The 57,671-nt window shown below is 51.2% G+C and carries 53 protein-coding genes, 1 tRNA gene, 1 other RNA gene, 2 pseudogenes and 1 riboswitch (2 of these 58 cut by a window edge); of the genes and pseudogenes, 27 read left to right on the forward strand and 30 right to left on the reverse strand.

The window, feature by feature from the left end:
• Together OGY19_RS01395 and ompW are read right to left on the reverse strand one after the other, a co-directional pair.
• Window positions 1-27: the 5' end (the start) of a hypothetical protein gene (locus tag OGY19_RS01395; RefSeq protein ID WP_048211488.1), read on the reverse strand. Its footprint begins 249 nt before the window's first position; 27 of the gene's 276 nt are visible here — the first part of the coding sequence; the start codon lies at window positions 25-27; its stop codon lies beyond the left edge, outside the window.
• A gap of 130 nt (window positions 28-157) precedes the next feature.
• Entirely contained in the window at window positions 158-796 is a 639-nt protein-coding gene (gene ompW / locus OGY19_RS01400) for an outer membrane protein OmpW (protein WP_040233206.1), read from the reverse strand.
• A gap of 281 nt (window positions 797-1,077) precedes the next feature.
• Here ompW and OGY19_RS01405 point away from each other — a divergent pair.
• From OGY19_RS01405 to yciA, 4 genes and pseudogenes are all read left to right on the forward strand, one after another.
• A pseudogene (locus OGY19_RS01405) lies at window positions 1,078-1,164 on the forward strand (YkgJ family cysteine cluster protein); the annotation flags it as partial.
• Between the two features lie 28 nt (window positions 1,165-1,192).
• Complete coding sequence (locus OGY19_RS01410; RefSeq protein ID WP_040233207.1) at window positions 1,193-1,936, forward strand: YciC family protein; 744 nt, start codon at window positions 1,193-1,195, stop codon at window positions 1,934-1,936.
• 56 nt (window positions 1,937-1,992) lie between these two features.
• Window positions 1,993-2,532: a septation protein A gene (locus OGY19_RS01415; RefSeq protein WP_005126421.1), complete on the forward strand. Its 540-nt coding sequence runs from the start codon at window positions 1,993-1,995 to the stop codon at window positions 2,530-2,532.
• 165 nt (window positions 2,533-2,697) lie between these two features.
• Window positions 2,698-3,099, forward strand: a complete 402-nt coding sequence (gene yciA, locus OGY19_RS01420) for an acyl-CoA thioester hydrolase YciA (protein ID WP_048211486.1) — start codon at window positions 2,698-2,700, stop codon at window positions 3,097-3,099.
• Window positions 3,100-3,167: 68 nt separating this feature from the next.
• Here the strand turns inward: yciA and tonB are convergent, their stop codons facing one another.
• A complete protein-coding gene (tonB, locus tag OGY19_RS01425) occupies window positions 3,168-3,896 on the reverse strand; it encodes a TonB system transport protein TonB (protein ID WP_197724098.1) in 729 nt (242 codons plus the stop codon).
• A gap of 214 nt (window positions 3,897-4,110) precedes the next feature.
• Here tonB and OGY19_RS01430 point away from each other — a divergent pair, with 214 nt between their 5' ends.
• The gene (locus OGY19_RS01430; protein ID WP_048211485.1) at window positions 4,111-4,407 is read left to right on the forward strand and encodes a YciI family protein; all 297 of its coding nucleotides are present in this window, start codon (window positions 4,111-4,113) and stop codon (window positions 4,405-4,407) included.
• A 52-nt stretch (window positions 4,408-4,459) separates the two neighbouring features.
• On the opposite strand, the gene OGY19_RS01435 is transcribed toward OGY19_RS01430, so the two are convergent.
• Window positions 4,460-4,633 carry a YciY family protein gene (locus OGY19_RS01435; RefSeq protein ID WP_005126414.1) on the reverse strand — a complete coding sequence of 58 codons (174 nt, stop codon included), beginning with the start codon at window positions 4,631-4,633 and terminating at the stop codon, window positions 4,460-4,462.
• 142 nt (window positions 4,634-4,775) lie between these two features.
• Between OGY19_RS01435 and cls the strand changes: the two genes are divergently transcribed.
• Complete coding sequence (gene cls / locus OGY19_RS01440; protein ID WP_048211484.1) at window positions 4,776-6,236, forward strand: cardiolipin synthase; 1,461 nt, start codon at window positions 4,776-4,778, stop codon at window positions 6,234-6,236.
• Window positions 6,237-6,270: 34 nt separating this feature from the next.
• Window positions 6,271-6,600, forward strand: a complete 330-nt coding sequence (locus OGY19_RS01445) for an HI1450 family dsDNA-mimic protein (RefSeq protein WP_040233211.1) — start codon at window positions 6,271-6,273, stop codon at window positions 6,598-6,600.
• Between the two features lie 37 nt (window positions 6,601-6,637).
• Here the strand turns inward: OGY19_RS01445 and OGY19_RS01450 are convergent, their stop codons facing one another.
• From OGY19_RS01450 to ychE, 7 genes are all read right to left on the reverse strand, one after another.
• Window positions 6,638-7,474 (reverse strand): ion transporter, encoded by an 837-nt coding sequence (locus tag OGY19_RS01450; protein ID WP_048211483.1) that lies wholly within the window; start codon window positions 7,472-7,474, stop codon window positions 6,638-6,640.
• A gap of 47 nt (window positions 7,475-7,521) precedes the next feature.
• On the reverse strand, window positions 7,522-8,526 hold the full coding sequence (gene oppF, locus OGY19_RS01455; RefSeq protein ID WP_115601917.1) for a murein tripeptide/oligopeptide ABC transporter ATP-binding protein OppF: 1,005 nt from the start codon (window positions 8,524-8,526) through the stop codon (window positions 7,522-7,524).
• Window positions 8,523-9,536, reverse strand: a complete 1,014-nt coding sequence (gene oppD, locus OGY19_RS01460; RefSeq protein ID WP_005126407.1) for a murein tripeptide/oligopeptide ABC transporter ATP-binding protein OppD — start codon at window positions 9,534-9,536, stop codon at window positions 8,523-8,525. The genes oppF and oppD overlap by 4 nt, the downstream gene beginning before the upstream one ends.
• Before the next feature lie 11 nt (window positions 9,537-9,547).
• Window positions 9,548-10,456: an oligopeptide ABC transporter permease OppC gene (gene oppC / locus OGY19_RS01465; protein WP_115601916.1), complete on the reverse strand. Its 909-nt coding sequence runs from the start codon at window positions 10,454-10,456 to the stop codon at window positions 9,548-9,550.
• Between the two features lie 14 nt (window positions 10,457-10,470).
• Window positions 10,471-11,391: an oligopeptide ABC transporter permease OppB gene (gene oppB, locus OGY19_RS01470; protein ID WP_005126405.1), complete on the reverse strand. Its 921-nt coding sequence runs from the start codon at window positions 11,389-11,391 to the stop codon at window positions 10,471-10,473.
• Window positions 11,392-11,624: 233 nt separating this feature from the next.
• On the reverse strand, window positions 11,625-13,256 hold the full coding sequence (oppA, locus tag OGY19_RS01475) for an oligopeptide ABC transporter substrate-binding protein OppA (protein ID WP_048211480.1): 1,632 nt from the start codon (window positions 13,254-13,256) through the stop codon (window positions 11,625-11,627).
• 772 nt (window positions 13,257-14,028) lie between these two features.
• Window positions 14,029-14,676, reverse strand: a complete 648-nt coding sequence (gene ychE / locus OGY19_RS01480) for an NAAT family transporter YchE (protein WP_048211478.1) — start codon at window positions 14,674-14,676, stop codon at window positions 14,029-14,031.
• A 486-nt stretch (window positions 14,677-15,162) separates the two neighbouring features.
• Here ychE and adhE point away from each other — a divergent pair, with 486 nt between their 5' ends.
• Complete coding sequence (gene adhE, locus OGY19_RS01485; protein WP_115601914.1) at window positions 15,163-17,841, forward strand: bifunctional acetaldehyde-CoA/alcohol dehydrogenase; 2,679 nt, start codon at window positions 15,163-15,165, stop codon at window positions 17,839-17,841.
• Window positions 17,842-18,065: 224 nt separating this feature from the next.
• Here adhE and tdk read toward each other — a convergent pair whose 3' ends face one another.
• Window positions 18,066-18,683, reverse strand: coding sequence for a thymidine kinase (tdk, locus tag OGY19_RS01490; RefSeq protein ID WP_005126397.1), 618 nt, complete (start codon window positions 18,681-18,683; stop codon window positions 18,066-18,068).
• Between the two features lie 645 nt (window positions 18,684-19,328).
• Here tdk and hns point away from each other — a divergent pair.
• The gene (hns, locus tag OGY19_RS01495; protein ID WP_003020723.1) at window positions 19,329-19,742 is read left to right on the forward strand and encodes a histone-like nucleoid-structuring protein H-NS; all 414 of its coding nucleotides are present in this window, start codon (window positions 19,329-19,331) and stop codon (window positions 19,740-19,742) included.
• A gap of 138 nt (window positions 19,743-19,880) precedes the next feature.
• Here hns and galU read toward each other — a convergent pair whose 3' ends face one another.
• From galU to rssA, 3 genes are all read right to left on the reverse strand, one after another.
• The gene (gene galU, locus OGY19_RS01500; RefSeq protein WP_045443617.1) at window positions 19,881-20,789 is read right to left on the reverse strand and encodes a UTP--glucose-1-phosphate uridylyltransferase GalU; all 909 of its coding nucleotides are present in this window, start codon (window positions 20,787-20,789) and stop codon (window positions 19,881-19,883) included.
• Window positions 20,790-20,993: 204 nt separating this feature from the next.
• Window positions 20,994-22,007, reverse strand: a complete 1,014-nt coding sequence (gene rssB, locus OGY19_RS01505) for a two-component system response regulator RssB (protein ID WP_061068012.1) — start codon at window positions 22,005-22,007, stop codon at window positions 20,994-20,996.
• Window positions 22,008-22,097: 90 nt separating this feature from the next.
• On the reverse strand, window positions 22,098-23,006 hold the full coding sequence (gene rssA / locus OGY19_RS01510) for a patatin-like phospholipase RssA (protein ID WP_048211475.1): 909 nt from the start codon (window positions 23,004-23,006) through the stop codon (window positions 22,098-22,100).
• 111 nt (window positions 23,007-23,117) lie between these two features.
• On the opposite strand from rssA, the gene OGY19_RS01515 reads away from it, so the two are divergent.
• From OGY19_RS01515 to OGY19_RS01530, 4 genes are all read left to right on the forward strand, one after another.
• Complete coding sequence (locus OGY19_RS01515) at window positions 23,118-23,573, forward strand: YchJ family protein (RefSeq protein WP_061068013.1); 456 nt, start codon at window positions 23,118-23,120, stop codon at window positions 23,571-23,573.
• 55 nt (window positions 23,574-23,628) lie between these two features.
• On the forward strand, window positions 23,629-24,471 hold the full coding sequence (gene purU, locus OGY19_RS01520; protein ID WP_048211473.1) for a formyltetrahydrofolate deformylase: 843 nt from the start codon (window positions 23,629-23,631) through the stop codon (window positions 24,469-24,471).
• A 157-nt stretch (window positions 24,472-24,628) separates the two neighbouring features.
• A tRNA-Tyr gene (locus OGY19_RS01525) sits at window positions 24,629-24,713 on the forward strand.
• Window positions 24,714-24,756: 43 nt separating this feature from the next.
• A non-coding RNA gene (locus tag OGY19_RS01530) (RtT sRNA) lies at window positions 24,757-24,887 on the forward strand.
• 154 nt (window positions 24,888-25,041) lie between these two features.
• On the opposite strand, the gene narI is transcribed toward OGY19_RS01530, so the two are convergent.
• The 5 genes from narI to OGY19_RS01555 form a co-directional block, all read right to left on the reverse strand.
• The gene (narI, locus tag OGY19_RS01535; RefSeq protein WP_048211472.1) at window positions 25,042-25,719 is read right to left on the reverse strand and encodes a respiratory nitrate reductase subunit gamma; all 678 of its coding nucleotides are present in this window, start codon (window positions 25,717-25,719) and stop codon (window positions 25,042-25,044) included.
• Window positions 25,719-26,429: a nitrate reductase molybdenum cofactor assembly chaperone gene (gene narJ, locus OGY19_RS01540; RefSeq protein ID WP_048211471.1), complete on the reverse strand. Its 711-nt coding sequence runs from the start codon at window positions 26,427-26,429 to the stop codon at window positions 25,719-25,721. The genes narI and narJ overlap by 1 nt, the downstream gene beginning before the upstream one ends.
• Window positions 26,426-27,964: a nitrate reductase subunit beta gene (narH, locus tag OGY19_RS01545; RefSeq protein ID WP_286596189.1), complete on the reverse strand. Its 1,539-nt coding sequence runs from the start codon at window positions 27,962-27,964 to the stop codon at window positions 26,426-26,428. Before narH ends, narJ begins: the two co-directional genes overlap by 4 nt.
• Entirely contained in the window at window positions 27,961-31,704 is a 3,744-nt protein-coding gene (locus OGY19_RS01550; protein ID WP_115601913.1) for a nitrate reductase subunit alpha, read from the reverse strand. The genes narH and OGY19_RS01550 overlap by 4 nt, the downstream gene beginning before the upstream one ends.
• A 515-nt stretch (window positions 31,705-32,219) precedes the next feature.
• Window positions 32,220-33,611 carry a NarK family nitrate/nitrite MFS transporter gene (locus tag OGY19_RS01555; RefSeq protein ID WP_061068016.1) on the reverse strand — a complete coding sequence of 464 codons (1,392 nt, stop codon included), beginning with the start codon at window positions 33,609-33,611 and terminating at the stop codon, window positions 32,220-32,222.
• Window positions 33,612-33,950: 339 nt separating this feature from the next.
• On the opposite strand from OGY19_RS01555, the gene narX reads away from it, so the two are divergent.
• Together narX and narL are read left to right on the forward strand one after the other, a co-directional pair.
• On the forward strand, window positions 33,951-35,747 hold the full coding sequence (gene narX / locus OGY19_RS01560; RefSeq protein WP_115601912.1) for a nitrate/nitrite two-component system sensor histidine kinase NarX: 1,797 nt from the start codon (window positions 33,951-33,953) through the stop codon (window positions 35,745-35,747).
• Window positions 35,740-36,390, forward strand: coding sequence for a two-component system response regulator NarL (narL, locus tag OGY19_RS01565; RefSeq protein WP_061068018.1), 651 nt, complete (start codon window positions 35,740-35,742; stop codon window positions 36,388-36,390). Before narX ends, narL begins: the two co-directional genes overlap by 8 nt.
• 11 nt (window positions 36,391-36,401) lie before the next feature.
• Here the strand turns inward: narL and OGY19_RS01570 are convergent, their stop codons facing one another.
• Window positions 36,402-37,787, reverse strand: a complete 1,386-nt coding sequence (locus tag OGY19_RS01570; protein ID WP_115601911.1) for a YchO/YchP family invasin — start codon at window positions 37,785-37,787, stop codon at window positions 36,402-36,404.
• Window positions 37,788-37,962: 175 nt separating this feature from the next.
• On the opposite strand from OGY19_RS01570, the gene OGY19_RS01575 reads away from it, so the two are divergent.
• Entirely contained in the window at window positions 37,963-38,316 is a 354-nt protein-coding gene (locus OGY19_RS01575; RefSeq protein WP_005126372.1) for a DsrE/DsrF/TusD sulfur relay family protein, read from the forward strand.
• 263 nt (window positions 38,317-38,579) lie between these two features.
• Window positions 38,580-38,825 (forward strand): DUF1883 domain-containing protein, encoded by a 246-nt coding sequence (locus OGY19_RS01580; RefSeq protein WP_042318612.1) that lies wholly within the window; start codon window positions 38,580-38,582, stop codon window positions 38,823-38,825.
• Between the two features lie 60 nt (window positions 38,826-38,885).
• On the opposite strand, the gene OGY19_RS01585 is transcribed toward OGY19_RS01580, so the two are convergent.
• Entirely contained in the window at window positions 38,886-39,581 is a 696-nt protein-coding gene (locus OGY19_RS01585) for a gamma-glutamylcyclotransferase (protein ID WP_101743259.1), read from the reverse strand.
• Between the two features lie 403 nt (window positions 39,582-39,984).
• Between OGY19_RS01585 and chaA the strand changes: the two genes are divergently transcribed.
• Entirely contained in the window at window positions 39,985-41,085 is a 1,101-nt protein-coding gene (chaA, locus tag OGY19_RS01590) for a sodium-potassium/proton antiporter ChaA (protein WP_061068020.1), read from the forward strand.
• A 55-nt stretch (window positions 41,086-41,140) separates the two neighbouring features.
• On the opposite strand, the pseudogene OGY19_RS24530 reads toward chaA, so the two are convergent.
• Both OGY19_RS24530 and OGY19_RS01605 read right to left on the reverse strand, forming a co-directional pair.
• Window positions 41,141-42,152 (reverse strand): annotated as a pseudogene (locus OGY19_RS24530) (amidohydrolase family protein).
• Between the two features lie 70 nt (window positions 42,153-42,222).
• Window positions 42,223-42,816: a TetR/AcrR family transcriptional regulator gene (locus OGY19_RS01605; protein WP_061068023.1), complete on the reverse strand. Its 594-nt coding sequence runs from the start codon at window positions 42,814-42,816 to the stop codon at window positions 42,223-42,225.
• A 72-nt stretch (window positions 42,817-42,888) separates the two neighbouring features.
• Between OGY19_RS01605 and bdcA the strand changes: the two genes are divergently transcribed.
• Window positions 42,889-43,602 (forward strand): SDR family oxidoreductase, encoded by a 714-nt coding sequence (gene bdcA / locus OGY19_RS01610; RefSeq protein ID WP_286596190.1) that lies wholly within the window; start codon window positions 42,889-42,891, stop codon window positions 43,600-43,602.
• A gap of 46 nt (window positions 43,603-43,648) precedes the next feature.
• Here bdcA and kdsA read toward each other — a convergent pair whose 3' ends face one another.
• From kdsA to hemA, 6 genes are read right to left on the reverse strand one after another with little or no spacing between them, the layout of a single operon-like run.
• Window positions 43,649-44,503, reverse strand: a complete 855-nt coding sequence (gene kdsA, locus OGY19_RS01615) for a 3-deoxy-8-phosphooctulonate synthase (RefSeq protein ID WP_048211463.1) — start codon at window positions 44,501-44,503, stop codon at window positions 43,649-43,651.
• A gap of 35 nt (window positions 44,504-44,538) precedes the next feature.
• A complete protein-coding gene (gene sirB1 / locus OGY19_RS01620) occupies window positions 44,539-45,348 on the reverse strand; it encodes an invasion regulator SirB1 (protein ID WP_115601910.1) in 810 nt (269 codons plus the stop codon).
• 3 nt (window positions 45,349-45,351) lie between these two features.
• Window positions 45,352-45,744 carry an invasion regulator SirB2 gene (gene sirB2, locus OGY19_RS01625; protein WP_061068025.1) on the reverse strand — a complete coding sequence of 131 codons (393 nt, stop codon included), beginning with the start codon at window positions 45,742-45,744 and terminating at the stop codon, window positions 45,352-45,354.
• Window positions 45,741-46,574 carry a peptide chain release factor N(5)-glutamine methyltransferase gene (prmC, locus tag OGY19_RS01630; RefSeq protein ID WP_115601909.1) on the reverse strand — a complete coding sequence of 278 codons (834 nt, stop codon included), beginning with the start codon at window positions 46,572-46,574 and terminating at the stop codon, window positions 45,741-45,743. The genes sirB2 and prmC overlap by 4 nt, the downstream gene beginning before the upstream one ends.
• Window positions 46,574-47,656, reverse strand: a complete 1,083-nt coding sequence (gene prfA, locus OGY19_RS01635) for a peptide chain release factor 1 (RefSeq protein WP_048211460.1) — start codon at window positions 47,654-47,656, stop codon at window positions 46,574-46,576. The genes prmC and prfA overlap by 1 nt, the downstream gene beginning before the upstream one ends.
• Window positions 47,657-47,697: 41 nt before the next feature.
• On the reverse strand, window positions 47,698-48,954 hold the full coding sequence (hemA, locus tag OGY19_RS01640; protein WP_040233235.1) for a glutamyl-tRNA reductase: 1,257 nt from the start codon (window positions 48,952-48,954) through the stop codon (window positions 47,698-47,700).
• 304 nt (window positions 48,955-49,258) lie between these two features.
• Between hemA and lolB the strand changes: the two genes are divergently transcribed.
• The 8 genes from lolB to OGY19_RS01680 all read left to right on the forward strand — a co-directional run.
• Window positions 49,259-49,882, forward strand: coding sequence for a lipoprotein insertase outer membrane protein LolB (lolB, locus tag OGY19_RS01645; RefSeq protein ID WP_115601908.1), 624 nt, complete (start codon window positions 49,259-49,261; stop codon window positions 49,880-49,882).
• A complete protein-coding gene (ispE, locus tag OGY19_RS01650) occupies window positions 49,879-50,730 on the forward strand; it encodes a 4-(cytidine 5'-diphospho)-2-C-methyl-D-erythritol kinase (protein WP_048211458.1) in 852 nt (283 codons plus the stop codon). Before lolB ends, ispE begins: the two co-directional genes overlap by 4 nt.
• Window positions 50,731-50,994: 264 nt before the next feature.
• Complete coding sequence (prs, locus tag OGY19_RS01655; RefSeq protein ID WP_001518537.1) at window positions 50,995-51,942, forward strand: ribose-phosphate diphosphokinase; 948 nt, start codon at window positions 50,995-50,997, stop codon at window positions 51,940-51,942.
• Between the two features lie 124 nt (window positions 51,943-52,066).
• Window positions 52,067-53,746, forward strand: a complete 1,680-nt coding sequence (gene dauA, locus OGY19_RS01660) for a C4-dicarboxylic acid transporter DauA (RefSeq protein WP_075551372.1) — start codon at window positions 52,067-52,069, stop codon at window positions 53,744-53,746.
• Window positions 53,747-53,854: 108 nt separating this feature from the next.
• Complete coding sequence (locus OGY19_RS01665; protein ID WP_115602406.1) at window positions 53,855-54,370, forward strand: GNAT family N-acetyltransferase; 516 nt, start codon at window positions 53,855-53,857, stop codon at window positions 54,368-54,370.
• A gap of 242 nt (window positions 54,371-54,612) precedes the next feature.
• Window positions 54,613-54,842, forward strand: a riboswitch (cobalamin riboswitch).
• A gap of 211 nt (window positions 54,843-55,053) precedes the next feature.
• Window positions 55,054-56,106, forward strand: a complete 1,053-nt coding sequence (locus OGY19_RS01670; RefSeq protein ID WP_048212574.1) for an ABC transporter substrate-binding protein — start codon at window positions 55,054-55,056, stop codon at window positions 56,104-56,106.
• Between the two features lie 65 nt (window positions 56,107-56,171).
• Entirely contained in the window at window positions 56,172-57,236 is a 1,065-nt protein-coding gene (locus tag OGY19_RS01675; protein ID WP_115601907.1) for a FecCD family ABC transporter permease, read from the forward strand.
• A protein-coding gene (locus OGY19_RS01680) for an ABC transporter ATP-binding protein (RefSeq protein WP_115601906.1) crosses the window boundary here: on the forward strand, window positions 57,233-57,671 show its 5' portion. The gene runs 341 nt beyond the window's last position; the window shows 439 of its 780 coding nt (coding positions 1-439); its start codon is at window positions 57,233-57,235; the stop codon falls past the right edge of the window. Before OGY19_RS01675 ends, OGY19_RS01680 begins: the two co-directional genes overlap by 4 nt.

Here is a 57,671-nt window from a genome sequence, read left to right on the forward strand (position 1 = left end):
TTGTAACAGCTGACGGGTCAATATCATCGTCAATACCCTCAAAGCCAGTTTGCTTAAAGAGTAGCATTACATCGAAGGGGAGAAAGTCGGGAAGGGAAAAAGAGAGGAGAAAAGGCTGGCCGCGAAACGACCAGCCTATCAGACTGGAATCATTGACTTAAAAACGATAACCCGCAGAGAACATAAACACCCACGGATCGAGGCGTACGCTGTCACGCTGCTGGACGCCACCCATTTTATAGCTCGCGGTGGTGTCGATATCCATGTACCAGACTGACATGTTAATCAGCCAGTCGCGGTTGATCAGATAGTCCATACCGACCTGTCCTGCTGCACCCCAGGAGTCTTTCAGGCTCAGATCGGATAAACCTGCTTCTTTCCCGTTGTTGTTAAAACCTTCATCGAAGAAAGTCGTGTAGTTCACACCCACGCCAACGTAAGGACGTAGTTTGCTGCTGGAGTCGCCAAAGTACCACTGCGCCATTAACGTCGGCGGTAAATGATGAACGGTGGCAATATCACCGGTTGCCCCGGTGCCTATCTTATGGCGAAACGGCGTGGCTGCCAGTAATTCAACGCCAATATTGTCGGTTGCCATATAGGTGAATGTCAGGCCCAACTGCGTATTGTTGCTGACATCAAAGCCACCCAGGCTTCCCAGCGTACCACCCGCGCCTTCCGTCGGTCTGACGGTAGCCGAGCCTGCTCGAATAAAGAACTCTCCGGCCTCATGCGCAAATGCGTTACCAGAGAGAAGAGTTGTTAAAGCCAATGCTGCAACTGTTAATTTTTTCATGTCCGCTCCATCGTTATGGTTATAAAAGCGGAACGAATATACCCACAATGGAGTAATAAGTGATCTAACCTGGATCACATTGAGTTTGATAATTTAACATTTATTGATCCAGATTAAGTTAGAACTTGCATTCAAAATCCTGGTTAAATTAATTCAGATCAATTTTGATATATTTTCACTATGCAAGTACCTTTAGCGCCAACACGAAGCGTTGGTTATTTGAACGTGATGCACAGAGAACAAACAACGATGTTGCAAGATGCTGAAGTCCTGGCCAAAAATTACCGGAGCTTTACAAAGATATGCCTTTCCATACATCGTACGATGCTGCCACTGTAGAGTTATCCAGGGTACAATTGCGCGCAAATGAACACCTGCAAAACTCAAGGAGAGTGCATGTCTATCACGGCGAAATCCGTTTACCGTGACACGGGAAACTTTTTCCGTAATCAATTCATTACCATCTTGCTGGTATCGTTATTGTGCGCGTTTATCACAGTGGTGCTAGGGCATGCCTTTTCTCCCAGCGACGCGCAAATCGCGCAACTGAGCGAAGGGGATCAGCTAACCAGCAGTGTGGGCCTGTTCGATCTGGTACAAAATATGACGCCGGAGCAGCAGCAAATTTTGCTACGCGCTTCTGCAGCATCGACGTTTTCAGGGCTGATTGGTAATGCCATCCTTGCAGGAGGCATCATCCTGATGATTCAATTGATTTCGGCGGGTCATCGGGTTAGCGCATTACGCGCCATTGGCGCCAGCGCGCCGGTATTACCTAAATTGTTTATTCTGATTTTTCTGACTACCCTGCTGGTACAGGTCGGTATTATGCTGGTTGTCGTACCTGGTATTCTGTTGGCTATCTTGCTGGCCCTCGCGCCGGTGATGGTCGTGCAGGATAAAATGGGCGTCTTTGCCGCTATGCGCAACAGTATGCGTCTGGCGTGGTCTAATATGCGACTGGTAGCGCCGGCAGTAATCGGTTGGTTACTGGCAAAAACGCTGCTGTTGCTTTTTGCGCCAAGTTTTGCAGTACTAACGCCAAACGTAGGCGCGGTATTGGCGAATACGCTGAGCAATATGATCTCTGCTGTGCTGCTGATCTATTTGTTCCGCCTGTATATGCTGATTCGTCAATAAACCCTGAACGCATGCCGGGTGTGTTACCCAATGCTTTTTGATTACGGACTCGAAGAATGAAGCAGTTTCTTGATTTTTTACCGCTGGTTGTCTTTTTTGCTTTTTATAAGCTTTATGACATCTACGCGGCAACCTCGGCGCTTATTGTCGCAACAGCTGTGGTGTTGATTTACAGTTGGGTTCGCTATCGCAAAGTCGAGAAGATGGCGTTAATCACCTTTGTTCTGGTTGCTGTCTTCGGTGGCCTGACTATTTTCTTCCACAACGATGAATTCATTAAGTGGAAGGTTACGGTGATTTACGGACTGTTTGCCGGTGCACTGCTGGTTAGCCAGTGGGTGATGAAAAAACCGTTGATTCAGCGCATGTTAGGAAAAGAGCTGACGCTGCCGCAGCCGGTATGGTCGAAGCTAAATCTGGCCTGGGCCGTTTTCTTCATCCTGTGTGGACTGGCCAATATCTACATTGCGTTTTGGCTGCCGCAGAACATTTGGGTCAACTTCAAAGTGTTCGGTTTAACCGCCCTGACCTTATTCTTCACGTTGCTGAGCGGAATCTATATCTACCGCCATCTGCCGCAGGAAGATAAATCGTAATAAGTGTTCGCCAGATCTGCGGATCTGGCGAATTTTTACCCACCCACGCTCTTCGTGGCAGACAAGCTGGCTCACATCCCCTCCGCGCGCTGCATCCCCTCTGTTCTCCGCTCGTAAATTCTAGTAGCATCCCGCCTGTAATCTTTCTCTACAGTCGGTTCTACAATGACAACAACGAATAACACCCCCCAGGGTGAACTGGTTTTACGCACTCTGGCCATGCCTGCCGATACCAATGCTAACGGTGATATTTTTGGCGGCTGGCTGATGTCACAGATGGATATTGGTGGCGCTATTCAGGCCAAAGAGATCGCACATGGCCGCGTGGTGACGGTGCGAGTGGAAGGAATGAGCTTTTTGCGCCCGGTTGCCGTGGGTGATGTGGTCTGTTGCTACGCACGCTGCGTAAAACGCGGGACGACGTCAATCAGCATTAATATTGAAGTCTGGGTGAAGAAAGTCGCTTCGGAACCTATTGGCCAGCGTTACAAAGCCACTGAAGCCCTGTTTATCTACGTCGCTGTAGATAAAGACGGTAAACCTCGTCCGATACCAACACAGGTCTGATAACCGCGTTGACACCGTTATCAGACCTGCTTGCCGGAGAAAGCCTGACGCCGACTCCGGCACGCCAGTTACTCAATCTGCGCCGTACCGTTCAGACGGAATACGATATTCACCACCAGGCCAGATCCCGGTTTGCCCGCTTCGTAACGCCATCTGCGCATCGCATTTTTCACTTCACGCTCAAACATGTTGGCAGGCTGTGCGGAAAGCACTTCAACATTCTCCACACGGCCATCTGATGTCACATCAAACTTGACCTTCACCCGACCTTCAATGCGCAAAGCCTGCGCGCGCGCCGGATACTGTGGCTGATTACGACTTAAGGCGCGTGGCCCAGACGGTGCGCTAACCGCAGGTTTACTGGTTGCCGGCGCGGTGCTGGTCGTTGTCGAACGAGCAGGCGCCGTGTTCTCAAACGGCGATACTGGACGCGACTCAACCGGTTTCACGTCACGTTTGGGCTGCTCTTCAACCTTTTTCACCGGTTTTGGCTTCGGTTTTGGTTTAGGTTTCGGTTTCTCAATCACCACCGGCGCCTCTTTTGGCGGTTCCGGTATCGGTTCAGGTTCCGGTTCAGGCTCAACGACAGGCTGCGGCGGTGGTTGAACTGCCTGAGGTGGCTCAAGATCGGCAGGTGCGACCATCGTGATGGAGATCGGCTGCGCGGGTGCAGGCAGTTCAATAACCTGATGTACCGAGGTATACAGCAGACCCGCCACTACAGCGCCGTGAATGCCGACGGAAAGTAACGTCGGCCAGGGAAAGCGACGAGGTAAATCAAGGGTCATTGCAGTCATAATCGTTTCAGTTATAAAACCAGGCCTCGATTTTAAATGCAAATAGCAATCATATTCAATAAGCCCATGACAGTAAGCCGCATTTAAAACGCAATTTCATGTAAAAAAACCATTATCTTAATATGGCCTTAACAAAGCTATTATCTTTACGTTGCAGTTACCAGGGCTTTCCAATAACGTAAACGCGACTTTTACCGATCAAGGAGCTCTACCCGTGCTGTATGTTATTTATGCTCAAGATATCGCAGATTCTCTCGAGAAACGTCTTTCCGTGCGCCCTGCTCACCTGGCCCGTCTGCAACTCCTCCATGATGAAGGTCGTCTACTGACGGCGGGCCCCATGCCAGCTGTCGACAGTAACGATCCGGGTGCGGCGGGATTTACCGGATCGACGGTGATTGCGGAATTTGAATCTTTAGAGGCAGCGCAGGCGTGGGCAGATGCCGACCCGTATGTGGCTGCAGGCGTTTATGCGCAAGTTTCGGTCAAACCGTACAAAAAAGTATTTTAAGAAACAGAACGGACAGGAATACATTGGGCACCGCAACGGTGCCCTTTTTGGATCAAATGCTGTAGATCGCAAACAGCAACGAATTTCGTTGATGATTGAGAATGCATTTTCTGATGGAGTGGATACGCATGTTACGGCGCGATTGCCCTTCAAGCCAACGTGCTTTACGGCGGCTAGCCTGACGCAGCATCCGCCAGCGTCCCACTTCCGTTCTACTACGCTTCATGTTAACTACTCTTCCAGTCACAGAGCGGGCATTATACCCCCAGACCGCATGCAGACCAGTGGTTTTCCCGTGTTTTTATTTGCCAGATGACTCCTGATGCGTAAACTCTTAACAATACGCTTTCAAAAGGATTTTTAATTTTATGACAACCTTCTACACCGTGGTGAGTTGGCTGGTCATTCTGGGTTACTGGGTACTCATTGCTGGCGTAACGTTACGCATTCTGATGAAGCGACGCGCAGTACCCTCCGCAATGGCCTGGCTTTTGATCATCTATATACTGCCATTGGTAGGGATCATTGCTTATCTGTCCTTTGGTGAACTCCACCTGGGCAAACGCCGCGCCGAGCGAGCCAGAGCGATGTGGCCATCAACAGCCAAATGGCTGAACGATCTCAAAGCCTGCAAACATATATTCGCGCAAGAAAACAGCAGCGTTGCCTCCTCATTATTTAAGTTATGCGAGCGTCGCCAGGGCATTGCCGGCGTTAAGGGAAATCAGCTGCAGCTGCTCACCAGTTCAGATGACGTGATGCAGGCGTTAATCCGTGATATTCAGCTGGCGCGTCACAACATCGAAATGGTGTTCTACATCTGGCAACCTGGCGGTATGGCCGATCAGGTAGCGGAATCATTAATGGCCGCCGCCAGACGGGGGATTCACTGTCGTTTGATGCTGGACTCCGCCGGCAGCGTGGCGTTCTTCCGCAGCCCTTGGGCGGCGATGATGCGTAACGCAGGTATCGAGGTTGTAGAAGCGCTGAAGGTGAACCTGATGCGTGTATTTTTACGCCGTATGGACCTGCGTCAGCATCGTAAAATGATCATGATCGACAACTACATTGCGTATACCGGCAGCATGAACATGGTCGATCCGCGTTTCTTTAAACAGGATGCAGGCGTTGGGCAATGGGTTGATTTAATGGCAAGAATGGAAGGCCCGGTAGCCACCGCTATGGGCATCGTCTACTCATGCGACTGGGAAATTGAAACCGGTAAACGTATTTTACCGCCGCCTCCCGATGTCAACATCATGCCGTTTGAGCAGGCCAGCGGGCACACCATTCACACTATTGCCTCCGGTCCTGGCTTCCCTGAAGACTTGATCCATCAGGCCTTATTGACCGCCGCATATTCTGCTCGTGAATATTTAATCATGACCACCCCCTACTTCGTCCCCAGTGACGATCTGCTGCACGCCATCTGTACGGCAGCGCAGCGTGGTGTAGATGTCAGCATCATTCTTCCACGCAAGAATGACTCGATGCTGGTTGGCTGGGCAAGCCGGGCTTTTTTCACCGAGTTGCTGGCGGCAGGCGTGAAAATCTACCAGTTCGAAGGTGGGTTGTTACATACCAAGAGCGTGCTGGTCGATGGCGAATTGAGTCTGGTCGGTACTGTTAACCTGGATATGCGCAGCCTGTGGCTGAATTTTGAGATAACACTAGTGATTGACGATGCCGGATTCGGCGGTGACCTCGCTGCGGTACAGGATGATTATATTTCGCGTTCCCGCCTGCTAGATGCACGTTTGTGGGTAAAACGACCACTCTGGCAGCGTATCGCTGAGCGACTGTTTTACTTCTTTAGCCCGTTGCTGTAAAACGTGCCCATCAGACAGTAAACAGGTAGTCATTATGGATATGGATTTGAACAACCGCCTGACCGAAGACGAAACGCTCGAGCAGGCTTATGACATTTTTCTCGAACTGGCGGCGGACAATCTCGATCCGGCCGACATCCTTCTGTTCAATTTGCAGTTTGAAGAGCGTGGCGGTGCAGAGTTATTCGACCCTGCACAAGACTGGCAGGAGCACGTTGATTTTGACCTGAATCCTGACTTCTTCGCCGAAGTGGTGATTGGTCTGGCAGACTCAGAAGACGGCGAGATTAACGATATTTTTGCGCGTGTTCTGTTATGTCGCGAAAAAGATCACAAACTCTGCCACATCCTCTGGCGTGAATAATGAAAACAAAAAGCTGCTCTCGCAGCTTTTTTTATTTCTAGTCAGGCAATTTACTTCCGCAACGATTACAAAATTGCGCGCTGTGCTCATGCTGGCTTTGTTGGCACTGTGGACATTTGCGCTGATTTTGCCGGTGCTGAAACGCACTACTCATATGTGTTGTTATCAATCCTGTCGGGATTGCGATAACCGAATAACCAATCAGGATCAGCACTGACGCAACCATGCGGCCAAGCGGTGTATGCGGGGTAATATCACCATAGCCAACAGTTGTAACCGTAACGATTGCCCAATATACCGACGCATTCAGCGTAGTAAAACCATATTTCGGGCCTTCAATCAGGTACATCAGGGCGCCAAAGACAATCATCAGAATGGCAATAAACGAATAAAACAGCATCAACTGATGACGGGCACTTTTAATTGCGCTCCAGAACACACGCAGCGACGGCATAAATCGCAGCAGTTTGAGTATTCGCAGTACACGCAGCACGCGCATCGCTCGCCAGGCGAAAACATAACTCAGACTAATTTCCGGCCATAGCCACATCACATACAGTGGCAGAATTGTCGCGAGATCGATAATTCCCCAGAAGCTAAACACATATTTTGCAGGATTGGCCCAGCAGCACAATCTGAGCAGATATTCGATGGTAAAGACCAGCGTAATAAAGACTTCCAGCCAGACAAAAATATGCCATTCATCATAGGTTAAATGGTATTGCGTCCCGACCCCAGACTCAATGAAGATAACAATCACGCTCAGCAATGCGAACAGTGCGCACATGCCTTCAAAACGGCGCCCCGAGCGCGTGTCTAAATCAAATAATGTACGATAGAGAGTACGGCGAACAGAAGAGACTAAGCCTGACACATTTACCTCACCAAAAAGAAGGGCTGACAGTGTGTCAGCCCTCTCGATTATAGCGGGTCTACTTTTAAGCAGGAAACCGCGTGTCGGAAACTCCCTTCAAGTACAGGACGCGTTTTCGCGCATTCTGGGCCGGCGATCGGACAACGTGTGCGGAACACACACCCCGAAGGCGGATTAATCGGGGAGGGTAACTCACCTTCCAGCAGTTGGATAACCTTGTTCCTCTCCATATCAGGATCGGGAATTGGCACCGCTGACATTAGTGCTTTGGTATAGGGATGCAGCGGATTATGGTACACCTCGTTATAGGTCCCCAACTCCACCGCATGTCCGAGATACATCACCAGCACACGATCGGAAATATGCTTAACCACTGCCAGGTCATGGGCAATGAAGATTAATGATAAGCCCATTTCACGCTGTAATTGCTGCAACAGGTTAACAACCTGCGCCTGAATCGACACATCCAGCGCGGATACAGGCTCATCACAAATTATCAGCTTCGGCTCAAGGATCAACGCGCGAGCAATACCAATACGCTGGCACTGCCCACCGGAAAACTCGTGCGGGTAGCGGTTAATCAGGTTAGGCAGTAACCCCACTTTCATCATCATCGCCTTTACGCGGTCACGGACTTCCTGCCCAGGCAGATTCGGGTGATAAGTCCGCAGCGGTTCGGCGATAATTTCACCGATGGTCATACGTGGGTTTAACGATGCCAGCGGATCCTGGAAAATCATCTGGATGTCACTGCGCACTGCCCGCCACTCATCGGGTTTCATGCCAAGCAAATCTTTGCCGAGCCAGGCGACTTTACCATCAGTCGCTTTTACCAGACCGATAATCGCACGCGCAAACGTCGATTTCCCGCAACCCGATTCCCCCACTACGCCTAATGTTTCTCCCTCATACAGACGTAGGGTCACGCCATCAACGGCTTTCAGCGTTTTCGACGGTTGCCAGAACCACTGTTTACCATCTTTGATGTCGAAATGGACTTTCAGATCGGCAATTTCGAGGAGTACTTTTCGTTGTTCGGTTACCGCATTCATACCAGTTCCTCCACTGGTTTAAAGCAGGCGCGCAGACGGCCCGGACTAAACTCTTCCAGTGGCGGAGCACTGTTACAGATTTCCATGGCATGCGGGCAACGGGGCTGGAACGGGCAGCCTTTCGGTAAACGCAACAGATTCGGCGGATTACCCGGGATAGTCAGCATTTCTTCCCCTTCGGCATCCAGACGCGGGACGGCATTAAGCAGGCCAATCGAATACGGATGAACCGGCTTATAAAAGACATCGCGCGCACTGCCATACTCCATCGTGCGTCCGGCATACATCACCAACACCTTGTCGCAAATACCAGCAACAACACCGAGGTCGTGAGTAATCATAATAATTGCGGTATTGAATTCACTTTTCAGCTCATTTAGCAGCGTCATGATTTGCGCCTGAACCGTGACATCCAGCGCAGTAGTGGGTTCATCGGCAATCAGTAACTTTGGCCTGCACAGAAGCGCCATGGCGATCATGACGCGCTGACGCATCCCGCCGGAGAATTCATGCGGATACATTTTCATACGCTTACGCGCTTCCGGCATTTTCACCGCATCCAGCATCCTGACTGATTCTTCAAAGGCTTCCGCTTTGCTCATGCCTTTGTGTAGCATCAGAACTTCCATTAACTGTTCGCCGACCCGCATATACGGATTCAGAGAAGTCATGGGATCCTGGAAGATCATCGAGATTTGCTCGGCGCGTAGCTTGTTCAGCTCACGCTCCGGTAAGTTCAGGATCTCACGACCGTTGAATGTAGCGGAGCCGCCAATCCGGCCATTTGCGGCCAGCAGGCCCATCAAGGCAAATGCAGTCTGCGACTTACCTGAACCAGACTCACCAACAATACCCAGCGTTTCCCCGGCGCGTAGTGAAAAGTTTAAATCGTTTACTGCAGTAACATCACCATCTGGGGTGGCAAACGTCACACGCAGATCGGTAACGTTTAGCAGTGCGTTAGCCTGTTGTTGCGCGAGCGGCGCGGTTGAGGTCTCAATTACGCTCATGGCGGCACTCCTTAACGGTCTTTCGGGTCGAGGGCATCACGCAGGCCATCGCCAATAAAGTTAAAACAAAATAGCGTCACCACCAGGAACCCTGCCGGAAACAGCAGTAACCATGGTGATACTTCCATCGAGTTGGCACCATCGCTGAGCAGTGCGCCCCAGCTACTTAGCGGCTCTTGTGTGCCAAGTCCCAGGAAGCTCAGGAACGATTCAAACAGGATCATGCTGGGCACCAGCAATGAAGCGTATACCACCACCACGCCCAGTACGTTCGGCACAATATGGCGGATAACGATGCGCACGGTAGATACCCCACCGACCTGGGCTGCTTCAATAAACTCTTTGCGCTTCAGGCTCAGCGTCTGGCCACGAACGATACGCGCCATATCCAGCCAGGAGACCATCCCAATCGCCACAAAGATTAACAGGATGTTTTGCCCAAAGAAGGTAACCAACAGAATAACGAAGAACATGAACGGGAAGGAGTTAAGGATTTCCAGCAGACGCATCATCACAGAGTCGATTTTGCCGCCCAGGTAACCCGACAGTGAACCGTACAGCGTGCCCACAATCACCGCCACCAGCGCCGCAGCAATCCCCACCATCAACGAGATCCGTCCACCAATAGCCACCCTCACCAGCAGATCACGGCCAGATGAGTCAGTGCCAAAATAGTGCCCAGACTCCGTATCAGGCGCGCTGGACATCATGCCCCAGTCAGTATCGAAGTAGGTAAACTGCGATAACATGGGTGCCAACGTCACAAACAGCGCAATAATAACCAGTACCACGAGGCTGGCTACTGCCGCTCGGTTATGCATAAAGCGTCGACGAGCGTCCTGCCACAGGCTGCGGCCTTCGACCTCCAGCTTCTCACTGAAATTCTCCAGCGCTTCGCTGTTTTTCTTACTTAACATCATAGCGAGCTCCAGTATCAGTAACGGATTTTCGGGTCGATTACGGCATACAGCACATCGACAATCGCGTTAAACACGATGGTCAGCGCGCCAACCAGAATGGTCAGGCTCAGTACCAGCGAGTAATCGCGGTTTAATGCGCCATTCACGAACAACTGCCCAATCCCCGGTAAACCATAGATAGTTTCAATAACCATCGAACCGGTAATGATGCCGACAAACGCGGGCCCCATATAGGACAACACCGGCAACAGCGCAGGTTTTAACGCATGGCGGAAAATAATCCGTCGCATCGGCAACCCTTTAGCACGCGCGGTCCGAATAAAGTTAGAGTGCAGCACTTCAATCATCGAGCCGCGGGTAATACGCGCAATACTGGCAATATAGGCCAGGGATAGCGCCACCATGGGCAGGATCATAAATTTCAGCGCCCCACCGTTCCAACCGCCACCGGGTAGCCATTTCAGTGTGATCGCAAATATCATGACTAATAAGGGGGCAACGACAAAACTGGGGATCACCACCCCGGTCATCGCCACCCCCATAACCGTATAATCCCAACGCGTGTTTTGCTTCAACGCGGCGATTACGCCCGCACTAACACCGATCACCACCGCCAGAATAAAGGCCGCAGCCCCCAGCTTCGCGGAAACCGGAAAGCTTGACGCGACCAGGTCATTAACGGTGTAGTCTTTATATTTAAAGGATGGTCCAAAATCACCGTGCGCCAGCTGTTTCAGATAGCTAAAGTACTGCGTTGAGATCGGATCATTAAGATGGTATTTCGCTTCAATATTCGCCAGAACTTCTGGCGGTAAGGCGCGCTCTCCGGTGAAAGGACTTCCCGGCGCAAGACGCATCATAAAGAATGAAATCGTAATAAGAATAAATAGTGTCGGAATCGCTTCCAGACAGCGGCGTAATATAAATTTCAACATTGCCCGTACCTTCTGGCGTGTGCCTTTATACCCGTCATACTTCAAGCTGCAGGTGCCTTGGCTTTGCTCGCTCACGCCAGTCACTTACTTAAGTAAGCTCCTGGCGATTCGCTGCGTTGCCGCCTTCCTGCAACGTGAATTATTTAGGGTATACCTCTCTTTGTCTAAAGAGGTATTTATAGTTCGAAGAAAAAGACACTGTAGGGCAACCTTAATCGCCCCACGTCTTGCCATTAATGCTTGATAATATACAAGTCTTTAACGTGGATATTATCCATCGGGTCTTTACCGGAGTATCCGCCTACCCAAGGTTTCACCAGACGGGCGTTGACGTAGTAGAACACCGGTACAATTGCAGAGTCTTTATCCAGCAGCTGTTCTGCTTGCGAATACAGTTCACTGCGCTGAGCATCATCAGTCGCTTTCAGGGTATCAGCAATCAACTTGTCAAATGCAGGGCTCTTATAGTGGACGGTGTTGTTGGAGCTATCGGACAGTACCATATTCAGGAAAGACGTCGGTTCGTTATAATCCGCACACCAGCCTGCGCGTGAAACATCATAGTTGCCCTGATGACGCGTATCGAGGAACGTCTTCCACTCCTGATTTTCCAGCTTCACATTCGCACCCAGATTTTTCTTCCAGATGGATGCCGCAGCGATAGCCAGCTTCTTGTGCAGATCGGAGGTGTTATACAGCAGATCAAAGGTCAACGGTTTTTCAGCGGTGAAGCCAGCTTCGGCCAGCAGTTTTTTCGCCTCTTCGTTACGTTTTTCCTGTGACCACTTGAACCACTCTGGCTCAACCAGTTTAGCGCCATCAGTATACGGCGGGGTAAAGCTATAGGCGGGCAGATCGCCCTGGTTTTTCACTTTGTTGACGATGATGTCACGATCCAGCGCCAGCTTCAGGGCGGTACGTACACGAACATCGTTGAACGGTGCTTTTTGGTTGTTAATTTCGTAATAGTAGGTGCACAGATAAGGATCAACGTGAACTTCGTTCGGGATCTCTTTTTTCAGTTTCTGGAATAACTCAATCGGCATGTTGTTATAGGTCATGTCGATTTCACCGCTGCGATAGCGGTTCACGTCAGTCACTTCAGAAGAAATTGGCAGGTATGTGACCTGGTTAATAATGGTTTTCGCGTTGTCCCAGTAGTGAGTATTACGCTCAAGTACAATACGCTCGTTGACAACCCAGTCTTTCAGTTTATAAGAGCCGTTAGAAACGATGTTAGCGGGCTGGGTCCATTTTTCACCGAATTTTTCCACCACGGCTTTAGGCACAGGGGAAAGAGAAGAGTGCACAAGGAGTTTGTAGAAATAAGGAACAGGTTCACTCAGAGTCACTTCAAAGGTATGGTCATCAATCGCTTTTACACCGAGATCGGTAACTGGCTTCTTACCAGCGATGATGTCATCAATATTGACAATATGTCCGTACTGTAAATAGCTGGCGTACGGTGAAGCAGTATTGGGGTTCGCCAGACGTTGCCAGCTATAGACGAAATCTTGTGCGGTAACAGGCGTTCCATCAGACCATTTAGCGTCTTTACGCAGATGGAATGTCCAGACTTTAAAATCTTTATTTTCCCATTTATCAGCCACACCCGGCGATGGTTTGCCATCAACGTCACTGATTAATAAACCTTCAAATAAATCACGGCTAATGTTGGATTCCGGCACACCTTCGATTTTATGCGGATCGAGTGACTGAACTTCCGAACCATTATTACGCACCAGAGTCTGCTTCTCAGCCAACTGAACGCCTGCTGGTACCACTGCTGCTGTAGCAACATTTCCAGCGATTAGCGCAGTTAGGATCCCCGCAGCTACTAAACTTTTTTTAGTGATGTTAGTCATTGTGTTTGTACTCCCTCATTATTATGGCTGGTTTTATAACCAGACTGTTAATCCTGTCAGGATCCCTGTACGACACCGGAGATTTTCTGCCGTCAGGTGTTTTTTTGTTTACTGCTCGCTATCACCGACTTTATTTATTCTGGCGATTCGTTTGATCGCCTTGCGTCGATTATCTACGTGCCTCCCCTGCCGGAAGCACGCTATTACCCTGTTGAGAGAGATCAAATGAAAATTATTCTCATCAACGTGAAATCTTCTGCTAAATACCTGGCCGGAAAGTATCAAATGCGTTTCTTCACCGCCAATACATTTTACAGATTTGTTAACCAATTCTCTTTTATCGAAAAAAAAACGCACAACAAAAGCATTGATACGGCAATTTTTTAACGATAAAATCAATTAATTCAATGCGTTACGTGAGACACTCGACTCATCGCCCTGTCCGGCATCGAAGAGACGTCAAAATGCACATAAATTTAACAATTGGTTATTAATTAGCACATTCATCTAAATTAGGTGCTGAAATAACTAATAACATTTCGATAATCCTTCAGCAAGCCCAAGAGTATGATGTTAATAAAATAACAATGCTGCCCTGGTTCATCTGTTCTGCTGAAAAGATAATTGTGTTGAAAATCAATACATAAAAATGCAGTGGTTATCAGCATCTTTTATTACTGCTATGGCGCGTTTCAACTTTAGTGAGAAGTTTTACTGATAATGGTGGGAAACGGAGCCCGGGAGCAGCTCCGTTTATATTGATTCGGTGGATTCAGGCAAGTAAACCCGGGAAAATGGATTTGATCCCGGTCACAATGAACTCAATGCCCAACGCCATGAGTAACAACCCCATAATACGCGTAATGACGTTGATGCCCGTTTGGCCCAGCAGGCGAACTAACCACGGCGCCATACGAAACAATCCCCAACAGCACAGCGCAAACAGCGCAATCGCCACGAAAAAGCCGAACAGATTAATAGCACTATGGTAACGCGTGCCCCAGACGATCGTTGAGCTTATTGCCCCCGGCCCCGCCATTAACGGCAGCGCTAACGGGACTACGCCAATGCTCTCGCGTATCGCCGTCTCCGACTTTTCCTGCTTGTTTTGCTTATCTTCCCCAAGTTTTCCGCTGATCATCGACATCGCGATAGTCACGACCAGGATACCACCGGCAATCCTGAACGAATCAATTGAGATACCAAACAATTGCAGAATTCCATCCCCCAGAAACAGAGAGATCCACAGAATGATAGCAACCGACAGGTTTGCCGTAAGGTTGGTTTTATTTCGTGCGGCAGCGGTCTGGTAGCTGGTCATGCTGATAAAGACAGGGATGATCCCTACCGGGTTGACCAATGCAAATAACCCAATGAAAAATTTAAAATAAACAGGAAAATCGAATAGCGTATGGATCACGGTTAGCTCCGAAGCGTTAGCCGGATAAAATGAGTCATAAAATTGATGAAATCCGCGCTGAAGATACGCCTTTTGTCAGCATACTTCACCTGCTATCTGCGTATATCTACGTAAATACGCTACCATTACTCAGTGTTATTAATATGTATTAAATATGCTAATGTTAACCTCATTCATTACATCAATTTTTTAACACTTACCAAGAAACGCTAAAAGGGCCTGCTGAAAGGTGTCAGCTTTGCGGAAACTTGATCCAGATCACGCAATTACTACTCAGAAGTGAGTAATCTTGCTTACGCCACCTGGAGGTAACGCGTTAGAGTTAAATGACGCTAACGCATAAGCTCTTTTAGTAAATCAAAGTAAAGTGGACGTTAATTAACCGTTTGATTTTCAAACCGTTATACAATTTTTCGTCGGTCTGTCTATACTCTCGTATCGAGCAGATGATTTACTAAAAAAGTTTAACATTATCAGGAGAGCATTATGGCTGTTACTAATGTCGCTGAACTTAACGCACTTGTAGAGCGCGTAAAAAAAGCCCAGCGTGAATATGCCAGTTTCACTCAAGAACAGGTTGACAAAATCTTCCGCGCCGCCGCTCTGGCAGCCGCAGACGCTCGAATCCCTCTCGCGAAAATGGCCGTTGCCGAATCCGGCATGGGCATCGTCGAAGACAAAGTGATCAAAAACCACTTTGCTTCCGAATACATTTACAACGCTTATAAAGATGAAAAGACCTGTGGTGTTCTGTCTGAAGACGACACTTTCGGTACTATCACCATCGCTGAACCGATTGGTATCATCTGCGGTATCGTTCCGACCACTAACCCGACATCTACTGCTATCTTCAAATCGCTGATCAGCCTGAAGACGCGTAACGCCATCATCTTCTCTCCACATCCGCGTGCTAAAGATGCCACTAACAAAGCGGCTGACATCGTTCTGCAGGCTGCTATCGCTGCTGGCGCACCGAAAGATCTGATCGGCTGGATCGATCAACCTTCCGTTGAACTGTCTAATGCTCTGATGCATCACCCGGACATCAACCTAATCCTTGCGACCGGCGGTCCAGGCATGGTTAAAGCAGCATACAGCTCCGGTAAACCAGCAATCGGTGTAGGTGCAGGTAACACCCCGGTTGTTATTGACGAAACTGCGGATATTAAGCGCGCAGTTGCTTCTGTTCTGATGTCTAAAACCTTCGATAACGGCGTAATCTGTGCTTCTGAACAGTCCGTTGTTGTTGTTGACTCTGTATACGATGCAGTTCGTGAACGTTTCGCTAGCCACGGCGGCTACATGCTGCAGGGTAAAGAGCTGAAAGCTGTTCAGGACGTTATCCTGAAAAATGGCGCACTGAACGCCGCTATCGTTGGTCAGCCGGCATATAAAATTGCTGAACTGGCAGGCTTCTCGGTTCCGGAAACAACTAAGATCCTGATCGGTGAAGTGAAAGTTGTTGATGAAAGCGAGCCGTTTGCTCACGAAAAACTGTCCCCGACGCTGGCGATGTACCGTGCGAAAGATTTCGAAGATGCGGTAGACAAAGCAGAGAAACTGGTTGCGATGGGTGGTATCGGCCACACTTCTTGCCTGTACACTGACCAGGACAACCAACCAGAACGCGTTGCTTACTTCGGTCAGATGATGAAAACTGCGCGTATCCTGATTAACACCCCGGCTTCACAGGGTGGTATCGGCGACCTGTACAACTTTAAGCTCGCACCTTCCCTGACTCTGGGTTGTGGTTCCTGGGGTGGTAACTCCATCTCTGAAAACGTTGGTCCTAAGCACCTGATCAACAAGAAAACCGTTGCTAAGCGAGCTGAAAACATGTTGTGGCACAAACTTCCGAAATCTATCTACTTCCGTCGTGGCTCACTGCCAATCGCGCTGGATGAAGTGATTACCGATGGTCACAAACGTGCTCTGATCGTGACCGACCGCTTCCTGTTTAACAACGGTTATGCAGACCAGATCACCTCCGTTCTGAAAGCAGCCGGCGTTGAAACCGAAGTGTTCTTTGAAGTTGAAGCTGACCCGACTCTGACCGTTGTTCGTAAAGGTGCTGAGCTGGCTAACTCCTTCAAGCCTGACGTTATCATCGCACTGGGCGGTGGTTCCCCGATGGACGCCGCGAAAATCATGTGGGTGATGTACGAACATCCGGAAACCCATTTCGAAGAGCTGGCGCTGCGCTTTATGGACATCCGTAAACGTATCTATAAGTTCCCGAAAATGGGCGTGAAAGCGAAAATGATCGCCGTCACCACCACTTCCGGTACTGGTTCTGAAGTGACTCCGTTTGCGGTTGTTACCGACGATGCAACGGGTCAGAAATACCCGCTGGCTGACTACGCATTGACCCCAGACATGGCAATTGTCGATGCCAACCTGGTTATGGATATGCCGAAATCACTGTGTGCATTCGGTGGTCTGGATGCGGTGACTCACGCTCTGGAAGCTTACGTTTCCGTACTGGCATCTGAATTCTCTGACGGTCAGGCTCTGCAAGCGCTGAAACTGCTGAAAGAAAACCTGCCTGCGTCCTACCATGAAGGTTCTAAGAACCCGGTAGCGCGTGAGCGTGTTCACAGTGCCGCAACCATCGCCGGTATTGCGTTTGCTAACGCCTTCCTGGGTGTATGTCACTCAATGGCGCACAAGCTGGGTTCTCAGTTCCACATTCCTCACGGTCTGGCGAACGCCCTGCTGATCAGCAACGTCATTCGTTATAACGCGAACGACAACCCGACTAAACAGACTGCTTTCAGCCAGTATGATCGTCCGCAAGCTCGTCGTCGCTACGCCGAAATCGCAGACCATCTGGGTTTAAGCGCACCGGGCGACCGTACTGCGGCTAAAATCCAGAAACTGCTGGCATGGCTGGAAGAAATCAAAGCTGAACTGGGTATTCCTAAATCTATCCGTGAAGCTGGCGTTCAGGAAGCTGACTTCCTGGCACACGTCGACAAACTGTCTGAGGATGCGTTTGACGACCAGTGCACCGGTGCTAACCCGCGTTACCCGCTGATTTCTGAACTCAAACAGATCCTGCTGGATACGTACTACGGTCGTGAGTATAGTGAAGGTGAAACTGCTGCTAAAACTGAGCCAGCAGCAGCGCCTAAAGCTGAGAAAAAAGCGAAAAAATCCGCTTAATGCACTCACATAAGTTTTAGTATCTTCATAAACGGCCCTTTGGGGCCGTTTTTTTTTGCCATACTCAGCGAAAATCAGACTATGCAGACGCCAGCCACCGAGGTGAAAAGGCGTAAGGGAAATAGGTGTGAAAGTGGCACCAGAAGGCAATACGCAGGGTATCGCTTCTGGCTAAAACAGAGGCCTACCCTGCGATTTTAACTCAGCAGGAGAACAGAGGAGGGTTAATCGTGGCTGTGACGTTCCTGAATGGCCGTCAGAGAGCCTTCAGACTGTGCTTCCTTATAATGCTTGCGGCACACCGATACATAGCGTTCATTTCCGCCTATAACGACCTGCTCTCCTTCGTTATAAGGCCTTCCGGCCTGATCAAGGCGTAATACCATGCTGGCCTTACGGCCACAGAAACAAATAGTTTTTAATTCAACCAGCTTATCTGACCATGCAAGCAGGTATTCGCTACCACCGAAGAGTTCACCACGAAAATCAGTGCGTAAGCCATAACACAACACGGGAATATCCAGTTGATCAACAACCTCTGATAATTCATAAACCTGCTGTCGCGTCAGAAACTGAGACTCATCAACCAGCACGCAGTGAATTCGTTGCTGCGCATTCTCCGCACGAATCTCCTCGAACAATGATGAATTTTGGTTAAACAATTTTGCAGGTGACGACAGGCCTATACGTGAACTTACTTTTCCCGCGCCAAAACGGTCATCAATTTCCGCTGTATATACAACGGCACGCATCCCACGTTCCTGATAATTGTATGAAGATTGCAGCAATGCCGTCGACTTGCCTGCATTCATTGCAGAATAGTAAAAATAAAGCTGTGCCATTGTGTATCGGCCCTCACCGGGGAAAATAAATATGGGCAGGATTGTATCATATTTCACAAACATGTCGGTGCAGCGTGACATCCGGGATGTATAAAAGAACGTGCGAACATCGCCCTGTTTCGTCTAAATACCCCGCTGCGCGGAAGTGTCCTTGAGTACTTTCTCAAGTGTACGATAGAGTGAAAGTCCGCTGCCAAAGCACAAACAACCTGAAGTATGATGAGTATATACACACTCTTTCACAAATAGTGCTCCTGAAATTCATCAACGTCACTTATCATCACAGCGCAATAAAGAAACCCTGCCCTTATTGTTATTGCATCTAACGATAGCCACCTTGTAATAGGGGATTCCCGTAAGCAAAACTAATACAAAAGGTTGAAATCACTGCAAAGAGATACTATTTGTACACCATGAAATGTGACCTGAATCTTGAATTTTTACTCGCTGCAGCCATGAAGCCCGCATACCAATAAGCCTTTTTTATGCCCGACATCGTCGTAAAATTAAGACAGAACAATTAATACAGACACTAAATAAAGAGCAATTTTGAATTCCTTACATTCCTGGCTATTGCACAACTGAATTTATCGCTCTATTATTAGCTCAACAAACCACCCCCAATATAAGTTTGAGATTACTACAATGAGCGAAGCACTTAAAATTCTGAACAACATCCGTACTCTTCGTGCGCAGGCGAGAGAATGTACTCTGGAAACGCTTGAAGAAATGCTGGAAAAATTAGAAGTTGTAGTTAGCGAGCGTCGCGAAGAAGAAAGCGCTGCGGCTGCTGAAGTTGAAGAGCGTACTCGTAAACTGCAACAATATCGTGAAATGCTGATTGCTGATGGTATTGATCCGAACGAACTGCTGAATAGCATGGCAGCGGTTAAGTCCGGTACCAAAGCTAAACGCGCAGCGCGTCCGGCTAAATATAGCTACGTTGACGAAAACGGTGAAACTAAAACCTGGACTGGCCAGGGTCGTACACCGGCTGTGATCAAAAAAGCGATGGAAGAACAAGGTAAACAACTGGACGATTTCCTGATCAAGGAATAATTCAGAAATAGTTTGCTTAAAATCCCGCCACTGGCGGGATTTTTTTTACCCGTACTTCGCACATCGCCCTACCCAAATTAGGTATAAAAAAACGGCGCTGGATTAGCAGCGCCGTTCTGTCCTTATAATACCGCGAGGTTACTTCTTAATACCCATCTCATCTTCAAGCCACGCTTTAAATTCAGCGCCAAGCGTATTATGGCGAATACCATATTCAACAAACGCCTGCATATAGCCCAGCTTATTACCACAGTCATGGCTTTTACCCTTCATGTGATAGGCTTCTACCGTTTCTTTTTCGATCAGCATATCGATAGCATCGGTCAGCTGAATTTCATCACCTGCTCCCGGAGGTGTTTTTGCCAGCAGAGGCCAGATATCCGCACTGAGAACATAACGCCCCACAACGGCCAGATTAGATGGCGCAACGTCTGCTTTCGGTTTTTCTACCACGCCAACCATCGGTACGCTTTCACCAGGCGTTAATTCAACGCCCTTGCAATCAACAACGCCATAAGCCGTTACGTCTGCTACAGGCTCCACCATAATCTGGCTGCTGCCTGTTTCATCAAAACGGTGGATCATTTCAGCAAGGTTGTCACGGGATAAATCAGATTCGTATTCGTCAAGAATAACGTCCGGCAGGATGACCGCAACGGGTTCATCGCCAACAACCGGATGGGCACACAATACCGCGTGCCCCAGACCTTTTGCCAGCCCCTGACGCACCTGCATAATAGTGACATGCGGAGGGCAAATAGATTGCACTTCTTCCAGAAGCTGACGTTTTACGCGCTTTTCAAGCATCGCTTCAAGTTCAAAGCTGGTATCAAAGTGGTTTTCAATTGAATTTTTAGACGAGTGAGTCACGAGTACAATTTCAGTGATGCCCGCAGCAATACATTCGTTCACGACGTACTGAATTAATGGCTTATCAACCAACGGTAGCATCTCTTTCGGGATTGCCTTCGTAGCCGGTAACATCCTGGTTCCTAATCCCGCAACCGGGATAACGGCCTTTTTGACTTTTGAATTAAGGGCAGCCATTTAAAACTCTCCTGGACTGTTCATGTATTGAACATGTTCATCAATCTGTTTCGCATCCGAGTATATCAGTACCGCAGTAAGCTTCAGGTCTGAAAAGGACGCGCGTCGGTATAATTAAGATAAATACGTATAAATCTGGCGCTGATAGTAGCACTCGCCGCGTGAGGGAGGTGAGCCAATTTGATTCCCCTACCTGTCAATTGTTCATTCCGCAGACAACATCAGGCGCAAACGACCGCCTGCCCCCCAGATTTGGCATTGCCAGGACTCACTACGCTGGCTCAGTTGATTAAGATACGCATTACCTAAGGTACCCAGCGGAACACCATTACTGATTTGTACATTATGTGAACCTGTATTTAATGTCGCATTCAGCCCTGCTGATACCAAAATCAGGTTTTTTAATCCGCTGTGATAATAGCCCACCAGCAAAGGAAACTGTCCTGGTAAATTAGCCTGACGCAGTAAATGATTCACCTGCTTCAATAACGCACCCAGCTCCGGCAATCGTTGATTTTGATGTGCCAACTGTTCCTGTAGCAAACCGTTAAATAGCGCACGCAGTAGTAATGCCGCCAGGACGCCATTATCACCGGCCCTTGTCACATCCAGACAATAAAACGCGAGATCATGGTCTGAGAGCGGCGCAATATCCAGAACCAGCCCTGGCTGATCGGCGGCGACCAACTGGCGGTAGTTAACCCGACAATGCGAGATGACCTGCGACACTGGGGGCTGCAATTCTTGTAACAGTTTTGCAGCAGCTGCAGGATCGCCCACCATCGCATCCCAGTCGCGAAACAGCCGCTCTTCCTCTTCCACACGAGAATTAAACATATTGGGATAAAGACACGCAAAAACGGTTTCTCGCAGGCGGTTAAGGTCCTTCACGGGCTTTAAAAGAACATCATCCACACCGAGTCGTAATGCTTTGGCAATATCGGCCATATTTTCCGTTGCGGAGATCACCAGAATAGGCGTCTGATCGCCACGATTACGCAGATACTCAACCAGTTTAAGGCCGTTCATTCTCGGCATAGCGAGATCGCAAATCATCAGGTCGGGGGTGAAGCGCCCCAGTAACTCCAGCGCATCAAGCCCGTCTCCCGCTACTGCTGTTGTCGCTCCCAAAGAGGAAAACCATGAATCCAGAAGCGAGCGAAATACCGGCTCATCTTCAACGATAAGAATCTGTTTTCCGACCAATGGCTGCGTCATATTCTCCCCCCTGACTGGCTTTAGTAAATAGTGGCATGCTATTGCAACTCACGCCTGTCAGAATTTGCTTAAGTGTTGATGAAAAATGCGTTAAACGTTGGTTTTTACCAGGGGCAGAAGCTCATCCATTTTCTTCTCGACCGCTAACTGCCCGGCAGCAATTGCAGCACTGGCGCGATGGAAATCCAGCGTAGATATTTGCGGACAAAACGGCTGAATCAGAATATCAGGTGGATCTCCAGCCATACGGTTGCGCTTGAGACGGTTTTCCAGAACCTGAATCGAGGTCGTCATGATCTCCATCGCCGTAGGTGCCGTGACTGCACGCCGGGCCGTAATGTTGCTCAAACGTTCTTTCAGGCGGGCATGCCATGACAGCTCATCATCATCGTTCGATTCGGTTTCACTATTGACGTTGAAGGAGAGCAGATCCTGTTGCATCAGGTGCGCATCATGTTGCAGGTCGACTGCAATAACGATATCGGCCCCCAACGCACGCGTCAGGGAGACAGGTACAGGGTTCACCACCGCGCCATCAACCAGCCAATAACCATTATGCGCCACAGGTGACATCAGGCCAGGAATACTGCAGGAGGCACGGACGGCAAGATGCAAATCACCTTCGGTAAACCAGAGTTCACGGCCCGTACTTAGATTGGTTGCGACAGTAGCAAAACGACGTGAGCATTGTTCGATAGATTCTACCGGCATGACATTCCGATACTGATTGAATACCCGTTCGCCGCGCAATAATCCGCCCCTGCGCCACGAGAGATCCATGAGGCGTAAAACATCCCAGTAACTGAAGGAGCAAACCCACTGTTCAAGCGCGGGGAGTTTGTTACATGCGTAGGCGGCTCCGACCAGTGAGCCAATGGAACACCCTGCCACAATATCAATATCAATGCCCATGTGTTTCAGGGCTTTGATCACACCAATATGCGACCAGCCGCGTGCTGCGCCGGAACCTAGCGCCAGCCCAATTTTTATTTTTCTCATTATACCTACAGACGTCCCCTGGCTTGCAGACGTAGCAACATCGCCACGGCTCAGTTAACATAGTGCCACCCTGGCGTTTTTACGCCGTTTTTTTATTCCAGGGAGTACTTTGTGTCTCAGCTTTGTCCCTGTGGTAGCGCTGTCGAGTATAGCCTATGTTGCTACCGTTATGTGTCCGGTGCACAAGTAGCACCTACGCCGTCACATCTCATGCGTTCTCGTTACTGTGCTTTTGTGATGAAAGACGCAGATTACCTCATCAAAACCTGGCATCCAGATTGTCATGCCGCCGATTTCCGGGATGACATTATTGCAGGATTTACCCATACCGAATGGCTGGGACTGACCGTTTTTGAACAGCAGACGGCAGAAACCGACAATATCGGCTATGTCAGTTTTGTCGCACGGTTTTCTGAACAGGGAAAAACAGGCGCAATTATCGAACGCTCTCGTTTTTTAAAAGAAAACGGTCAGTGGTACTATATCGATGGTACACGCCCGCAAATTGGACGAAACGATACCTGCCCTTGTGGCTCCGGTAAAAAATTTAAAAAGTGCTGCGGCTAATCAACGCCCGACAGTATCAATTATGCAAACATTCTCAACAGGATCTCCGCTGCAAATGCATTCATTACAACGAAAAGTGCTGCGTACAATTTGCCCGGACCAAAAAGGTCTGATCGCGCGCATTACTAACATCTGTTACAAGCACGAACTGAACATCGTGCAGAATAATGAGTTCGTGGACCACCGTACCGGGCGTTTTTTCATGCGCACCGAGCTGGAAGGCATTTTTAACGATGTCACACTGCTGACCGATCTGGACAGCGCGCTACCAGAAGGTTCCATTCGCGAGCTTACGCCTGCGGGACGGCGCCGCATCGTTATTTTAGTCACCAAAGAAGCCCACTGTTTGGGCGATCTGTTAATGAAGGCCAATTACGGCGGACTGGATGTTGAAATTGCCGCGGTTATCGGCAACCACGACACGCTGCGTTCCCTGGTTGAGCGTTTTGATATTCCTTTTGAGCTGGTCAGCCACGAAGGATTAACGCGTGACGAACATGACCAGAAAATGGCCGATGCTATCGACGCACATCAGCCAGACTATGTCGTGCTGGCAAAATATATGCGTGTCCTGACGCCGACATTTGTTTCTCGCTTCCCAAATAAAATTATCAATATCCACCACTCATTCCTGCCAGCGTTTATTGGTGCTCGCCCGTACCATCAGGCCTATGACCGCGGTGTGAAGATCATCGGTGCGACGGCGCATTATGTGAATGATAACCTCGATGAAGGTCCGATCATCATGCAGGACGTGATTCATGTGGATCATACCTATACCGCAGAGGATATGATGCGTGCCGGTCGTGACGTTGAAAAAAACGTATTAAGCCGCGCGCTGTATCAGGTTCTCGCGCAGCGTGTCTTTGTTTACGGTAACCGAACGATTATTCTGTAATCGATTGATAATTTTATTGGTTACCTTTACATCTTTACGCGTAAAAATCAGGCAACCAGTTCTTTTTTATCAACGGAATGCTTTACAGGGGCGCATCATTTGATATGATGCGCCCCGCTTCCAAAGGAAGCAGGCCAGTAACATAGCATTACCCCGTGGTGGGGTTCCCGAGCGGCCAAAGGGAGCAGACTGTAAATCTGCCGTCATCGACTTCGAAGGTTCGAATCCTTCCCCCACCACCATCTTCTCTTGTAAGACTTTACTAAATCATATCTCAATGCCTTATATTCTACCCAGCCGGGAAGGATGAGAAGCTTCGACTAAGGTTCGATTCGAGCGTAGCGAGAAAGCGTTGCCGCAGGCAACGACCCGAAGGGCGAAGCGCGCAGCGCTGAGTCATCCTTCCCCCACCACCATCACTTCATATAGCACCAACACCAAGTCCATCTGCAATCCCCCATATTCTGCCCTCAATACGTGCCAGCAATTTGCCTGATGCGCTACGCTTATCAGGCGTGCAGAATACAAAAAACCCCGCCGTAGCGGGGTTTGGTGCGTTACAACGCGAAATTAATGACGGGCGCGCACAATCTGATATTTACGTGTCAGATACTCGACTGGCACGCTCCAGATATGTACCAGACGCGAGAACGGGAACAACAGGAACAGCGTCATACCTAATACCAGGTGCACACGGAAAATAAATGCCACGCCATCCAGATACTGAGACGCCCCGCCGTGGAAAGTCACCACTGATTGTGCCCAGTTCACCAGCTTCATCATTTCGCTACCGTCCATATGCTGAGCCGAGAACGGAATGGTCAGCAGGCCCAGTGCACACTGGATAACCAGAACAGACAACACCAGAATGTCGGCTCCCGTGGTCGTTGCACGCACGCGTGGACTAAACAGACGACGTTTCAGCAGCAGTACGCCCCCCACCAGGCACATCACACCACTGGCACCACCGGCAAACATCGCCATCTTTTGCTTCACTTCAAGCGGTAACCACGCTTCGTACATCCAGTGTGGCGTCAGCATCCCCAGGAAATGACCCGCGAAGATGCCAAGGATCCCAATGTGAAACAGGTTTGACGCAAGGTTCATCCCTTTGCGATCCAGCATCTGGCTGGAAGCCGCACGCCAGGTATACTGACCGTAGTCGTAACGTAACCAGCTGCCAATCAGAAAGACAGAACCCGCAATATACGGATAGATGTCAAAGAAGAACGTATTCAGGAAGTGCATTAGTTCTGTCCTCCGGTGGTGATGTTCAGGTACTGCGGCGCAACGGCCCCTGCAAAACGACGCTGGTGAGCAGAAATTTCAGACTCACCACATCCCTGGTCGGCAAAGAATTTCACCTGCTCTTCTTCCCAAACAGCATCCAGTGCCTGCGGCGTGTCGTCACGAACTTCATCCGCAATTTTTTCGGCCACTTTGTCACCGTCGATAGCGGTATTCGCCAGTTTTAACAGCAGATCGAACAGCACCGCGTAACGGCTTTCGCGCTGTTGCAGACGCGCACTGAGCAGCGCCAGAATCGGGGCGATATCCTGCAAGCCACCTAACGCTTCGCTTTTTGGCAACTGTGCGAGGTACTCCAGATACAGCGGTAAGTGATCGGGCAATTCGCGGCTATCGAGTTGTAGCCCGTGCTGCTCATACTGCGCCATCAGGTCAACCATCGCCTGTCCACGATCGCGGGATTCACCGTGAACATGTTCAAACAGCAGTAGCGAAGTCGCACGACCACGGTCGAACAGTTCGCTATAGCTTGCCTGTGCATCCAGCATGTCCTGCGCAGTTAAATCGCGTAGGAAAACGCCCAGAGTCTGGGCATCCTCTTTGTCCAGGTTTTCAGATGACGCGAGTGCATCGAAAAGTTCCTGCTGATGCTGCCACAAGGCAGCATCCGGGTACTCGAGCAGACGCGAAACAATGACGAGTTCAATCATTGGTGCGGCTCCGTTTTGCTGGTCACATCGACAGCATCGATGCGGCGACTGTTGAACAGATTGAATTTAGTATCAGAACCGTGGCAACCATCACCAAAGGTGAAACCACAACCGCTCTTCTCCGGGAATGCTTCACGCGCCAGTTCGCGATGGCTGCTCGGGATCACAAAACGATCTTCATAGTTAGCAATCGCCAGGTAACGATACATCTCTTGTGCCTGAGCTTCGGTCAACCCGACTTCTTCCAGCGCGCGGGTATCAACTTTACCGTCTACGGTTTCTGCGCGTTTGTAGTGACGCATCGCCAGCATACGTTTCAATGCCCGCAGTACCGGCTGGGTATCACCCGCAGTCAGCAGGTTCGCCAGGTACTGAACCGGGATACGCAGGCTGTCCACGTCTGGCAGAATACCGTTGCTACCCAGTTCACCCGCGTCAGCAGCGGACTGAATCGGAGATAAAGGTGGCACATACCAGACCATCGGCAACGTGCGGTATTCGGGATGCAGCGGCAGCGCCAGCTTCCAGTCCATCGCCATTTTGTATACCGGAGACTGCTGGGCCGCGTCGATTACACTCAGCGGAATGCCATCTTTCAGTGCCTGTTCAATCACCGCTGGATCGTTTGGATCGAGGAATACGTCCAACTGACTCTGATACAGATCTTTCTCGTTCTCGGTGCTTGCCGCGCTTTCAATCGCATCTGCGTCATACAGCAGCACGCCGAGATAACGAATACGACCTACGCAGGTTTCAGAGCAAACGGTCGGCTGACCGGCTTCGATACGCGGGTAGCAGAAAATGCACTTCTCAGATTTCCCGCTCTTCCAGTTGAAGTAGATCTTCTTATACGGGCAACCGGTGATGCACATACGCCAGCCACGGCACTTGTCCTGGTCAATCAGCACGATGCCATCTTCTTCACGTTTGTAGATGGCGCCACTTGGGCAGGTCGCCACGCACGCCGGGTTCAGGCAGTGCTCGCACAGACGGGGCAGATACATCATGAAGGTGTTTTCGAACTGGCCGTACATCGCCTTCTGTATATTTTCGAAGTTCTGGTCTTTCGCCAGTTTCTCGAACTCGCCGCCCAGGTCATCTTCCCAGTTCAGACCTTTGGTGATTTTGTCCATACGCTGACCGGTAATCAGCGAGCGCGGACGGGCGATCGGCTGCGCCTTGCTATCAGCAGGTGCGTTGTGCAGCGTCTGGTAGTCGAAATCAAACGGCTCGTAGTAATCATCAATGCCCGGCAGATGCGGGTTAGCAAAGATTTTACCCAGCAGCAGCGCTTTGTTACCCATGCGCGGCACCAGCTTGCCGTTGATTTTACGGATCCAACCGCCCTTCCATTTTTCCTGGTTTTCCCAGTCAGTCGGGAACCCCGTACCGGGCTTCGTTTCAACGTTATTGAACCAGGCATATTCGGCACCTTCACGGCTGGTCCAGACGTTTTTGCAGGTTACTGAACAGGTGTGGCAACCGATGCACTTATCGAGATTCAGCACCATGCCGACTTGTGAACGAATTTTCATTTTACGCTCTCCTGTACCTGGTCATTGCCTTCACCATCCAACCAGTCAATGTTCTTCATCTTACGTACCACAACGAACTCATCACGGTTCGACCCTACGGTGCCGTAGTAGTTAAAGCCGTAGGCCAGATGTGCATAGCCGCCGATCATGTGGGTCGGTTTCGGCGTAATACGCGTTACCGAGTTATGGATCCCGCCACGCTGCTGGGTAATTTCTGAACCTGGCAGGTTCACAATACGTTCCTGCGCGTGGTACATCATGGTCATCCCGGCCGGCACACGTTGGCTGACAACGGCACGGGCGGTTAAGGCACCGTTGCTGTTGAAAACTTCGATCCAGTCGTTATCTTCGATACCCAGTTCTTTCGCATCAACTTCACTCATCCACACGATCGGACCACCGCGTCCCAGCGTCAGCATCAGCAAGTTGTCGCTGTAGGTGGAGTGGATACCCCATTTCTGGTGCGGCGTCAGGAAGTTGAGCGCTTTTTCCGGATTACCGTTAGACTTCTCGCCCATCACCTCTTTCACCGAACGGGTGTCGATTGGCGGACGATAAACCAGCAGGCTTTCACCGAAGTCGCGCATCCACTGATGATCCTGATACAACTGCTGGCGACCAGAAAGCGTGCGCCAAGGGATCAGCTCGTGAACGTTGGTATAACCGGCGTTATAAGACACATGTTCATCTTCCAGACCTGACCAGGTCGGGCTGGAGATAATTTTGCGCGGCTGCGCCTGAATATCACGGAAGCGAATCTTCTCATCTTCTTTGTTCAGCGCCAGATGCGTATGGTCACGTCCGGTAAATTCACTCAGCGCTTCCCAGGCTTTCACGGCAACCTGACCATTTGTTTCCGGTGCCAGGGTGAGGATCATCTCAGCGGCATCAATAGCCGTGTTTAGACAAGGCTGGCCTTTCGCCGGGCCTTCCGCCTTGGTGTAATTGAGCTTACGCAGCAAGTCCATTTCACTCTGGGTGTTCCAGGCAATCCCTTTACCACCGTTACCGATTTTTTCCATCAACGGACCGATAGAGGTGAAGCGCTCGTAAGTTGCCGGGTAATCACGCTCAACGGTCATGATGTGCGGCGCGGTCACACCCGGAATCAGGTCGCATTCGCCTTTTTTCCAGTCCTTCACGTCTAACGGCTGCGCCAGTTCGGCGGCAGAGTCGTGCTGGATTGGCAGCGTCACCACGTCGGTTTCTTTCCCGAGGTGTCCTACGCAGACTTCAGAGAATTTCTTCGCGATGCCTTTGTAGATTTCCCAGTCGCTTTTCGATTCCCAGGCCGGGTCAACAGCAGCAGACAGCGGATGAATAAACGGATGCATATCCGAAGTATTCATATCGTCTTTCTCGTACCAGGTTGCGGTAGGCAGCACGATGTCGGAGTACAGACAGGTGCTCGACAGACGGAAGTCCAGCGTCACCACCAGATCCAGTTTGCCGTCCAGCCCGTTGTCCTGCCATTCCACTTCTTCTGGCTTCACGCCGCCCTGTTTACCCAGGTCCAGTCCCTGAATACCGTGCTCGGTACCCAGCAGGTACTTCAGCATGTATTCATGACCTTTACCGGAAGAACCGAGCAGGTTAGAACGCCAGATAAACAGGTTACGCGGATGGTTTTTACCGTTTTCTGGTTGTTCTGCCGCAAAGCGAATAGAACCTTCTTTCAGAGATTTAACGGTGTAATCGACGGGTGTCATCCCAGCTTTTTCCGCCTCACGCGCAATGTACAGCGGGTTAGTACCCAACTGCGGTGCGGACGGCAACCAGCCCATACGCTCGGCGCGCACGTTAAAGTCAATCAAATGACCGCTGTAGCGGGATTTATCCGCCAGCGGAGACAGCAGTTCCTGCGCGGTGACCGTCTCATAGCGCCACTGGCTGGAGTGGTTATAGAAATAGGACGTACTGTTCATGTGACGCGCCGGACGCTGCCAGTCAAGGGCAAACGCTAGCGGCTGCCAGCCTGTCTGCGGACGCAGTTTTTCCTGGCCCACATAGTGGGCCCAGCCGCCACCGCTCTGACCAACGCAGCCGCAGAAAATCAGCATGTTGATAAGGCCACGATAGTTCATATCGAGGTGGTACCAGTGGTTCAGACCCGCACCGACGATAATCATCGAACGACCGTGCGTCTTATCGGCATTATCTGCAAATTCACGGGCGATGCGCACGATTTGAGAACGTGAAACACCGGTGATTTTTTCTGCCCACGCCGGGGTATACGCTTTTACGTCATCGTAGCTGGTCGCGCAGTTTTCATCATTCAGACCACGCTCAAGGCCGTAGTTAGCCATGGTCAGATCGTAAACGGTGGTCACCAGAGCCGTAGAGCCATCGGCCAGTTGCAGTCGTTTCACCGGCAGTTTATGCAGCAGAACGTTTTCCAGTTCGACTTTATTGAAGTGTTCAGTTCCTTCGCCACCGAAGTACGGGAAACCGACTTCAGCGATGTCATCCTGACTACCCAGCAGGCTCAGTTGCAGTTCGGTTTCGGCACCAGACGTACCGTCACGCTGCTCCAGGTTCCATTTGCCTTTTTCACCCCAGCGGAAGCCAATTGAACCGTTTGGCGCAACCATTTCGCCGTTGCTGTTAATCGCGACAGTTTTCCATTCCGGGTTGTTTTCCTGGCCCAGAGAATCGACCAAATCTGCCGCACGCAGCATACGCCCAGCGGCATAGTAACCGTCACGCTCTTCAAGCATGACCAACATTGGCATGTCGGTGTAACGGCGCACGTAATCGGTAAAGTACTGGCTTGGGTTGTCGAGATGGAACTCACGCAGCATAACGTGGCCCATCGCCAGCGCCATCGCCGCATCGGTCCCCTGCTTCGGTGCCAGCCACAGGTCGCAAAGCTTGGCGATTTCTGCGTAGTCCGGCGTAATCGCGACAGTTTTGGTACCTTTGTAGCGAACTTCTGTGAAGAAGTGCGCATCCGGGGTACGGGTCTGCGGTACGTTAGAACCCCAGGCGATGATGTAACTGGAGTTGTACCAGTCAGCAGATTCAGGTACGTCTGTCTGCTCACCCCAGGTCTGCGGAGACGCAGGCGGTAAGTCGCAATACCAGTCGTAGAAGCTCAGGCAAGTACCGCCGATCAGCGACAGGTAGCGCGCGCCAGAAGCATAAGAAACCATCGACATTGCCGGGATCGGTGAGAAACCAGCAACGCGGTCAGGACCATAGGTTTTCACGGTATAGACGTTAGATGCCGCAATCAGTTCGTTTACTTCCTGCCAGGAAGAACGGACAAACCCGCCACGACCACGCGCTTGTTTGAAGCTTTTTGCTTTATCGGCGTCTTCGATGATGGAGGCCCAGGCGTCAACGGGATCGCTGTGCAGTCTTTTCGCTTCACGCCACATCTTCATCAGACGTTTGCGCATCAGCGGATATTTGAGGCGGTTTGCGCTGTAGAGATACCAGGAATAGCTCGCGCCACGCGGGCAGCCGCGAGGTTCGTGGTTTGGCAGATCAGGACGAGTACGCGGGTAGTCAGTTTGCTGGGTTTCCCAGGTTACCAGACCATTTTTCACGTAGATTTTCCAGCTGCATGAGCCGGTGCAGTTTACGCCGTGGGTTGAACGCACGACTTTGTCATGCTGCCAACGCTGGCGGTATCCATCCTCCCAGTCCCTGTTGGTGTTGAGAAGCTGGCCGTGCCCATCGGCAAAGGTTTCGCCCTTCTGTTTGAAGTAGCGAAACCGGTCCAGGAATTTACTCATCGGTTTTCTCCTGTAGGAGCCTGACGGCTCTCTGATAAATCGACATTGCTTGATTGGGTGTGAAGGTAACGCTCTGAAAGGGCGTGATAATTGATAACGATCAAGGCAGACAGGGATGAAAAATGAGGGTTGGTTTTTACATACCCCCAAAGTGGGATATTGATATTTAACGTAATGAATTGAATTTAAAGGATTTTAAATAATTCACTTATCATGCAAATGTTAAATTCTTTATAAGTGGGTATTAAGGGGTATCCCCCCTGCTTAGCATATTGCGTACGCCGTTCTCACAGGCTGTTGTCATGCCACAATACAAAAGTATGTTGTAACTAATTACAGGCAAAAAAAAGCGCGGTCTAACACCGCGCAATGGATAATCAACCTACACTTCATCCTTCAAACTGCTTCTGCGTTGGCTGCGCTCGTTCTCCCCAGTCACTTACTTCAGTAAGCTCCTGGGGATTTCTCACTTGCCGCCTTGATGCAGTTAGAATGATTTTGTGTATACCTCTTTTTTACTTTTTAGAATGACGTCCGTATACCACCCAGGTGATGACCACGCAGGCGACATAGAAGATCAGAAATACTTTCATCGCACCGACCGGAGAACCGGTTAATGCCAGGGACGTACCAAATGCTTTCGGGATAAAGAAGCCGCCGATCGCACCAATAGCAGAGATAAAGCCCAACGCTGCCGCAGTGTCGGTTGCCGCCTCGCGCATCGCTTTCTCTTCTGAACCGCCTTCAGCTTTCACTCTGTCCATCGTCAGCTTACGGAAGATGACAGAGATCATCTGGAAGGTTGAACCACTCCCCAGCCCGGCCGTCAGGAACAGCGCCAGGAACACGGCGAAGAAGGCAATGAAGTTGCCGCCGACACCGTTTGATGGCAGCGTCAGGAACAATAAGGCACTGAAAATAGCCATCAGCACGAAGTTCACCAGCGTGACGCGGGTCCCGCCCAGACGATCAGAGATTGCGCCGCCCGCAGAACGCGCCAAAGCGCCAATGAACGGCCCAAAGAAGGCATAATGCAGGATCTGCACTTCCGGGAACTGCGTTTTTGACAGCATCGCGAAACCTGCGGAGAAGCCGATGAAAGAGCCGAAGGTTGCCAGATACAGCAGGCTCATAATCCACAAATGCCCGCGTTTCAGCACCGGCAATTGCTCTTTCAGCGAGGCTTTTGAGGTTGCCAGTTCGTTCATACCGAACCATGCGGCCAGCGTGAAAATAGCGAGGAACGGCACCCAAATCCATGCGGCGTTTGCCAGATACAACTGCGTGCCATCCGGTTGTTCAACGCCGTGGCTGCCAAAAGCGGCGAAGATGGACAGTGAGACCACCAGCGGCGCAACCAACTGCATCACGCTGACGCCCATGTTGCCCAGGCCGCCGTTCAACCCCAGCGCGCCGCCCTGTTTCTGTTTTGGAAAGAAGAAGCTGATATTTGCCATGCTGGAAGCAAAGTTCGCACCGGCAAAACCGCACAGCAGGGAGATAATAATAAAGGTACTGAACGGCGTGGTGGTATCCTGCACAGCAAAGCCTAACCACACGCAGGGGATTATCAGGATACCTGTGCTGAACGCTGTCCAGCGTCGTCCACCAAACAGGGGAACCATAAAGGAGTACGGTACGCGCAGCAGCGCGCCGGAAACTGAAGGCAATGCCGTCAGCATAAACAGCTGCTCAGTGGTGAAATTGAATCCCACTTTCGGTAAGTTCACCGCCACTGCGCTAAATAACATCCATACGCAAAACGCCAGCAGCAGACAAGGGACTGAAATCCACAGGTTACGGCTGGCAACTCGTTGACCACGCTGTTCCCAGAAGGCGGGATCTTCCGGCCGCCATTCCGTGATTACAGCTCCAGATGCCCTTTCCGGGGCAGATGAGTGACTCATAGACACCTCTGATACTTGTTTCGATGCCTGCAACATTAGGGTTTACAGCCGGGGGTAAGTTGATATAAATCAAAGGAAAAGGTGTCATTATTAACGCCTAAAATTTATCATTACCCTAAATGAGTACATAACTTCGGTAAAAAAGATGTGGTTTTTCACGCTTCTGTCGCACCCTACTCCCCGACGTCCAGGATCTCTCCCCCTGTCGGCAATTAAGGGGTAGCCCGTTTGAGGTATGGGTATACTCCAGTGTATCGCTGAGAATAGCGGCACTGCCTGCAGCAGAATCGTCATTCAATAAGGTTTTCTGCTCACTGAGAACCCGAAGGAAGAAGTCACATGTTTAAACGTTGTCTTTCCCCGCTTACGCTGGTTAACCAGGTGGCGCTGATTGTTTTGCTGTCTACCGCGCTTGGCGTGGCGGGTATGGCTGTCTCCGGCTGGCTGGTTCAAGGCATTCAGGGTAGCGCTCACGCGATCAATAAAGCCGGCTCGCTACGCATGCAGAGCTACCGTTTGCTGGCTGCCGTACCGCTGGACGCCAGCGATCAACCGCTGCTGGATGAAATGGAACAAACGGCGTTTAGCCCTGAACTGACTCGTGCCGCGCAGCGCGACGGCCAGCAGACCCAGTTAAAGGCATTGCAGGATTACTGGCACACCGAACTGGCACCTGGGCTTAAACATGCACAAACGGGGGATGCGGTCGCCGACGACGTTTCACGCTTTGTGACCGGACTGGATAAGTTGGTTACCGCCTTTGACCATACCACGGAGTTGCGTATTGAACGCGTTGTTATGCTGCATCGCCTGATGGCAGTATTTATGGCTCTGCTGCTGGTCTTTACGATTATCTGGCTGCGCGTACGTCTGCTGCAGCCGTGGAAACAACTGCTGGCGATGGCCCGCGCCGTCAGCCAGCGTGATTTTACGCAACGTGCGCATATCAGCGGACGTAATGAGATGGCGGCACTGGGTTCGGCGCTGAACAATATGTCCGAAGAACTGGCCGAAAGTTATGCCGTACTGGAACAGCGGGTGCAGGAAAAAACCGCGGGTCTGGAACATAAAAACCAGATCCTCTCTTTCCTGTGGCAAGCCAACCGCCGTCTGCACTCACAGATACCGTTGTGTGAGCGGCTTTCACCGGTACTCAACGGGTTGCAAAATTTAACGCTGCTGCACGATATTGAGTTGCGGGTTTATGACCTGGAAGATGAAGATAATCATCAGGAATTTACCTGCCAGTCGAGTGCCAGTTGCGATGAAAAAGGTTGTCATCTGTGTCCACGAGGCACGCTGCCCACCATTGATGGTGGCACTACGCTGAAATGGCGGCTGACCGATGCGCATACCCAGTACGGTATTCTGCTCGCCACCTTGCCGTACGGGCGTCATCTCAGTCACGATCAGCAGCAACTGGTCGATACTCTGGTTGAACAACTCACCGCAACACTGGCGCTGGACAGACACCAGGAACGTCAGCAGCAGTTGATCGTGATGGAAGAGCGTGCCACCATTGCTCGCGAACTCCATGATTCTATTGCACAATCGCTCTCCTGTATGAAGATGCAGGTCAGTTGTTTGCAGATGCAGGGCGACGCGCTCCCGGAAAACAGTCGTGAGTTGCTAAGTCAGATTCGTAACGAGCTGAACGCCTCCTGGGCACAGCTACGTGAATTGTTGACGACCTTCCGTTTGCAGTTGACTGAGCCTGGGTTGCGGCCCGCGCTGGAAGCCAGCTGCCAGGAATACAGCGCTCGCTTTGGTTTTACGGTGAAGCTGGATTATCAGTTGCCGCCGCGCCTGGTCCCTTCACATCAGGCAATCCACCTGCTGCAGATTGCCCGTGAGGCCCTGAGTAATGCGCTTAAACACTCTCAGGCCAATGAAGTCATCGTGACGGTGGTGCAAAATGGCAAACAGGTCAAACTGACAGTTCAAGATAACGGCTGCGGCGTACCAGAAAACGCCGAACGCAGTAACCACTACGGCATGATTATAATGCGTGACCGTGCGCAGAGCTTGCGCGGCGATTGCCGTGTACGCCGTCGCGAGACGGGCGGTACTGAAGTTGCTGTCACTTTTATTCCCGAAACAAACTTCACAGAAGTCCAAGGAGATACCCATGAGTAATCTGGAACCGGCAACCATCCTGTTGATCGACGATCATCCGATGCTGCGCACCGGTGTAAAACAGCTTGTCAGCATGGCGTCCGATATCACCGTGGTCGGCGAAGCCAGTAATGGCGAGCAGGGTATCGAGCTGGCTGAATCACTTGATCCCGATCTGATCCTTCTTGATCTCAACATGCCGGGAATGAACGGTCTGGAAACGCTTGATAAGCTACGAGAGAAATCTCTGTCCGGACGCATCGTCGTTTTCAGTGTTTCCAACCATGAAGAAGACGTCGTGACTGCCCTGAAACGCGGTGCTGACGGCTATCTGTTGAAAGACATGGAGCCAGAAGATCTACTGAAGGCGTTGCAACAGGCTGCCGCCGGCGAAATGGTACTGAGCGAAGCCTTAACCCCGGTTCTGGCCGCCAGCCTGCGCGCTAACCGTGCGACCTCCGATCGTGATGTAACTCAGTTGACGCCACGTGAACGCGATATTCTTAAGCTCATCGCCCAGGGTCTGCCTAACAAGATGATTGCTCGCCGCCTCGATATCACCGAAAGCACGGTAAAAGTGCATGTAAAGCATATGCTGAAGAAAATGAAGCTTAAATCACGCGTTGAAGCCGCGGTATGGGTGCACCAGGAACGCATCTTCTGATAACGCGAGTATTAACGAGGATCATTTCCCGAAACGGCATTAAACGGTTCGGGCAGTGATAGCGTGATCTCATTGGAAGAGACACGCTGGCCCTGCTCGTCTTCCACGACGACGGACAGCCGCCAACGGTTGGTTGCTCCTTCACTGCTATCCCACTTCGGCATAATAACCGTCCAGCCTTGCGCACTACGAGGATGGCTTCCTGCCGTTAAACTCAATGCTTTCGTGTCTCCCTGCCATGTCAAATGACGGATGCCATACTGACTACGCACCTGTAATTTCAACGCTACCGTCTCGCCGGGTTTCAGATCCCACGGCGGTGTTGTCAGAAATACAGATAAGGTTTTACGCTGGCGATACTCCAGCGTTGGCACGCTGTTACGCTGAGGATCGTCATAACGATTCCCGCGCAGCGATCGGCTGTTTGCGACTTCACTCACCATTAACTGTTTATTTAACGGAACGCCAAAACGATAATTGAGGGTCAATCCCAGATTATTTTGGCTTACCCCGCTTTCGCCCTGTTTATGCTGCGCGGTCACCGTAATCAGCGGCACTGGCGTATAGCTCAGTCCCAGGTTTACCGCCACCGGATTGCGGTAGCCCGTTCCCGAATGGAAAAGGTCTACCCGATCGCCAAAATATTGCTCGACGCTGACGCTGGTATTGAGATGCTCATAAAAGGGTAACCGCATCAACGCAGTAAGGTCGTAGCCCCGCGCCATCCTTTGCTCCTGTGTCGAAGAACGATTCTGCCACGAGGAAAACGGCTGGTAGTAGTTGGCGGATAGCCGCAGATACTCTCCCCACGCCTCGGCGCCGAACCCGCCACGTGGCAGATTCTCATCCAGCAGGTTGTCATAAAAGGTGTTGTAACCCACTAACCAACCGTCACGTACCCAGCGCTGCCCAATCCCCGCATTACAGACCAGGCCTTCGTCCTGCTGCGTCAGTCCCAGCTGGCTCCAGGTGAGATAGCGTTGATTGTCCTGCCACGGGATAAACCAGCTTCCTCGACTGCCGGCAAAGCTACCTTCATTATCCACCTGCAACCCAACGCTGGCATTCCCCCACGGAGAAAGCCAGGATTCCAGTTGCTGATTCACCTGCTCACTGACTGTGTCACGCACCTGGCCAAACGCGAACTGCTTCGCTTGCTCGCCAGTATCAAGGCCGTTATCGGTCATGCTGGCTTCCCCAAACGCTTTAACCATTTCGGCAAAGTGCTTTTCGCCTGCCCGCGACTCCGGCGCCATACCGAGATCGGGCAAGCCATCACTATTGTTATCGAAAGGGTTCTCCGCCTGGTGAATAAAAGACGATTGCGCGCTGGCAGTACCGCCTGCAAACGGCAAGAGTGAGAATACTGCGAGAGATAAATAAATATTACGGCTCAAATCGTTAGCGGTTTCTTACATCAATTAGCCACAGCGGCATACTTATCTTAAACCATAACGTCTTCAGCATTGATTTTCAGCCCTTCCTTCCTTTTTCGGCATTATCCTGGCATCGGGAAATAGGTGTAACATACGTGTCAGTTATTAACGTTCACATGCAGCAACAGGAGTAAAAATGCAAAAGATAGTGATCATCGCGAACGGTGCAGCCTATGGAAGCGAGTCGTTATTCAACAGTCTGCGTCTGGCCATCGCTCTGCGCGAGCAGGAGGGCAGCCTCGACCTGCGTCTGTTTTTAATGTCGGATGCCGTCACTGCAGGGCTGCGCGGGCAGAAACCGGGGGAAGGTTATAATATTCAGCAAATGCTGGAAATCCTGACAGCACAAAACGTTCCGGTAAAACTCTGCAAAACCTGTACCGATGGCCGCGGGATCACCGCTCTGCCGTTAATTGATGGCGTTGAAGTCGGTACGCTGGTGGAACTGGCTCAGTGGACGCTGGCAGCAGATAAGGTTTTGACCTTCTGATGCCGGCACTTTCAGGCAAGCGTACTGAAAGTGCCGGTAATTTCCCGATTTAATCTCAGATGGGCGCGGTTTCGTTAAACGTAAGCTCGCCCTTTCAACCCTTTTAAGGGATTTTGTCATTTTTGTTTAATCGTTATGCCATTTTTTGATCAAAATCAGCATCCTGCCCCCTCCCCTTTGGTGTTATGCAATGAGTGAAATGTGAACAACATCACGCAGCACTTTCGACAGAAAGTACGTTGTTTTCAAGAACGGGGTGAAAAATGGCATTAGTGAAGGCAAGTTTGAAATTATTTGGTGGAGATACGGTGGTGGTACGCTGTTCGGAGCGTTGTCACATCCATCTGATGAGCGAGAAAAATCACGTCAAAGACACGCAGACCGACATTTTAAGCGTGCAGAATCGTGATAACGCATGGCTGACTGTACCGTATACCGGCGTCTGGAACGTGCTGATCGACAGCCACAGCCAGTCTCTGGAGCATTCAATCAGTTATATTGCAGCCTGATGATGTACTGCCCGAAAGCATCTACGCTTATCGGGCACACAACAGATAACCTGGCAACGCCTAGGCAAATCCCGGTCGCATGACGCCTTCCGGCAGGTTCTCTCCCAACAATCTTTTGACCGTAATCACCAGATCGTTAAGACAGTCATCCTGCATCCCCAACTTCACCAATTCCTGTTCCAGCGAGAACAGATATTGCGCGTTAGTTCCCAATGGCCCACTGGCAGAAGCAATAAGCGGCGCGATAACCTGAGCACGGGTATCGGACTCAAACAATGGATGTCGCGGATCCATAATAAAGACCAGCGCACTCACCGTTCGGCCATCATCCAGCGTGAGCTGACACCACGTTGGCAGGTAGCAACCCGTGATCATTTCACGCTTCCACAGCAGGGACAGCTCTTGCTCCAGCGATGCATCCGGTAAACGGTATGCCACACCCGTAGTGCGCCCCCCCTCTTTCAGGGCCAACATCCGTCCCGGCTGACACGCCGTTCCTCGCCCTGCCGTCAGGCGCAAACAAAATGCGCGATGCCAGCCGACTAACGTCCCGGTACAGGACTCTTCAAACTCTAACGCCGGATTCCACATCAACGATCCATAACCAAAGATCCACACCGGTCCATCATCTGGACGGCAGGCAAGCGTGGCGGCCAGTGAGGCTGCACGTTGTTCCGCCGACCAGAGTAGTGATTCTTCAATATCACCAAATGCCGTCTTACAGTCAGCATTCAATAAAAAATCACGCGTTAACACCTTACACCTCCGCCACTGCGACTTCCCTGCGACAACTTTTTTGACGCCTTCCAGGCTTTTTTACTGCTCATTTTGAAACCAATACCAGGACAATAGGCAATTCATCGACTGCATGCAAGGCAACAAAGGCTCAACGGCACTTTATATCCTCTTTTTATGTCCCGGTCTGGCGCGACCGTCAGCATCTCATCGTGTGATATTTTGATTGATTTAGAAATCTAACATCTTGTTATTTAAATGCTCTCTAAACAAGACACACCATTTTGCTCACTTTGATGCAAAAAATGGTCCATGCCGTAAAATTACGTAAAATCAGATCGGAAATACCGAAAGATCTGTTATTTTTTACATTCTTTAATACATTTATAATTATAAGCACCTGCAGAGATGGAGAATTAATTACATGACACATGCACATGAGGCGGTAAAAACCCGCCACAAGGAGACCTCACTCGCCTTTCCGATTTTGGCGCTGGTAGTACTGTTCTTTTGGGGGAGCAGTCAGTCACTACCAGTGGTCATCGGCATTAACGCACTAGCCCTTATTGGTATATTAAGTAGCGCATTCAGCGTTGTCCGTCATGCAGACGTATTAGCTCACCGACTTGGTGAACCCTATGGCTCGCTGATTCTCAGCCTTTCGGTGGTTATTCTCGAAGTCAGTTTAATTTCCGCATTAATGGCAACTGGTGACGCCGCACCCACGCTAATGCGCGATACGCTCTATTCAATCATTATGATCGTAACCGGTGGGCTGGTCGGGTTTTCATTACTGTTGGGTGGCCGCAAATTTGCCACCCAGTATATGAACCTGTTCGGTATTAAGCAGTATTTAATTGCTCTATTCCCGCTGGCCATTATCGTGCTGGTATTCCCGATGGCATTACCGGGAGCGAATTTCACCACCGCACAGGCACTGCTGGTAGCCTTAATTTCAGCAGCAATGTACGGCGTATTTTTGCTGATCCAGACTAAAACACACCAGAGCCTGTTCATTTACGAACATGAAGATGAGGGGGACGGCGATGACCCACATCACGGTAAACCTTCAGCGCACAGCAATCTGTGGCACGCAGCCTGGCTTGTCATCCATTTGATTGCCGTTATTGCCGTTACCAAAATGAATGCCAATCCGCTGGAAACATTACTCACTGAGCTGAATGCACCAGTGGCATTTACCGGTTTCCTGGTGGCGTTGCTTATTCTCTCCCCTGAGGGTTTAGGTGCGTTGAAAGCAGTACTGAACAATCAGGTGCAGCGAGCGATGAATTTATTCTTCGGCTCAGTACTTGCCACCATCTCACTGACCGTACCCGTCGTCACACTGATTGCCTGGGCAACAGGGAATGACCTGGTGTTCGCGCTGGGCGCACCAGAGATGATTGTCATGGTTTCTTCGCTGGTGCTGTGCCATATCTCCTTCTCCACCGGACGCACCAATGTGCTCAACGGTGCAGCGCATCTGGCACTGTTTATCGCCTACCTGATGACGATATTCGCCTGATAATCAACTCAGGTGCAACCCACGGCCCTTTGCAGGGCCGTTTTTTTATCCTGGTTTATTGCTCCGGGTAGACCTGTTGGCCATCCACAAACGTTAATAGCGCTTGTGTCTGGTGCAGTTTATCTGCAGTAACTGCCAGAACATCCTGATCCAGAACGGCAAAATCAGCGAGCTTGCCAGCGCGCAAACTCCCTCTCTGCTGTTCGGCAAATGCCAGCCAGGCGGCATTTAGCGTATACATTTTTAACGCATCTTCCCGGCTGATCCGACGTTCCTCATCACGTACAGAGCCGTCGAGCGCTTTCCCCGTCACATGGTATTCAATGGCATGCCACACACCCGCAACGCCAATTCTTGTCGCATCCGTTCCCCCTGCAACGATCACGCCTTGCTCTAGTGCGGGTTGAATGGGGGATGACTGTGCTGCAACGATTTTACCATTAGCGCGTTCAATGGCGGGAGATTCAAAATACGGCCCCATCTGCACGGAATAGGCTAAACCTAATTGCTTCATCCGGGCTATCGTCTCTGCCGTACCGGTATTTAAATGGGCTATTGACCAGCGAAGCTGGGTAATATCATGCGTTTGCAGGGTTTTCAGGCAGCGCCTGATTCAGTTCCTGTAGGGTGGGATCTCGCTTTTCAGCAAATTGTTCAGGTATCCATGATCCCACCACGGCCACCCACTGCGCTGCGTTTTTCTATTCTGCCGATTGCGACAGTTTGTGCAGAGCATCAGGTATAGTTTTGGCATCAAACCAGTAGGTTTCGAATAAGAACGTCCTTCCTCCGCGAATACCATGCAGATGCGTATCAATTAATCCGGGGATCACCGTTTTACCCGCAAGATTAATTTCTCGCGTATTCTGCCCTGACCATTTTTTAATCTCTTCATTATTTCCGACAGCAATAATGTGTTGCCCTTTTACCGCCAGAGCCTGCGCGTTTGGCTGTTGTTCGTCCATGGTAATAAGCTGGTCGTTATACAAAACAACATCAGCTTTATCCTGTGCAGAAGCCAAAGAGGATGTCCCCATCAGCATTACAGCCAACGCCATATTACGCATCGCAGGAGGAGGTGTTTTGAAGCAAAGGCCCATTTTACTCATCATGTTTATCTTCCTTTCTTGTGCAAAGCTAATCAGGAAACCTGTGCCGAAACGCAAGGCTGGCAAGTTGCGCGCTGGATACCAGTTGTTCAAGCGAGTGTCCGCAACGCGCTTTTCCCGACAAACCCAACATCGTGGTACAGACGTAATCGGTCATACTTTTCGCCTCTTCGGGGTAACGCTGGGCAATAAAGTTATGGATCTTATTTTCAGCTACCGAGTAGAACGCACGGGCGGCATTGCGTGCCTCAGGGTCATTGCAATGTGTTCCTTCCAGCACTAAACATCCTGCCGCATCGGGATCGGCTGCGTAATGACGTGCCGCCTCCTCAAGCAGCGTTGCCAGACAGTCAGCAACGGGTCTGTCGGCACATAAAATATCGTCAAAAGGGATCGCATCGGTTTGTACGTAACGGCTCAATACTCGTTGATAAAGGCCGAGCTTATTCCCAAAAGCAGCGTAGAAACTGGGGGGTTTGATACCCAGTACCTGAGTGACATCCGCCACGCTAACGGTATCGTAGCCGTGAGCGTGAAATAAGCGTTGTACCGTCGCAACCGCCTGCTCTGGGTCAAAATTACGTGGTCGACCCGGCGCGCGTGAGTATTTTGTAGTGACCATTATAAATCCATTGACAGAAAACCATGCGCCAATTATATATCGATCACTACATAATTGTTCAAGGAGTATCTGATGTCTTCATTCAAGGGTAAATCGGTGCTGGTTCTTGGTGGTAGTCGTGGGATCGGTGCGGCAATTGTACGCCGCTTTGCCGCGGAGGGCGCATCCGTCACCTTCACGTATTCCGGCTCTCCTGACGCCGCCAAAGCGCTGGCCGATGAGACTGGCACCCATACGGCGCAAACCGACAGCGCCAGACGCGAGGACGTTATCGCACGGGTGCGGGAAAGTGGCCCGTTAGATGTGCTGGTCGTTAACGCTGGGATTATCCTGTTCGGCGACGCGTTGGAGCAGGATCCTGATGAAGTTAAACGCCTTTTCCGCATTAATATTCACGCCCCCTACTACGCCGCGGTGGAGGCTGCACGCCAGATGCCTGATGGAGGACGAATCATTATTATCGGTTCAGTAAATGGTGACCGTATGCCCATCGCCGGTATGGCCTCTTATGCGTTGAGCAAGTCGGCACTACAAGGGATGGCGAGAGGGTTGGCTCGTGATTTTGGTCCGCGTGGTATTACGGTGAACGTTGTGCAACCTGGCCCGATTGATACCGATGCCAATCCGGCAGAAGGCCCGTTGAAAGAGCTGATGCACAGCTTTATGGCACTAAAACGACATGGGCGACCGGAAGAAGTTGCCGGAATGGTTGCCTGGCTTGCTGGACCTGAAGCAGGGTTTGTGACAGGCGCAATGCATACTATTGACGGCGCGTTTGGCGCCTGACGGAAATAACAGGCCGGAGGAATATCCCCCGGCCTGTTCAACGCTCTTAGTTTTCAGTATCCAGCTCGTCGAAGCTTTTCACCAGGTCATCAATGGCTTTAATCTGCGTCAGGAACTGTTCCAGTTTCGCCAGCGGCAGCGCGGATGGACCGTCGCATTTAGCATGGGCTGGATCCGGGTGCGCTTCAATGAACAGACCCGCCAGGCCTACCGCCATACCGGCGCGAGCCAGTTCGGTGACCTGTGCACGGCGACCGCCGCTTGCTGCGCCAAACGGGTCGCGGCACTGCAGCGCGTGGGTGACGTCAAAAATCACCGGAGAGTTACCGGAAACTTTCTTCATCACGCTAAAGCCCAGCATATCGACAACCAGGTTGTCATAACCAAAGTTCGCACCACGGTCGCACAGGATAACCTTGTCGTTACCGCCTTCATGGAATTTATCCACGATGTTGCCCATCTGACCCGGGCTTACGAATTGCGGTTTTTTCACGTTAATAACAGCGCCCGTTTTCGCCATCGCTTCTACCAGGTCGGTCTGACGAGCAAGGAATGCCGGCAGCTGAATCACATCCACCACATCGGCAACAGGCTGTGCCTGGCTGGCTTCATGAACGTCGGTGATCACTTTTACGCCAAACGTCTGCTTCAGTTCCTGGAAGATTTTCATCCCTTCTTCAAGACCTGGCCCACGGTAAGAGTGGATGGAAGAACGGTTGGCTTTATCAAAGGAGGCTTTGAACACGTAAGGGATACCCAGCTTTTGAGTAACGGTTACGTAGTGCTCACAAATGCGCATCGCCAGATCGCGGGATTCCAGCACGTTCATTCCGCCAAACAGCACGAACGGCAGGTCATTTGCCACGTTGATGTCGCCAATGCTAACCACTTTTTGTTTCATAGGATCGCCTTAAACGGTAGGTAAAGTGTTATTAATCAATGCAATACAATTTGCTTGTGCGAAATAGTATTAATCTGCGCACGGATCATTTCGCTGATCGGGTCTTCCGGACACTGCTCAACGAAATAACTTAAATCAGTCAGCGCAACATGTTCACATTCCAGCTGCGCGTAGATTAATCCGCGATCGCGTATTTCATACGGATCCTCAGGATTAAACTGCAGTAATGCTTCGCTGGCTCGCAGCGCCAGTTCCATTTGTCGCTCTTCCATTAGCGATGATTTCAGCGTGTCGAGCAGTTTGCGGATCACTTCCGCGTTATCCGCTTCGTCAAGATCCTCGTTGAACAGTTCAGCAACCGGGCTAATGTTACCCTTCAGCCACACTTCCAACGTGTGTTCATTTAACGTTTCGCCATTGAACGGATTGATTAGCCACATTTCACCATCGAGCGATTCAATACGCAGGATGAGTTGTGTCGGGAAAATCACCGGTACCAACGGCAGATCCAGTCGGTTAGCAATCCACAATAAGATGGCACCGAGTGAAACCGCACTGCCCTGACGATTTTTCAGAACCTGGTCGAGCCATAGTGCATCAGAAAGACGATAGACGCCGTGGGTGTCCGTAAAACCCCATTCGCCGTAAAAAAGTGCCAGCAGTTTATCCAGTTGCTCATCCTGAGACAGGAGCTGGCTAATTTCTTCTTGCGCCAGACCAACCAGACGTTCCAGTTCGTCATAGACAGTTTGTGTTGGAAAATCCAGACGGATAGACTCCGACGCCAGGATCATCCCATCACACAACGGCGCTTTATTAAATTCGAAATCAGCTAACGACATCATGACTTACCCCAGTAACGGTATTTTTGTGGTGGCGAGTTTAATGATGATGTACAGCACCACCAGCGCCAGCGGAAATGCGATTAATCGCGCCTGCTGACTGCGCGCCCGACGGTAATCGAGCGCAATAAAACCCAAAACGATGTAAATGATAACCCCAAACAGCTTTTCAGTCAGCCATGTCCCCTGCTCGGTGAATGGCAGGATGTGCGTTTTAGCGATCAACGCCACGCCGCTGAGGAGTAAAACGGTATCAATGATCGGTGGCAGAATACGCGTCCAGCGCGATGATGCAAGACGTGTATTGGTAGAACGCCACCAAAAACGCAACGTGAGTAGCCCGACAGAAAGCACGATGCTAACGAGATGAATAGTAAGTAGTGTGCTGAACGAATTCATGATGGGATGCGCCCGAGCGTAATCCGCTCGTTGCCGCCATAGTCACGACAGGTTTCAACCGCCTGGTAACCTGCGCGGGTAAACGCGTCGCGTACCGCCTCACCCTGTTGCCAGCCATGTTCCAGCAACAGATAACCGCCGGGCGTTAGCATGTGTCGAGACTGATCAATGATATGCACGATATCCGCCATACCCTGCTCGCCCGCTACCAGTGCCGATAGCGGCTCAAAACGTATATCGCCCTGCGCCAGGTGAGGATCCTGCTCGTCGATGTACGGCGGGTTACTGACGATCATCTCAAACTGCTGCCCCTGCAAAGCACTGAACCAGTCACTTTGCAACACATGCACATTGTCGATAGCCAGATTTTGTCGATTGCGGTTTGCCAGGTTTACGGCATCCGGCATGCGGTCAACTGCTGTCACCGTGCAATCCGGACGCTCGGACGCCAGCGCCAGCGCGATGGCGCCCGTACCGGTTCCCAAGTCGAGAATACGGCACGGCGAGGCAGGCAAACGCGCCAGTGCCTGTTCAACCAGGCACTCGGTATCCGGGCGTGGAATAAGCGTAGCCGGAGACACAAACAGCGGCAGCGACCAGAACTCGCGCACACCGGTCAGATGTGCCACCGGCTCACCCCGCTGACGGCGTTCCAGTAATGTACCGAGCCGTTGATGCTGCGCCTCGGTTAACACCGTTTCGCCGAACGCCAGAATAAAGGTACGCCCTTTACCGGTGACAAACTCGAGTAAAATCTCGGCGTCACGGCGCGGGCTTTCACTGGTCTGTAACTGGCTTATTGCTTCACGCAGCCATTGCTGATAGTCCATTAATCTTGCTCGGACAACGCCGCCAACTGGTCGGCCTGGTATTCCTGGACGATTGGCTCAATGAGCATATCCAGTTTACCTTCCATCGCTTCATCCAGACGGTAAAGTGTCAGGTTGATGCGGTGATCGGTCACACGCCCCTGCGGGAAGTTATAGGTACGGTTGCGATCGCTGCGATCGCCACTGCCCAACAGGTTGCGACGTTCAGAGGCTTCCGCCTGCTGACGCCTGGCCACTTCGGCGGCACGAATACGCGCGCCCAGCACTGACATCGCTTTCGCTTTGTTTTTATGCTGTGAACGTTCGTCCTGACACTCCACCACAATGCCGGTCGGCAAGTGGGTAATACGGATAGCGGAGTCGGTGGTGTTAACGTGCTGACCCCCAGCGCCGGATGAGCGGAAGGTATCAATACGCAGATCGGCTGGGTTGATATCCGGCAGTTCTGCTTCCGGCAGTTCCGGCATCACCGCGACCGTACAAGCGGAAGTATGGATACGCCCTTGAGATTCGGTCGCCGGTACGCGCTGTACGCGATGACCGCCGGACTCAAATTTCAGTCGCCCGTAAACGCCTTCGCCGCTAATCTTGGCAATGACTTCTTTAAACCCGCCATGTTCGCCTTCACTGGCGCTCATGATCTCTACCCGCCAGCGACGCGATTCAGCGTAACGGCTGTACATGCGGAACAGATCGCCGGCAAACAGCGCCGCTTCATCACCACCGGTTCCCGCACGCACTTCGAGGAAGGCGTTACGTTCATCATCAGGATCGGTTGGCAGCAGCAGAACCTGCAGATGCTGTTCCAGTTGTTCACATTTTTCTTTTGCTTCGCGCAGTTCATCCTGCGCCATTTCACGCATTTCAGGATCGTCGAGCATCATCTGTGCCGTTTCGATATCTTCCTGAACCTGTTGCCAGTCCGTAAAACAACGGGAAACATCACTTAATTGCGCATATTCGCGCGACAATGCACGAAAGCGTTCCTGGTCTGCGATAGTTCCCGCATCACCGAGCAGCGCCTGAACTTCTTCATGGCGTTCATGCAGGGCTTCCAGTTTGGCAACGATAGAAGGCTTCATAGGCGTAAATGCACCCTGTAAAAAATGAGATTGGTGTATTGCTACTCCAGCCCGAGGCTGTCGCGCAGAATATTCAGGCGTTCACTGTCCCCGTCACGGGCGGCCTGTTGAAGTGATTTGGTTGGTGCGTGGATCAGGCGGTTAGTCAGCTTCCACGCCAGGTCCTGCATAATGGCTTGCGCATCACCGCCCTGTTCCAGAGCAGCCAACGCTTTAGCGGTCAGTTCATCACGGATTTGTTCAGACTGACTGCGATAATCGCGGATGGTCTCGCTTGCGCTTTGTGCTCGCAGCCAGGCCATAAACTCGCTGGTTTCCTGCGCAACGATGGTTTCCGCTTCCACGGCGGCCGCTTTGCGCTGCGCCAGGTTATGCGAAATGATGCTTTGCAGGTCGTCAACACTGTACAAATAGGCGTTGGACAGTTTGCCCACTTCCGGTTCAACATCGCGTGGTACCGCAATATCGACCAGCAGCATAGGCTGATTACGGCGATTTTTTAGCGCACGTTCGACCATCCCCTTGCCAATAATAGGCAGTGGGCTGGCGGTAGAGCTGATAATAATATCGGCATCCTGTAAGCGGGCATCAATATCGCTCAGAGAAATCACCTCGGCGCCGACTTCATCGGCCAGCACCTGCGCACGCTCACGTGTGCGGTTAGCGATGATCATCTTCTTCACTTTATGCTCACGCAGATGTCGCGCCACCAGCTCGATGGTCTCGCCGGCACCCACTAACAACACGGTTACCGTAGAAAGGGATTCAAAGATCTGCCGCGCCAGGGTACAGGCAGCAAACGCGACGGACACCGCGCTGGCACCGATATCCGTTTCTGTGCGTACACGCTTCGCGACAGAGAATGATTTCTGGAACATACGTTCCAGCGCACTGGCGTTCAGATGGCCTTTTTGCGAGTCCGCAAACGCTTTTTTCACCTGCCCCAGAATTTGTGGCTCGCCAAGCACCAGCGAATCCAGACCGCTGGCGACACGCATCAGATGGCTGACGGCGTCGTTGTCCTGGTGCCAGTACAGGCTACTGCGCAGGTCTTCTTCGTTCAGATTGTGGTACTCACACAGCCAGCGAATCAGCGCTTCCTGCAGGTTATCCTGCTCTTCTACGCTGAGATACAGCTCTGTGCGGTTACACGTCGACAGCACTACCCCGCCCTGCACCATTGGCTGCGCAAGCAGGCTGTCCAGCGCCTGATCGAGCGTATCCGGCGAAAACGTTACGCGTTCTCGCAGCGATACAGGTGCCGTTTTATGGTTAATACCAAGCGCTAAAAGGGTCATGTGTGCGGGAATAGTACCAGCGTTGATAAGGTTAGACTGGGTGCATCATACAGGATGCGTGCAGCCAATAAAAGAGACTGCCCCCTTTTGGAGTAATAGCTTACGGTTTAAATTAAGATAACGTGACCGTAGACGATATTCACGGTCGGCGCTAGCATTAAGGGTTATAACTGCAACCGCTGGCATGATTTTGCCGGATGGCGAAAAACGCGTCTTTTCCGACCTGCGGATTCAGTTTGTAGGCCTGATAAGCGCCGCGCCATCAGGCAATTAATGCACCGTATTACAAGGATTTGTCATCATTATGACCCTGCCTGATTTTCGCCTGATTCGCCTGCTGCCGCTGGCGGCCCTGGTTCTTACTGCCTGTACGCTCAACGCGCCGAAAGGTCCCGGCAAAAGCCCCGACTCTCCGCAGTGGCGCCAGCACCAGCAGGAAGTGCGCGCCCTGAACCAATATCAGACACGCGGTGCGTTTGCCTATATTTCCGACCAGCAGAAAGTGTATGCCCGCTTTTTCTGGCAGCAAACTGGCCAGGATCGCTATCGCCTTCTGCTAACCAATCCGTTGGGCAGTACCGAACTGGAACTGAACGCGCAACCGGGCAACGTGGAACTCGTCGACAACAAAGGGAAGCACTACACCGCTGACGACGCCGAAGAGATGATTGGTAAACTGACCGGCATGCCTATTCCATTGAACAGCTTGCGCCAGTGGATCCTGGGTCTGCCGGGAGACGCCACCGATTATAAACTTGACGACCAATATCGTCTGAGCGAAGTGAATTACAGTAAAGATGGCAAAAGCTGGAAAGTCGTCTACAGCGCCTACGACAGCAAAACGCAGCCGGCGATGCCTGCAAATATGGAGCTGTCCGACAGCTCCCAGCGCATTAAGCTGAAAATGGATAACTGGATTGTGAAATGATGACCCGTTGGCCCTCTCCGGCAAAATTGAATTTATTTCTATACATCACCGGGCAGCGTGCGGACGGTTATCACACGCTGCAGACGTTGTTCCAGTTTCTGGATTACGGCGATACGATAGATATTGCGCTGCGCAGCGACGGTGAAATTCACCTGTTAACGCCCGTTGATGGGGTTGAGCATGAAGACAACCTGATCGTTCGCGCAGCGCGTTTGCTAATGACAACGGCGTCTGAAAGCAATCGTCTTCCCAAAGGGAGCGGCGCGGACATCAGTATCGACAAACGCCTGCCGATGGGCGGCGGCCTCGGTGGTGGCTCATCGAATGCCGCCACCGTTTTAGTGGCGCTGAATCATCTGTGGCAGTGTGGGTTGTCTGTAGATGAACTGGCAATACTGGGCTTAACGCTGGGCGCCGACGTACCGGTATTCGTACGCGGTCACGCAGCCTTTGCTGAAGGCGTAGGAGAAATTCTGACGCCGGTCAATCCAGCAGAAAAATGGTACCTGGTCGCCCATCCGGGAGTCAGTATTCCAACGCCGGTGATTTTTAACGATCCTGACCTCCCCCGTAACACGCCAAAAAGGTCAATAGAAACGTTACTAAAATGTGAATTCGGCAATGATTGCGAGGTTATCGCAAGAAAACGTTTTCGCGAGGTTGATGCGGCGCTTTCCTGGCTGTTAGAATACGCGCCGTCGCGCCTGACTGGTACAGGGGCTTGTGTCTTTGCTGAATTTGACACTGAGTCTCGTGCTCGCCAGGTGCTTGAGCAAGCCCCGGATTGGCTCAAAGGCTTTGTGGCGAAAGGTGTCAACCTCTCCCCATTGCACAGAGCGCTACTCTAAATCATTTGGGTTTCAGGAAGATGGCGAGATGACGAATCGCCAGACACATACAAAAGTATGTGACTGGTGTGAGAAATTGATGCCAGCACATGAAACGTGTCTGATGACGAGTAAGCCGGGCAAGCTGAGTTGCGGTGACAACGTCACCCTGTTCCAGACGTTGCATCGCGCTCTTTAATACACCGCCTGGAGAGGATACTGCCTGGCCCGCACAGTTTTCGGCAGATTCTTTCCACCAATGGACGCATGCCTGAGGTTCTTCTCGTGCCTGATATGAAGCTTTTTGCTGGTAACGCCACCCCGGAACTAGCACAACGTATTGCCAACCGCCTGTACACTTCACTCGGCGACGCCGCTGTAGGTCGCTTTAGCGACGGCGAAGTCAGCGTACAAATTAATGAAAATGTACGCGGTGGTGATATTTTCATCATCCAGTCCACTTGTGCCCCTACTAACGACAACCTGATGGAATTGGTCGTTATGGTTGATGCGCTGCGCCGTGCTTCCGCAGGCCGTATCACCGCCGTTATCCCTTACTTCGGCTATGCACGTCAGGATCGTCGCGTACGTTCTGCTCGTGTTCCGATTACCGCTAAAGTCGTCGCGGACTTCCTGTCCAGCGTTGGCGTTGACCGCGTCCTCACCGTTGACCTGCATGCTGAACAGATCCAGGGCTTCTTTGATGTGCCGGTTGATAACGTATTCGGTAGCCCGATTCTGTTAGAAGACATGCTGCAGTTGAATCTGGACAACCCGATTGTGGTTTCTCCAGACATCGGTGGCGTCGTGCGTGCCCGCGCTATCGCTAAACTGCTGAACGATACCGATATGGCTATCATCGATAAACGTCGCCCGCGCGCGAACGTTTCTCAGGTGATGCACATCATTGGTGACGTTGCGGGCCGTGACTGCGTGCTGGTTGATGACATGATCGATACCGGCGGTACGCTGTGTAAAGCAGCTGAAGCGCTGAAAGAGCGTGGTGCTAAACGCGTATTTGCTTATGCAACTCACCCGATCTTCTCAGGTAATGCGGCAAACAACCTGCGCAACTCAGTAATTGATGAAGTCGTTGTCTGTGACACCATTCCACTGACCGACGAAATCAAAGCACTGCCAAACGTGCGTACGTTGACTCTGTCGGGTATGCTGGCCGAAGCGATTCGTCGTATCAGCAACGAAGAATCCATCTCTGCTATGTTCGAGCATTAATCGAACCCGGCTCAAAAACCCGCTGCGGCGGGTTTTTTTATCTGTAATATTTATTTGTATGACTTTTGCCTCCTTCACCTGCCATTCAATTGACAGATGATGCGCCCATGGATGAAACATTATTGTGAACAGATTATTTTCCTCACATGTGATGCCTTTCCGCGCCCTCATCGACGCTTGTTGGAAAGAAAAATATACCGTTTCTCGCTTTACCCGCGACCTGATCGCCGGGATAACGGTTGGGATAATTGCCATTCCGCTGGCGATGGCGCTGGCAATCGGTAGTGGCGTTGCACCACAGTACGGCCTGTACACCTCTGCCGTGGCTGGGATTGTTATCGCCCTCACCGGGGGCTCACGCTTTAGCGTATCAGGCCCAACTGCCGCCTTCGTGGTGATTTTGTATCCGGTGTCGCAACAGTTTGGACTGGCAGGTCTGCTGGTCGCCACGCTAATGTCCGGGATATTCCTGATCCTTTTCGGCCTCGCCCGCTTTGGTCGTTTGATCGAATACATTCCGGTGTCCGTTACGTTAGGTTTTACCTCGGGTATTGGTATCACCATCGGTACCATGCAGATTAAAGATTTTCTTGGCCTGCAGATGGCTCATGTCCCTGAGCACTACCTGCAGAAGGTCGGCGCGCTGTTTATGGCCCTGCCAACCATCAACGTGGGGGATGCCGCGATTGGCGTGGTCACGCTGGGGATCCTGATTTTCTGGCCGCGTCTGGGGATCCGCCTGCCCGGTCACCTCCCGGCTCTGCTGGCTGGCTGCGCGGTGATGGGTATCGTGAACCTGACGGGTGGCCATGTAGCGACCATCGGGTCTCAGTTCCATTACATTCTGGCCGATGGCTCGCAGGGTAACGGTATCCCACAGCTGCTGCCGCAGTTGGTACTGCCATGGGATATGCCAGGGTCCAACTTTACGCTGAGCTGGAGTTCATTACAGGCACTGTTACCCGCAGCTTTTTCGATGGCAATGCTCGGGGCAATCGAATCTCTGCTGTGCGCTGTCGTCCTCGATGGGATGACCGGCACCAAGCATAAGGCCAATAGCGAATTGATTGGTCAGGGTCTGGGCAACATCGTCGCACCGTTCTTTGGCGGTATCACTGCCACGGCGGCAATTGCCCGTTCTGCGGCTAACGTTCGTGCCGGCGCAACGTCGCCAATTTCTGCGGTCATTCACGCGATTCTGGTGATCCTCGCCCTGCTGGTGCTTGCGCCGCTGCTTTCCTGGTTACCGCTGTCGGCGATGGCTGCCCTGCTGCTGATGGTGGCATGGAACATGAGTGAAGCGCATAAAGTTGTGGATCTCCTGCGCCACGCGCCAAAAGACGACATCATCGTTATGCTGATGTGTATGTCTTTGACGGTGCTGTTCGATATGGTTATCGCCATCAGCGTCGGTATCGTTCTCGCTTCGCTGCTGTTTATGCGCCGTATTGCACGCATGACGCGTCTGGCACCGGTCAACGTAGACGTACCAAACGATGTACTGGTACTACGCGTTATTGGCCCGCTTTTCTTTGCCGCAGCAGAGGGACTCTTTACCGATCTCGAATCTCGCCTTGAAGGCAAACGCATTGTGGTGCTGAAGTGGGACGCCGTCCCGGTACTGGATGCCGGTGGTCTGGACGCCTTCCAGCGTTTTGTTAAACGCCTGCCGGAAGGTTGTGAGTTGCGTATCAGTAATCTGGAATTCCAGCCGCTACGCACCATGGCACGCGCGGGTATCCAACCCATCCCCGGCCGTCTGGCGTTCTTCCCGAACCGTGATGCCGCGCTGGCAGATATTTAATCATACGATGTTACCGGCTTGCGCAGGCTTGCCGGTAACACTTCTCTTCTGTAAACGCGTCTGAGTTGCTATTATCCAGTTCCCCTGGTTCTGATGATATCTGCAACGATGAACGCTGATACTACATTTATATTCCGTGAAATAACTGAGGCTGATATTTCGTCCGTTCAGTCGTTTATTATCCACCATTTAAATCTCTATTTTAACGCTAACCAACCAGCACCTGAACCGCATGCAGATGTATTAAATCTGCGCTCACACTACCTCCATCAACCGCGAAATCTGTTGCTCGGCGCATGGAATAACCGACAGCAACTTATCGCTACGCTGGCGGTCTGCCAGTACGATGACCGAATACCGGCACTGCGCGGACGCTATCAATTATCCTCAACCGCGGAAATTTGCCGCTGCTACGTCGCACAGGAATATCGTCGGCAAGGCATAGGCAGCCAACTTGTCCTGCTGGCGGAACAATTTTGCGACCGACAACAATATAAAATACGCTATCTGCACACCCACCATTTTTTACCTGGTGGCTATCAGTTTTGGTTGCGAAATCACTTTACCGTCTTTTTTGATGAAGGTGGCGAACAGCAAATCGTACACATGGAAAAATATCAATAAAAATGTGACGCCGCGCAAATAATTAAATATCACAGTAAATTTCGTTATTAAGCGTGGTCAGCTCGGCAAAGAAAACATTAATTGATCAACATCAAACAATTCTCATTTAGTTTATCGGCATTTGTGTTTTTCACATAATTAATGTCACAAATACCAAAGCAACGAATTGATTTTATTGAATTAAAAACTAAAGTCGGTATCGACCCTACTTATTCAAGCGGTTGACGGGGCTATTCGATACCGATAAAGTCCCCACCGACAGTATTTCAGAATCTATTTATCATTTTGAAACGGAATATGGTGCGGATTATTTTAATCTTATGCCATAGCTGCCCCCGCAACTGTAAGCGGAAACTGAATATCACTGTGTCGTGGATTATCCACGACAGGTCACTGTAAAGAACGCCTTTATGGGAAGGCCGATATTCAGATTGCCGCGAGCCAGGAGACCTGCTGTCAAGGTTGTATACATTGAGTGGACGGGATGGTCCATGGGGTGATTTATTTGACGAATGAATAATATAATTTCTGAACAAATTGGCAACAATATGTTTTATTTTCATATTATCTTGCCCGCAGTTCACGATTAGATGTCATCTATCGTCATGTGCCTGTCCCGAATTTATGGAACGAAATGAACCATGACCAGACGTTCAGATTCTGGCATGAACGGGACAACGCTAATGCACGCAAAAATAACTTCTGCTTATTGCAAACTTTCACTTCTGGCACTGACTGGCGCAGCACTCTTCCTGACCAGCAATATGGCTTCTGCGGCAAAAACAGAATATCCATTAACGATCAAAAACTGTGGTAGGGATATTACGTTTAATCATGCGCCAAAACGCGTGACTACCGTTGGACAAAACAGTACTGAAATCCTCTATTCCCTGGGTCTGGCCGATCGTGTTGTTGGAACATCACTGTGGTTTGGCCCGGTACCTGAACAGTACAAAGCAGCGAATGACAAGATTGCAGTCATTGCGCAAAACATCCCGAGTTTCGAAGGGATTATTGCGAAAAAACCGGATCTGGTGGCCAGTCAGTTTGAATGGCAGATTGGCCCTGCGGGCACAGTTGCCTCTTACGAACAATTTAGCGAATTACACGTTCCGGTTTATACCGCCCCAGCCGATTGTGCCAAAGACAACGAAGACGGCGGCGACGGCGTGCGTAAGAGCATGTTTGATATCGCCATGGTCTATCAGGAAATTGCCGACCTGGCGAAAATTTTTGATGTACAGGACAAAGGCGATGAACTGATTGCCAGCCTGAAAGCACGTGAAGCCGCTGCGAAAGCTAAGATTGCCGGCATGGACAACCACGTATCTGCCGTCTTTTGGTTCTCCAGCGCCGACCTGCAGCTTGACCCCTATGTCGCCGGGAAATTTGGCCCCGCGGCGTGGATAGCGCAATCTCTTGGGGTGAAAAATGTCATTGATTCCGCCGAGGAGTGGCCAACAGTAGGTTGGGAAACCATTGCCAAAGCCAATCCATCGGTCATCGTCCTCGGCGAGATGGGCCGTCGCCGCTTCCCGGCCGATGACTGGAAAGTCAAAATGGAATACCTCACGTCCGATCCTGTTACCCGGCTGATCCCGGCAGTGAAAGAAAACCACCTTCCGGTGATCGACGTGCAAACCATGAACGCGGGTATCAGAACCATTGACGGACTGGAAAAACTCGCCGATGCGCTGGTGCAATATGGTCTGGCGCACCCTCAGACGACTCACTAACTCTCGTCGCGCGTTATGCCTTATACGGGCATAGCGCCCTTTCGTATTACGGGAAGTCGTAAACAATGAGCGAATTACGCAGGACGCGTCATGCCATGAGCCAGCTTGCAGGCAGGACGCTGTTCCACGCGCTGTGGGTCAGCATGGTGATGTGCGGCGTCCTTCTGGCGGGCATTTCAATCGGTGAGACGGTTATCCCGTGGCGGCATGTCAGCCATACGCTGGCAAACCGCTTGTTTGATACACAGTATGCGGTGGATGCGCTTGATGCCGGGATTATCTGGAACTACCGCCTGACCCGCGCGCTGGTTTCCGCCTGTTGCGGAGCCTGTCTGGCGGTTTCAGGCGTGGTTCTCCAGTCGCTGCTGCGCAATGCGCTGGCCGAACCTTACCTGCTGGGTATTTCTGCCGGAGCCTCAACGGGCGCGGTGCTCATCGCCCTGACCGGACTTGGCGCAGGGATCATTTCCATGTCGCTTGGCGCGTTTATTGGCGCGCTGACGGCATTTCTGTTTGTCGCGCTATTGGCGATGGCGGCAAGGGGCAAAAGCGGCTCGGCCACCACGCAAATCATTCTCGCCGGGATTGCCAGTTCGCAGCTGTTCAATGCCATTACCTCGCTCATCATTACGCGCTCAGCCAATGCCGAACAGGCTCGGGGCATCATGTTCTGGCTGCTGGGCAATCTCAGCGGAGTACGCTGGCCGGATGTCGTGCTGGCCATCCCTACTGCGCTGATTGGCATCGTCGTTTGCTTTTGCTACGCCCGCCATCTGGATGCTTTCTCGTTTGGCGCGGAATCGGCGGCATCGTTGGGCATTCCCGTTAAACGCACCCGTGGCGTACTGATTGCCGCCGTAACAGGGATGACGGCCATAATGGTATCAATCGTCGGCGCCATTGGCTTTGTCGGACTGGTCATCCCCCATGCTGCGCGGTTACTGGTGGGAAATCAGCACCATCGCCTATTGCCCGTCAGCGCTCTTATTGGTGCCATTTTCCTTATCGTCGCGGATGTTATTTCACGCACCTTACTTCCAGGACAGGTCTTGCCGATCGGCGTGATTACCGCACTGGTCGGCGCACCTGCATTTGCCATCATTTTGATACGAGGGAATCCGGGGAAATGACCGCTAATCCTGTGGTAAACGCCCAGCATCTGTACTGGGAGGTCAAAGGCAAAGCCATCGTCAATGATGTCTCTTTTCAGGTCTCGCACGGCGAGTTTGTCGGCATTATCGGCCCCAATGGTTCCGGGAAAACGTCGCTGATTTCGCTCCTGGCGGGTTTACTGAAACCGTCTTCCGGGCACGTTACGTTAAACCATCAGGATATTCGACGCTATTCACGCCGCCATCTGGCGCAAAAGGTGGCACTGGTTGAACAACAGGCTGAAACCAGTGAGCGTCTTACCGCCATTCAGGCGGTTTCGCTTGGTCGCACGCCATGGCTGAGCCTGCTGTCGCCGTGGTCGAGGAAAGACGACGATATTGTGCAGACGATGCTGGAGAAAGTCGCTCTACAAAACATGCAGCATCGCTGCTGGCATACCTTCTCCGGCGGAG

The organism is Citrobacter sp. Cy070 (assembly GCF_030332245.1).
Taxonomy (GTDB): Bacteria; Pseudomonadota; Gammaproteobacteria; order Enterobacterales; family Enterobacteriaceae; genus Citrobacter; species Citrobacter youngae.

What these genes read in the sequence shown, in the direction of transcription:
- oppD (WP_005126407.1), bottom strand. Translation starts at nt 9,536, where the DNA reads ATGAGCGTAATTGAGACCTCAACCGCGCCGCTCGCGCAACAACAGGCT.
- cls (WP_048211484.1), top strand. Translation starts at nt 4,776, where the DNA reads ATGACAACCTTCTACACCGTGGTGAGTTGGCTGGTCATTCTGGGTTAC.
- oppA (WP_048211480.1), bottom strand. Translation starts at nt 13,256, where the DNA reads ATGACTAACATCACTAAAAAAAGTTTAGTAGCTGCGGGGATCCTAACT.
- rssB (WP_061068012.1), bottom strand. Translation starts at nt 22,007, where the DNA reads ATGACGCAGCCATTGGTCGGAAAACAGATTCTTATCGTTGAAGATGAG.
- ompW (WP_040233206.1), bottom strand. Translation starts at nt 796, where the DNA reads ATGAAAAAATTAACAGTTGCAGCATTGGCTTTAACAACTCTTCTCTCT.
- prmC (WP_115601909.1), bottom strand. Translation starts at nt 46,574, where the DNA reads ATGGACTATCAGCAATGGCTGCGTGAAGCAATAAGCCAGTTACAGACC.
- oppF (WP_115601917.1), bottom strand. Translation starts at nt 8,526, where the DNA reads ATGAATGCGGTAACCGAACAACGAAAAGTACTCCTCGAAATTGCCGAT.
- tonB (WP_197724098.1), bottom strand. Translation starts at nt 3,896, where the DNA reads ATGACTGCAATGACCCTTGATTTACCTCGTCGCTTTCCCTGGCCGACG.
- sirB2 (WP_061068025.1), bottom strand. Translation starts at nt 45,744, where the DNA reads ATGAATTCGTTCAGCACACTACTTACTATTCATCTCGTTAGCATCGTG.
- OGY19_RS01415 (WP_005126421.1), top strand. Translation starts at nt 1,993, where the DNA reads ATGAAGCAGTTTCTTGATTTTTTACCGCTGGTTGTCTTTTTTGCTTTT.
- prfA (WP_048211460.1), bottom strand. Translation starts at nt 47,656, where the DNA reads ATGAAGCCTTCTATCGTTGCCAAACTGGAAGCCCTGCATGAACGCCAT.
- oppC (WP_115601916.1), bottom strand. Translation starts at nt 10,456, where the DNA reads ATGATGTTAAGTAAGAAAAACAGCGAAGCGCTGGAGAATTTCAGTGAG.
- bdcA (WP_286596190.1), top strand. Translation starts at nt 42,889, where the DNA reads ATGTCTTCATTCAAGGGTAAATCGGTGCTGGTTCTTGGTGGTAGTCGT.
- OGY19_RS01605 (WP_061068023.1), bottom strand. Translation starts at nt 42,816, where the DNA reads ATGGTCACTACAAAATACTCACGCGCGCCGGGTCGACCACGTAATTTT.
- narH (WP_286596189.1), bottom strand. Translation starts at nt 27,964, where the DNA reads ATGAAAATTCGTTCACAAGTCGGCATGGTGCTGAATCTCGATAAGTGC.
- OGY19_RS01410 (WP_040233207.1), top strand. Translation starts at nt 1,193, where the DNA reads ATGTCTATCACGGCGAAATCCGTTTACCGTGACACGGGAAACTTTTTC.
- narL (WP_061068018.1), top strand. Translation starts at nt 35,740, where the DNA reads ATGAGTAATCTGGAACCGGCAACCATCCTGTTGATCGACGATCATCCG.
- kdsA (WP_048211463.1), bottom strand. Translation starts at nt 44,503, where the DNA reads ATGAAACAAAAAGTGGTTAGCATTGGCGACATCAACGTGGCAAATGAC.
- tdk (WP_005126397.1), bottom strand. Translation starts at nt 18,683, where the DNA reads ATGGCACAGCTTTATTTTTACTATTCTGCAATGAATGCAGGCAAGTCG.
- lolB (WP_115601908.1), top strand. Translation starts at nt 49,259, where the DNA reads ATGACCCTGCCTGATTTTCGCCTGATTCGCCTGCTGCCGCTGGCGGCC.
- ispE (WP_048211458.1), top strand. Translation starts at nt 49,879, where the DNA reads ATGATGACCCGTTGGCCCTCTCCGGCAAAATTGAATTTATTTCTATAC.
- hemA (WP_040233235.1), bottom strand. Translation starts at nt 48,954, where the DNA reads ATGACCCTTTTAGCGCTTGGTATTAACCATAAAACGGCACCTGTATCG.
- purU (WP_048211473.1), top strand. Translation starts at nt 23,629, where the DNA reads ATGCATTCATTACAACGAAAAGTGCTGCGTACAATTTGCCCGGACCAA.
- OGY19_RS01580 (WP_042318612.1), top strand. Translation starts at nt 38,580, where the DNA reads ATGGCATTAGTGAAGGCAAGTTTGAAATTATTTGGTGGAGATACGGTG.
- OGY19_RS01445 (WP_040233211.1), top strand. Translation starts at nt 6,271, where the DNA reads ATGGATATGGATTTGAACAACCGCCTGACCGAAGACGAAACGCTCGAG.
- OGY19_RS01575 (WP_005126372.1), top strand. Translation starts at nt 37,963, where the DNA reads ATGCAAAAGATAGTGATCATCGCGAACGGTGCAGCCTATGGAAGCGAG.
- OGY19_RS01670 (WP_048212574.1), top strand. Translation starts at nt 55,054, where the DNA reads ATGCACGCAAAAATAACTTCTGCTTATTGCAAACTTTCACTTCTGGCA.
- galU (WP_045443617.1), bottom strand. Translation starts at nt 20,789, where the DNA reads ATGGCTGCCCTTAATTCAAAAGTCAAAAAGGCCGTTATCCCGGTTGCG.
- OGY19_RS01675 (WP_115601907.1), top strand. Translation starts at nt 56,172, where the DNA reads ATGAGCGAATTACGCAGGACGCGTCATGCCATGAGCCAGCTTGCAGGC.
- narJ (WP_048211471.1), bottom strand. Translation starts at nt 26,429, where the DNA reads ATGATTGAACTCGTCATTGTTTCGCGTCTGCTCGAGTACCCGGATGCT.
- adhE (WP_115601914.1), top strand. Translation starts at nt 15,163, where the DNA reads ATGGCTGTTACTAATGTCGCTGAACTTAACGCACTTGTAGAGCGCGTA.
- narI (WP_048211472.1), bottom strand. Translation starts at nt 25,719, where the DNA reads ATGCACTTCCTGAATACGTTCTTCTTTGACATCTATCCGTATATTGCG.
- sirB1 (WP_115601910.1), bottom strand. Translation starts at nt 45,348, where the DNA reads ATGATGTCGTTAGCTGATTTCGAATTTAATAAAGCGCCGTTGTGTGAT.
- rssA (WP_048211475.1), bottom strand. Translation starts at nt 23,006, where the DNA reads ATGAGAAAAATAAAAATTGGGCTGGCGCTAGGTTCCGGCGCAGCACGC.
- OGY19_RS01555 (WP_061068016.1), bottom strand. Translation starts at nt 33,611, where the DNA reads ATGAGTCACTCATCTGCCCCGGAAAGGGCATCTGGAGCTGTAATCACG.
- OGY19_RS01435 (WP_005126414.1), bottom strand. Translation starts at nt 4,633, where the DNA reads ATGAAGCGTAGTAGAACGGAAGTGGGACGCTGGCGGATGCTGCGTCAG.
- hns (WP_003020723.1), top strand. Translation starts at nt 19,329, where the DNA reads ATGAGCGAAGCACTTAAAATTCTGAACAACATCCGTACTCTTCGTGCG.
- OGY19_RS01665 (WP_115602406.1), top strand. Translation starts at nt 53,855, where the DNA reads ATGAACGCTGATACTACATTTATATTCCGTGAAATAACTGAGGCTGAT.
- chaA (WP_061068020.1), top strand. Translation starts at nt 39,985, where the DNA reads ATGACACATGCACATGAGGCGGTAAAAACCCGCCACAAGGAGACCTCA.
- oppB (WP_005126405.1), bottom strand. Translation starts at nt 11,391, where the DNA reads ATGTTGAAATTTATATTACGCCGCTGTCTGGAAGCGATTCCGACACTA.
- narX (WP_115601912.1), top strand. Translation starts at nt 33,951, where the DNA reads ATGTTTAAACGTTGTCTTTCCCCGCTTACGCTGGTTAACCAGGTGGCG.
- OGY19_RS01550 (WP_115601913.1), bottom strand. Translation starts at nt 31,704, where the DNA reads ATGAGTAAATTCCTGGACCGGTTTCGCTACTTCAAACAGAAGGGCGAA.
- yciA (WP_048211486.1), top strand. Translation starts at nt 2,698, where the DNA reads ATGACAACAACGAATAACACCCCCCAGGGTGAACTGGTTTTACGCACT.